Source organism: Dongia sp. (assembly GCF_041906375.1).
GTDB lineage: Bacteria > Pseudomonadota > Alphaproteobacteria > Dongiales > Dongiaceae > Dongia.
In genome coordinates this window covers 1,313,993-1,370,252 of record NZ_JAYRJJ010000001.1, presented here as the reverse complement: position 1 = coordinate 1,370,252, position 56,260 = coordinate 1,313,993, and the positions used below count along the sequence as shown (strand labels likewise).

The window sequence follows — 56,260 nt, the reverse complement described above, 5'->3', positions numbered from 1 at the left end:
TGCCACCGCCCGGCTTCAACCCGTGGCCGGTATCGAAGCCGCAGATGAAATCGAGCGAGCCATGGACGCCAAAACGCGCCATGGAGGCCCGCGCCGATTCCTCGCTGTCCATCGTCGCCACGCCCAGCGACAGGCCCTTGACCCTGAGCCGCGTAAAGAGCACGTCGAGATCCGTCACCGGCGTCGCCGCCGTCGCCTGGCGCTTGAGGAACAGCTGATGCACTTCCTCATAGACCGCGTCGTGGTCGGTGCGGCCGGCGAGGTTCGCCCAGAGATCGGAAATCTCACGATTGCTGCCGGAGGCGATAGGTGAACCGGGGACGTACCTGCCCGTCTCCGGATCCTTGCCGCTTTCCTTGAGAATGTGCCGCGCCTTGGCCGGATCGCCACGGGCGACCAGCAGCGCCGCCTCCTCGGTGACCGGCCCCCAGGTCTTGTAGAAATCGAACAACGTCCCGTCCTTGTCGAACAGGATTGCGTGAATGGTCTCGGAAATCTGGGGCACGGGATCAGACCGCCACTTTGTCGGGGCCGGAGGTATTCACCTTGGCGTACTCCGTCTGCCGCAGCATGCCGCGATAGATTTCGTGTTCGCCGACCACGCCCAGAAGCGCGCCATCGTCGCCGAGCAGGATCATCGGCCGCTTGGTCTGCTGGCGCACCGTCACGGCCGCGCGCATCGGCGTGCGGTCGAGCCCGGTCACCATGACATTGCTCTCGGCGATCGCCGCCAGATCAAGCTCGCTCGAATAGGTGACGAATTCGCCCGGGCGCCCGTTGACCATCAGGTTGAAGGGCTTGCCGACTTCGTCGAGCTGGCAGCGGCAGCGCCCGGCGCGGTCGAGCTGGATGAAGCTGGAACCCGGTTCACGCACCAGATCGCTGGCCGGTCGCATCAGTGTGCCGCCCTTCAGCACGGTGAGCGGATTCATCGAGGCCACGAACTGGCGGACATAGTCATTGATGGGGTTGAGGATGATCTCCTCGGGCACGGCAAACTGGACCACCTTGCCGGCTTCCATGATGGCGATGCGCGTGCCGATCTTCAGTGCCTCGTCGAGGTCGTGGCTGACGAAGATGATGGTCTTCTTCAGTTTGCGCTGCAATTCAATGAGCTCGTCCTGCAGATGCTCGCGAATAAGCGGATCGAGCGCCGAGAACGGTTCGTCCATCAAGAGGATGTCGGCTTCCGTCGCAAACGACCGCGCGAGACCCACGCGCTGCTGCATGCCGCCCGACAGTTCATGCGGAAACTTGTCAGCAAACTTGTCGAGCCGCACCAGGGCGATCTTCTCGTTGACGATGCGCGTTTGCTCAGCCTTTGCCATGCCACGGATATCGAGACCGAAGCCAATATTCTCGGCCACCGTCAGCCAGGGCATCAGACCAAACTGCTGAAAGACCATTGAGATGCTGTTGCGCCGGACCTGGCGCAACGCGGTTTCGGAGCAGGTCGCAATGTCGACGTCGCCATGTTCCGTCGAAACGATCACATGGCCCCGCGTCACCTTGTTCAGGCCGTTCACACAGCGCAGCAGCGAAGATTTTCCAGACCCGGAAAGCCCCATGAGCACGAGGATTTCGCCCTTGTTCACAAACAACGAGGCATCGTGCACGGCAACGAGTGAATCCGATTTGTCGAGGATGCTGTCGCGCCCCTCGCCCTGATCGAGCAGAGCCAAGGCAGCCTCGGGCTTCTGGCCGAAGATGACGTCGACATTCTCGAAGCGGACCGCGTTAAGCTTATCCATGGCCCGCCCCCTATGCCTTCGCTTTTGAAGATCGACGCCTGACCTTAGGCTGCTTCAGGATGCGGTCGAGTACGATCGCCAGCGCCACGATCGCCAAGCCGGAATCAAAACCGAGCTTAACATTCGCCTGCGCCAGAGCGCGCACCACCGGAACGCCGAGACCGGGAGCGCCGACCAACGCTGCAATCACCACCATCGAAAGCGACAGCATGATCGTCTGATTCACGCCGGCCATGATGGTTGGCAATGCGGCGGGAAGTTTGACTTTGGTCAGCAGTTGCCAACGCGTGCAGCCAAAAGATTCGCCGGCTTCAACCAGGGCCGTCGGGACCTGACTGACGCCGAGATAAGTAAGCCGCACCGGCGCCGCGACCGCAAAAATCACGGTCGCAACGACTGCCGGCACCATACCCAGGCCGAACAGTGCCAATGCAGGGACGAGATAAACGAAGCTCGGCATCGTTTGGATGAGGTCGAGGACCGGCGCGACCGCGTTATAGACCGCCGGTCGACGGGCGCAATAGATACCCAAGGGAACGCCAATGAGGAGGCTGACCAGCGTCGAATAGAGGACCAACACGAGGGTGGCGACCATGTATTCCCAGATGCTCTTTTGCCACATGCTCAGGTAGAGAACGAAGAGCAGGCCCAAGACGACAATCGCCGCCACCTTCCAATCGCGATGTCGAAGGTAGGCCACCAGGCCAAACGCAGCCGTGAATACGAGCGGCGGCACGGCTGCGGCCGACTTGATCGTCGCATCCATGCCGTCGCCGGCAAATTCAGAGATGAAATCAAAGAACGCGCCGAGATAGAGCTTGATCAGTTCGATTACGGCATTGGCCCAGCTGCCTGGATCCCCGTTTGCCAGAATCCAATCCCTTATCAAATCCATGGCATCCCCCAAACGGCCAATCTGACGATGTTTCTCGTCTTCCCCATCAGGCGCGCAAAAATATGTGGCCTCGGCCCCACTATAGGCCGAGGCCACAAATCAATCAGCCATTAAAGACCGAGAGCCGCTTTGACGACGGGAAGTGCTTCCTTGCCGTCAAACGTCGTCACACCGGCAAGCCAGGCATCCAGCACGCCCGGGTTGGCTTTGAGCCAATCGCCAGCAGCGGCCTTGCCGTCTTTGCCACCGAGGATCGTTTCCATGATCGCCGATTCCATTTCGAGCTTGAACTCGAGATTGGAGATCAGCTTGCCGACATTGCCGCACTCGGCGGAATAGCCGCTACGCGTCAGGGTCTGGATGTTGGAAAGGCCAAAGCCCTCCTTCTCGAAGCCGGTGAGGTAGTGCAACGGCATCTTGCCCATGACGGGATGCGGCGCCCAGCCGAGGAAGATGATCCAGTCGCCCTTCTTCATCGCCTTATCGGCCTGCACGAGCATGCCCTGCTCCGAAGATTCGACCAGTTCCCAACCTTCCATGCCGCCGGCCGGATCGTCGATACGTGCCTGAATCAGCTTGTTGCCGTCGTTGCCAGGTTCAATACCGTAAAAGCGGCTTTCGAACTTTTCAGCATTGGCGGCAAGATCCTTGGCGTCTTTGACGCCAGCATCGGCCACGTATTGCGGAACGACGGGACCGTACGGCGCATCCTTCAGGTTCGCCTGCAGCATATCGATCGACTTCTCGTCGAGATACGGTTGCACATTGGATGAATTCGTCGGCATCCAGTTATCAAGGAAGATATCGATATCCTTGTTTTTCAGGCCCTCCAAGATGATTGGGAGGCCAAGGACGTCGTCTTTGACTTCGTAGCCCATTGGCTCGACGAGATTCTTGAACAGGCCGTTTTGGGCAGTATTGTCGGTCCAGCCCACATCCGCCATGCGGATGGTCTTGCAGGAATCCGGCTCAGCCGCCTGCGCCGCCGAGTTGGCCGCGACGGCCATCACCAGCGACATCGCCGAAGCGGCGAGCAGTTTACGCATCAACATTTGTCGTTCTCCCATTTTCCATTGCCATCCCGTACGCCTGCCCCAGGCTTTTTGTCGTTCTACGCCCGGTTGTTCTTGTGCCGCGCTTAAGGGCGACTTCAAAGTTAGGGGCAAATTGGCAAAAAAGTTTCGCCAGGACGCCATATTATCGTCGGTCGACGGCAAATCCCAAGGTTTTTTTTGATTGATCGTCCAATATAAAACCATCAGGATGCCTCGCTTCCGGGGCGTTTAAGGGTCCGAAAGAGGCCTCTTACGAGGCCGAAATCACACGACGCCGGGTGGAATGAGTGTGGGACGCGCCGCCGGAGCCGGCAAGAGGGCCCCGGATCAAAGTTCCGCGAGGGGAGCAGATGCCCAAGGTTGGCATGGAGGAAATCAGACGCCGGCAGTTGATCGACGCAACAATCGCCTCGATCCATGAGGTCGGTTTTGCCGAATCCAGCCTGTCGCGCATTTCCGGCAAGGCGGGCGTCTCGACCGGCATCGTCCATCACTATTTCGGCAACAAGGCCGACCTGCTCGAAGCGACTCTCCGGCAGCTGGGCGATTCCTTGCGCGATTCCGTGGTGCAGCGGCTGGAGCTCGCCCGCTCGCCGATCGAACGCCTGCTCGCGGTGATCGACGGAAATATCGGGCCCGACCAGTTCACGCCTGAGGGCGTTTCCGCCTGGCTCGCCTTCTGGGCGCAGGTGCCGAAGAACGAACGCCTCGCCCGCGTGCAGCACATCATCATCTCGCGCCTGCATGACAATCTCGTTCACGCGCTGAAATTGATGGGCCGTGCCGACGCCGACGACATTGCGCGTGTGACGGCAGCCCTCATCGATGGGCTGTGGCTTCGTGCCGCGTTGTCAAAGGAAGGACCCGACCCACGCAATGCGCGCCGGCTGGTGTTCGATTATCTCAATACAAAACTCAATTTGAAACTCGGATGAAAAGACCATGAAATTCGACGCAACCTTCGACTATGTCATCGTCGGCGCCGGTTCGGCCGGCTGCGTGCTGACCAATCGCCTGAGCGAAGACAGCAGCCTCAAGGTCTGCGTACTGGAAGCCGGACCCAAGGATCATTGGTGGAACTGGCAGATCCATATGCCGGCCGCACTGATGTATAACCTGTGCCACGACCGCTACAATTGGTACTACCATACCGAACCGCAGCCCCACATGGACAACCGCGTCATGTACTGGCCGCGCGGCCGCGTGCTGGGCGGTTCATCCTCCTTGAACGCGATGGTCTATATCCGCGGCCATGCGCTCGACTATGACCGCTGGGCTTTCAAGGAGAACTGCCCGGGCTGGTCCTATCAGGAAATCCTGCCCTATTTCAGACGCGCCGAAACGCGCGAAAAAGGCGGCGATGCCTATCATGGCGACAAAGGGCCGCTGAACGTCCATACGGGCGACCAGCAGAACCCCTTGTTCGAGGCATTCATCGAAGCGGCGCAACAGGCCGGCTATGCCTACACCGATGACATGAACGGCTATCGCCAGGAAGGCTTCGGCCGCATGGACATGACCATCAAGAACGGTCGTCGCTGGTCGGCGGCGCAGGCCTTCCTGCGACCGGCTGAAAAGCGCAGCAACGTGACGGTGGAAACCCGCGCACTCACCAGCCGCATCATGCTGGAAGGCAAGCGTGCGGTCGGCGTCGAGTTCATCCAGGATGGGCAGGTGAAGCGCTATCGCGCCGAGCGCGAAGTGATCTGTTCAGGTGGCGCCATCAATTCACCACAGCTCCTCATGCTCTCCGGTATCGGACCGGCGGACCATCTGCGCGAAGTTGGGGTCGAGGTGAAGCATGACCTGCCCGGCGTCGGACAGAATTTGCAGGAGCATCTGGAGATGTATATCCAGCAGCAATGCTCCAAGCCGATCACGCTATATAAATATACGAAGCCGGTGCCGATGGTGCTGGCGGGCATGCGGTGGTTTCTGGATCATAAGGGTGTCTGCGCCTCAGCGCAGCTGGAGGCCGGCGGCTTCATCCGCTCCTCGGCCGGAATCGAGCATCCCAATCTGCAGTTCCATTTCCTGCCCTCGACCGTCAACGACCACGGGCGGGTCAATGGCACCAGCCACGCCTATCAGGTCCATATCGGCAATATGCGCCAGGAGGCGCGCGGCTGGATCAAATTGAAATCCGGCAACCCCAAGGATCATCCGCGTATTCAGCCCTTCTACCTGCAGACGGAGAATGACCGGCGCGAGTTCCGCGACGCCGTGAAGCTGACGCGCGAAATCTTCGCGCAGAAGGCTTTCGACCAGTATCGCGGGCCGGAGATCAATCCAGGCGACAATGTAAAAACCAATGCCGAGATCGACGCCTTCATTCGCCGCCGGGGCGACAGTGCCTATCATCCATCCTGCTCGTGCAAGATGGGCACGGACGAAATGGCGGTGGTGGATCCGCAGGCGCGCGTCCATGGCATCGACGGCTTGCGTGTCGCCGATGCGTCGATCATGCCCTCAATCGTCAGCGGCAATCTCAACGCGCCCACCATCATGATGGCCGAGAAATGCAGCGACATGATCCTGGGGAAGACTCCCCTGCCCCCGGCCAATGCGCCGGTGTGGCAGTCACCGAACTGGCAGACGTCGCAGCGTTGATGGAAACCCCGGCGATCAGCGGTCGCCGGGGTCCTCGTCGTTGTAATAGAATTCCGGCAGCGGATCGGTACGCGGGTCGAGCGCGTTTGCGATGGCCGATGTCGTCTGCATGGATACGAAACTCGTCTGCTCCGCCGCGGGACGTGCCTGTCGCGCGAGCATGCGGTAGGCCGTGAATGCCGCGATGGCGCCCGCGATGATGGCAAGATAGACGAAGAGTGCCGATGGGCCGAACCTGCCCATGAAGAACGAGGCGATGAGCGGACCGACGGTGCCGCCGATCGCCCACACCAGCAGCAAACCACCTGAGGCGCCCACCATGTCGGCCCGGTCCACATAGTCATAGGCCTGAGCGACAGCAAGCGGATAGATCGTCGCCAAAGCACCGCCAAGGAAGACGACGGCGATCAGCAGGGGCGTCAGGTCCGCGCCACTGATGCTGAAGACGCTCAGCACCACACTGGACACCACGCACATGGACAGCACGCCCAGCAGAACCGTGCGGCGGTCGAAGCGGTCGGACAGGCGCCCGATCGGCCATTGCAGGACGAATCCGCCGAAGATCGGCACACCCATGAACAAAGAAATCTGCCAGATATTGAGATTGAGGCTGCCGGCATAGATGGCGCCCAGCGCATAGAAGGCGCCCGACAGCATGCCGGCACCCCAGGTGGCGACCACGCCGAGGGGTGACGCATTGTAGAGTACGCGCAGACCCAGTCGTTTCACCCCTGCCAATTCCGGTCCCGCGACACGGGTGAGCACGACGGGGACAAGGGAGAGCGACATCAGCAGCGCGCCGAGGCAAAAGAGCCCCAGGCCCTTGATTTCCTGCACATTGATGAGGAGCTGGCCGATGAGCGTCGCCAGATAGGTGGTGACGAGATAGATCGACAACACCTGGCCCCGATTGTCGTTGCTGGTTTTTACATTGAGCCAGCTCTCGATTGTGGCATAGAGGGCCGCGAGGCAGAAACCGGTGAGCGCCCGCATCACGGCCCAAACGATCACATCGAAGAAGAGTGCGTGGACCAGTGAGGTCGCCGTCGCCAGCGCGGCGAAGGCCGCAAAGGCGCGGATATGCCCGACGCGACGGATGATGTCTTGCCCCAAGACGCTGCCCATCATGAAGCCGAGGTAGTAGGCCGACATGACAAGACCGGAAATGTCCGGCGATACCTTTTCGATGCCCAGCCGCACCGGCAGCAGAATGCCGATCAGTCCGTTGCCGAGCACGAGGAGCCCGGCACCGAAGAGCAGCGAGAAGACGGGCCTAAGAGCGAGCAGCACTGGCGGCGACCTGTGGCTGAGGTTTAGGGGCGCGGACAACGCAAAGCAGGCCAAGCAGCGTCAAGGCGCCAGCAACAATTTCCAGGACCGAAAGCTGCTCGCCGAGAAATAGCGCCGATGCACCGATGCCGAAGATCGGCACCATAAGCGAAAACGGCGCCACGACGCTGGCCGAATAGAGCCGCAGCAGATAGACCCAGAGCGAAAAGCCGACGATGGTCGAAGCCCAGGCGATATACAGCACGGAGAGGATGCCGCTCCAGGACAGAGCCGCAAGGGTCGCCATGATGCGGTCCTGCCCTTCGAATGCCCAGGATAGCCCGATCATCGGCAGAGGCGGTATGACCGCCACCCAGATGATGAGGTTGAGCATGTTCGGCGCCTTGGCCTGCTTCATCAGGATGTTGGCATAGCCCCAGGCGCAGGCGGCGGCGACCACCAGAACGAGGCCGATAAGGCTGGTTTCCTGTACGCGCTCGATTCCGATCAGCACCAATCCGCCCGCGGCCAGCGCGATGCCCGCCGCCTGGATGGGCCGCAGCCTTTCGCCCAGCAGCAGGACGGCAAAGAGAACGGTAAACAGCGCTTGCGCCTGCAGCACGAGGGAAGAGAGGCCCGCCGGCATGCCAAGATCCATGCCGAGGAACAGGAGGCCGAATTTGACCACGCCGAACACCAGGCCGATGGAGATGATCCAGCGCCAGCTGACACAGGGTTTGCCGACAAAAAAGAGCATCGGCAATGCGACGGCAATGAAGCGGAGGGCTGAAAGCAGGAAGGGGGGGAAGTCCTTCAGGCCGATCTTGATGGCGACAAAATTGATCCCCCAGAGGGCTGCGACCAGCAGCGCCAGGGCGATATGTACCGGTTTCATGAGCGGATCACCTGCAGCTAAACAATGTGCTACCTTGCCCCAGTTCCGGATTCGGAAACAAGGCCGCTACCCTTGTTGAAATGTATCAAGGAGAGAGAATGTGAGCAGCAGCACATTCGCACTGCACCCGCAATTGTCTGCAGACACTTTGCAGATCGGCGACTGGCCGCTTTGCCGCCTGCTGCGCATGAACGACCGCAACTATCCGTGGCTTATCCTGGTGCCCAGGGCGGCCGGCATCCGCGAGATTATCGACCTCAGCGAGGTAGACCAGCAGCGCCTGATGACGGAGATCGGGCGAGCCAGCCGGGTCCTGCGCAACCTCGTCGCAGCCGACAAGCTTAATGTGGCCGCCCTCGGCAATGCGGTGCCGCAACTGCATGTGCATGTCATCGCCCGCTTCACGACCGATCCCGCCTGGCCGCGTCCCATCTGGGGCGTCAATCCACCGGCACCGTTCGGGACCGACGAAGCGGAGGCCGAACTGGCGCGCCTGCGATCCGCCCTCGCCCCCTTTCAGTAGCGCGTGCGACCACCCAATTCGTGCCCGGCCAGAAGCGAGCCGATATGCATGATCAGGGTAAAGCAGATGACGACCGCGATGAATTGGATGGCGAACCACGGAATCCCGTGCCAGCGGCGTTCATAGGGACGGCGCATTTGCAGATTGGCCGTGACACCGAGGCCGAGGGCAATCAGGAAAACAATGCTGCTGGCAAGAAGACCGGGACCGCCTGGCATCGTCAGAGCTCGCGAATGATGCGCCGCAGAACCATCGCCGCCCCAGGTGCGACGGCAGCAACGAAGCGGGGAAAGTCGAGATGGCTTTCGGATCCGGCAAGATCGCTGAGGCAACGCACAACCACAACCGGCAATCCCAGCAGCGCACCGACCTGCGCCACGGCGGCACCTTCCATCTCCACGGCCTGGGCTGCAAATTCCGTATGCAGCCGACGGCGCACAGCCTCGCTGTTGATGAACTGATCGCCGGAAAGGATGCGCCCCATCAACACGCGCCGGCCAAGACCGGCCGGCCGGCGGTCGGCTGTCTCGGCGGGTGGCGGCAACAGATCGTCGGGCAGGTCCGGCAGCGCGATCTCCACGGCGACACGCGCCAGACGCTCGGCTAGATCCCGCGGCAGATCGAAGGCGTAGTCGCGGCGATTCGACCCCAGCGGCGGAACGCCCGGACGGAAGGGCGTCAGCGTCGCATCATGCTGGTGGCCGTAATCATGCTGCACCAGGGAATGGGCAATGACCGTATCGCCGATATGCAGGTCCGGATCGAGCCCGCCGGCCACGCCGCTGACCACCAGGCCGCGACAACCGAACTCGCGCGCCAGGAGAGCTGCGGTCACGGCAGACGCCACCTTGCCCACGCCGCTCTCGGCCACCACGACATCATGTCCATCGAGCTGACCAAGCGTCACCGTCCGCCCGAGCAGGTCCCGGGTCTCAATGAAGGACATATGTTCCTTGAGAGCGGCTTTTTCCTCCGCCATCGCGCAGATGACGGCCAGGGCGGCAGTCGAATCGGGCATAGCCATCCGGCTCCGGACAGTTGAGAATGAGACCGTGAACCGTAGTGAGGCACGCCGCCGCCGTCCAGTGGCGACGATGATCCAGCCGCATATGCCTGTCGTACCAGACGCTACCATTGCCAGGCTCAGATTGAATGACTCGAGATCCCCGCCCCACCCTTCTCTGGCTGCGCCGCGATTTGCGCCTTGCCGACAATCCAGCCTTGACGGCGGCGGCCAGGGGCGGGTCACCGGTCATACCGATTTTCATCGATGACGAGCCCCGCATGGGCGGGGCCGCGCGCTGGTGGCGAGGTCGTAGCCTCGCGGCGCTGCGCCAAGCCTTTGCTGAGTTGGGGTCGCGGTTGATCATTCGCCAAGGTGTCGCCCTGGACCAGATCATGAGCCTCGCCCAGGAGACGGGCGCCGGATCGTTGCATTTCAACCGCCGCTTCGAGCCGCGCGGCCTCACCGCCGACGCGCAGATCGTGACCGAGCTGCGAGGCTCCGGCATCGAGGTACATGAGCATCATGGCAATCGCCTGCACGAACCGTGGAGCCTGAAGACACTCAAAGGTGAGCCGTTCCGTGTCTTCACCCCATTCTGGCGCAGGCTGGCGGAGAACTACCGAGCGCCCGAACGCTGCGCCGCGCCAACTGCCCTGACGCACCCGCGCGCATGGCCGGCTTCACTCGATATATCCGCGCTGCAGATAGCAGCCCCCTGGAGTGCCGGCATGACGACGCAATGGCGACCGGGCGAAGCCGGTGCGCTGGCGCTGTTGGAGCGATTGCCGGCCAAGATTCCCGACTATGGCGCTTCGCGCGATCGGCCGGATGTCGAGGGCACGTCCCGCCTCAGCCCGCATCTCGCCTGGGGCGACATCAGCGTGCACGAGATCTGGCGTCGCCTTGCCGCTGACACGCCGCCAGCATCTAACGGTTTTCTGCGTGAACTCGGCTGGCGCGATTTCAACACGCACCTGCTCTATCATTTTCCGCGGTTGCCGGTGCAGAACTGGAACACGCGGTTCGATGCCTTTCCCTTCCGGCAGGCACCGGAGGACTTCGCGGCTTGGTGCAAGGGTCGCACCGGATTTCCGATCGTCGATGCCGGCATGCGCGAGTTGTGGACCACCGGATGGATGCACAATCGCGTACGCATGATCGTCGCGTCCTTCCTGATCAAGGATCTGCTGATCGACTGGCGCGATGGCGAGAAATGGTTCTGGGACACGCTGGTCGATGCCGATCTGGCGCAGAATGCCGGGAACTGGCAGTGGGTGGCCGGATCGGGCGCCGATGCAGCGCCTTACTTCCGCATCTTCAACCCCACTACCCAGAGTGCGAAATTCGACCCTGACGGCATCTATATTCGCCGCTGGCTGCCGGAACTGGCGCGGTTGCCACGCACTTTCATTCATGATCCCGCATCTGCCCCAGACGACGTATTGCTCAATGCAGGCGTCAAGCTCGGCCGGACCTATCCGTACCCGATCGTGGATCATGCTGCGGCACGCGGTCGCGCCCTCGCCATCTACAAGGCACTCGGCAGCGCCGATCCCGGGGGCGCCAGCAGTGCGGAATCAATGCACAAGGCCGCCAGCAGGCAACGCAATCTATTTTCCTAGATTGCTGCACTGCGCCAACCTGTCACGCGTCATTGTGCCAAGCTGACATAAAGCTTTCATCGCCCCATTCTTTCTATGGGTTTGACCGGGAGTCTGTCGGACCCAGGTGAATTTTTTCGGGGATGAAAAAGAATGAGCAGAAACCGCATCTGGCTCGCCGGCTTGGCCGTCGCGAGCGCCCTATTTCTTGCCAATGCCGCCGCGGCCCAGGAAGTCACTGAGCCGGGCAAGAGTGCTGGCGACTTTCTGATCCGCTTGCGCGGCATCGGTGTCATTCCGGCGGACAATGCCGATATCGACCCGATCGGCGGCGATACCGAGCTCAGCAATACCGGTATGCCCGAAATCGATTTCACCTATTTCGTCACGGACAATATCGCGTTCGAGTTGATTGCCGCGACCACGCATCATGAAGTGTCGGCGAAGAATACGTCGGCAGGCAATGTCGACCTCGGCGATGTGTGGCTGCTGCCGCCCACGCTGCTCGCTCAGTATCACTTCTTCCCGAAGGAGCGCTTCAGCCCCTATATCGGCGCCGGCATCAACTACACGATCTTCTATGCGGTCGATGAGGCCAAGAACAGCATCGCTAAAGACGTCGATTACGACAACAGCCTGGGCTGGGCCCTGCAGATCGGTGTTGATTATCGGCTGACCGACAGTTGGTATATCAACGCCGACGTCAAGCGGCTGTTCCTGGATACCGATGTCAGCATCAACAATGGCGGCGTGAAGGCCGATGTCGATGTCGATCCGTGGATCTTCGGCATGGGTATCGGCTACAAGTTCTAAGCGGCATCCAAGAAAGAGCCCGCAACCAATCGGTTGCGGGCTCTTTTTTTGTCCGCGGCACCGGATACAATCAGGCCGCAGCGGACTCGGCGTTCTTGTCCAAGCCGTGACGCAGCCGCAGCGCCGTCTCGCGGTCATCGTTTGTCGGCTGATAAAAAACCGAAAACTCCTTGAGTGCTTCGGCATAGCCATCGACGCGCTTCTCAGCCGGCGGTTCGATCGTGTCGATGCCGCAGCGGAGCATGAACAGATACTGATCGCGCAGCACCTGGCCGAAAGCGCGGATCTCGCCGCGATAGTCCAGTCGATCGCGCAGGACACGCGCGTAGGAGAAAGCGCGGCCGTCGGTGAACTTCGGAAACTCCAGCGCCACCAGCGAAATATGTGCGAGATCGTCCGCCAACAACAACGGCGACTGGTCGCTCTTCAATGATACGCCGATAGCAGCGTTGCGCTGACGCAAGGTCTCGCGGTCGGCCTGCCAACGCTCCAGCGAGACAATGGCTTTGGCGCCTTCCGGCAACGCGGCATCATCGGCCACGCGTACCCATTCATTCGGCTGCGGAACGCCGTTCTTTAAGACTGTCATAGACCTTCTCCTTGAAGGGTTCGATGCCAATACGGCGATAAGTGTCGATAAATCGCTCGGACGGATCGTTCCTGAAGCCGATATAGGTATCGATCACGATCTCGATCGCGTCGGTGATCTGATCATAGGAAAATGCCGGGCCGAGTATCTTGCCGATCGAGATATCCTCGGCCGACGATCCGCCAAGCGTCACCTGGTAGAACTCCTCGCCTTTCTTATCGACACCCAGAATGCCGATATGTCCGACATGATGATGGCCGCAGGCATTGATGCAGCCGGAGATGTTGAGGCGCAGTTCGCCAATCTCGGCCAGGCGCTTGGGATCGCTGAAGCGGCGTGAGAGGCGCTGCGCCACCGGAATCGAGCGGGCATTGGCCAGGTTGCAGTAGTCCAGACCCGGGCAGGCGATGATATCGCTCACAAAACCAATATTGGGTTCGGCGAGTTTCGCGGATTTGAGCTTCGTCCACAGGTCGAACAGATCCTGCTTGCGCACATGCGGCAGCAGCAGGTTCTGCCGATGCGTCGCCCGAACCTCGCCGAAGCTGTAGACATCAGCGAGATCGGCCACCGCGTCCATCTGATCGGCCGTGATATCACCGGGCGCCGCCCCCACCGGCTTCAAGGAAATCGTCACGGCCGCATAGCCGTCGACCTTGTGCGGGTCGGTATTGGCGCGTAGCCACCGGGCGAAATCGGCATCGCCGTTCTTCTTCGCCTCGAACTCGGGCACGAAGGCCGGCAGCTTCTCATAGGCAGGTGGCGCAAAATAGCTACGGATGCGTGCTACTTCGGCTTCGGGAAGCTTCAGCACGGTATCCTTGATGCGCAGCCATTCCTCGTCGACCTGACGGGTGAATTCCTGCGGACCCAAGGCCTGCACCAGGATCTTGATCCGGGCCTTGTAGATGTTGTCCCGGCGTCCATGCATATTGTAGACGCGCAGGGTCGCATCCAGATAGGAGAGCAGGTCCTCCTTCGCGACAAAAGGCTTCACCAACGGGCCGATGATCGGCGTTCGCCCCTGACCGCCACCGGTATAGAAGGCAAAGCCGGTTTCGCCGGCATCGTTCTTCACGATCTTCAGACCGATATCATGGGTGCGCATGGCCGCCCGGTCCTGATCGGCAGCGATGATCGCGATCTTGAACTTGCGCGGCAGATAGCTGAATTCAGGGTGCAGCGTGGACCATTGGCGGATGATTTCGCCCCAGACGCGCGGATCTTCGATTTCGTCGGCAGCGACGCTGGCCAAGTGATCGGCCGTCACATTACGGATGCAATTGCCGCTGGTCTGGATGGCGTGCATCTCGACTTCGGCAAGATGCCGCAGGATCTCAGGCACGTCATCGAGGCGCGGCCAATTGTATTGGATGTTCTGGCGCGTGGTGAAGTGGCCGTAGCCCTTGTCGAATCGCCGCGCGATGAAGGCGAGCTTGCGCATCTGCTTCGAGTTGAGCTCCCCATAGGGGATGGCGACGCGCAGCATGTAGGCGTGGAGCTGAAGATAGAGGCCGTTTTTCAGGCGCAAGGGCCGGAATTCTTCCTCGGTCAACTCACCCGCGAGGCGACGCGCCACCTGCCCGCGGAATTGTTCGGTCCGTTCGCGGACGAAGGTGGCGTCGAATTGGTCGTAGCGATACATCGCGGGTTATGCCTCGATCAATCGGCGATCCGGGCCGTCCAGGACCCGTGATCGATGGGGAATGTGGCGTTGTGCGCGGCGCGAATGCGTTCGCGCGCACTGGTGGGCTTGGGCTGGCCCCCATCGACCTCAACCTCAATAAGGTAGGGACCAACCACGAGCCGTCGCTTGACGAATTCCTGCGCGGCGGCGAGCGCTGCTTCGGCACCCGGCTGGTCGGCAAAGAGTGCGCCGTCAGCAAAGGATTCAGTCCAGCCATTGGCGGCGGTCCAATATATCGACTCACCCCCCAACAGCCATTGCGCGGTCAACATCTGGTTCATCACATTACCTCGCATTGGCCGCCTGGGCCGGAATGATTGCCTGCGCCCGCGCCTTGAGGCGCACGACACGCTGATTGGACGGAAGCGGGAAGTCACCGGACCAGATGCGACGGACAGCGTCGCGCCGGGCCATATCGACGATCTCCGGCGCGATACCGGCGTCGAACAGCACCAGGTCGGCCTGCTGCAGAACGCGGATGTCGCCAAGCGTCAGAAGATCCGCATCCCGCGCATCGATGAGCAGTTCGATGGCGGTGCCTTGATGGGGCGCGACGGTACCGTTGATGGCGCGGATCACCTCCCGCGCAGCATCACGCTCACGACCCGCCAGCAGGGCCTTGGCGATTGGACCGTCGAAAAAACCAGACCAGAAATGGCGCCGGCCGTCATGATCAGCGATGCGCGCATTGACCGCGCCGCGGAAGCGACGCGCAAAATGCACCAGGCGCTCGATCCCGTGCGGCAAGGCAGCCTCGACCGCAGCGCGTACGCGTTGGGCCAGCACCGGCGAGCCACCATTGGTCGAGATCGCCACCACGATTTCACCGCGGTCGACGATGGCCGGCATGATGAAGTCCGAAAGCTCCGGTCGGTCGACGACATTGACCGGCACACCGGCCGTGCGCGCTGCCTCTGAAACGGCAGCATCTAGCTTCTCGTCGCCCGTGGCGCCGATCACGAGCGTCATGCCCAAGACGTGACCCGCACCGAACTGACGCCCGGTCACGATTGTTACCGCCGCACCGGCTGCTTGCAGCAGGCGCAGCTTCGCTTGCGCCATGTCGCCCTCCCCGACCAGCAGCACGGGTCGGTTTTCCAGACGCATGAACAACGGAAACGCGCGCATCTCGGGCCTATTCACACTGGTGAAGTGGGATATATGCAGGACCATTCCTGCTGCATTAATGCTTGATATATACCGGGCTTGGAGAGCGTCAACGCATTTTTACACTGTGAAATTATTATTCACACTAGTATGAGATATTTTAACAGCAGGACCGAGGCCGGACGAGCCGCTATAATGCTCATGACTCGCCGCCATGGACGTTGAAATAATGGACAAATCCGCCAACAGGGCGACTGCCCCCCACGACCACGCACATTGTCAGAGCGAGGCCCTTACCCGGGCCGAGGCGCTTTGCGCGGAGCGCGGCGCCCGCCTGACGCCGCTCCGCCGGAAGGTCCTGGAACTGATCTGGAACAGTCATCAGCCGGTCGGTGCCTATGCGATCCTTGATCATCTCCGCGAGGGTGACCGGGGTGCGGCACCGCCCACCGTCTACCGCGCGCTCGACTTCCTGATGGAACAGGGCCTGATCCACAAGCTGGAGAGCCTCAATGCCTTCATCGGCTGCGACCATCCGGAAGACCGGCATGTCAGCCAGTTCCTGATCTGCACCAAGTGCGGTTCGGCGGTCGAAATCCAGGACGCTGGAATTTCGACCGCGGTCAAGAAGAGCGCCGGTGCGGCGGGCTTTACCGTCAGCCGGCTTACCATCGAACTGCAGGGCCTCTGCCCGAATTGCGGCAGGGCAGCCGCCTAAGAATTCTGGCAGCTTTCGATATAGTGCTCGAAGTGACCAAGATCGGGCACTTCAAGCCCGGCGATCTTGCCTTCGTCGTCCCAGCGCCGCAGTTGAATGCCATCGCGGCAATAGGGCTCCTTTTCGAAGGCCACCATTTCTTCTGTCGTCATCAAACCGCCTTGTAGTTTCAACGACAGGAGCGATGCCTCAGAAAGAAGGTCATAATAGCCCTTCTCTTTGGTGGCGAGATAACGCTTGGCAGCGACGTGCAGGCGGACCGGCTCCGACACTTCCGGCCCGAAATGCTGCGACAGCCAGGCCGAGCCCAGACTCTCATGAACGGTATCCACGCCCTTATCGGCAATATCTTCCGGCAGGTCATGCAGCATATGGCCGATATCGTGCAGCAATGTCGCCACGATCAGGGCCGGCGTGGCACCATCCCGTTCAGCGCACAAGCCGCATTGCAGCGCATGATCCAGCTGGCTGACACCCTCGCCATAGCTTTGCTGGCCGCGCTTGTCGAAGGCCGCACGAATGGCGCGCATCGTATTCATGCTGCAACTTCCTTTTTCTCATTCAAGTTCCGGCGCAAGACCCGAGCGCGGCTTTCCAATCCATCCCGGTCAACATAACATCCCTGCAAATGACGACGACCGCGTGACGGATCGAAGGCAGTCCGGCCATGCAGCGCCCGATCATTCTGCATCACGACACAATCACCCGGTTCGAGCCGGAAGGTCAGTTCTCCCTCCGGCCGATGCAGAATTTCCGCGAACTTCCTGTAGGCCGCGAACCAGGGTTCAATCAGTTCGGCCGGCGCATCAAGCCAATCCAGCGAGCGGTTGTTGAAATGCACGCCGACCACGTCGCCATCCTCGTCGACGGAAATCAAGGTCTGCCGCGCATTGAGGTCGGCGTCGGCAGAGCGGAAGCGGAAATTCACCGGCATGCGCGTCAGCAGATCGAAGGCCGCCGGATCTTCTTTGCGCAGGATCGCCGCAGCATTGAAGCCATCCACCAGCAAAGTATCGCCACCCGGGGCGTCCGAAAGCAGGCAATGCAGCAACTGCACGCCCGGCGTGGGTTCGCGATAGGGATTGTCGGAATGAACCCCGAGACCGATCGGCGTATAGGCGAGGTTGGTCGGATTGGGCACCGACATCACGTCGAAATAGGCCCCGTAATTGGTGACACGCACGAACCCGAGGCGATTGCCGATGGCGATGACGGTTTCCGGCACCGTCGGTGAATGCCGGATCAGGCCAAAGCCATGGGCATGATAGGAGTCGAGGAAAGCAAGTTCGGCTTGCGGGTCCGACACCATCTGCCGCCAGTCGCCAACCGGCATGGCAGTACGGATACTGCTGTTCCAAAGGCGCGGCCGGGGTTTGCGCGCCTTGCGCGCGGTGGCCGACAAATCATGTGCCTGCAGCCAATCTTCCGAGTAGCTAGAAATATGCCCATCCGGGGCCCAGACAATCCTGATGCCGCCATCGCCTTGGCGGCCAATTTCCCCGATGCTGAGCGATCCCGGCAGATCGGTGATCTCATAGAGGCGTTGACCATTGCCCGGATGCCGGCATTCGGCGCAGCGACAATTGTCGCGCAGCCAGATGGCCGGAAAAACCGCAACCTCGCCGTCCCGCCACGCAATGGAGACATTCGAGCCGGTATGGGAAAAACTGTTGATCATGGCGACCTCTGCTGCGTTTGACTTCCCAAATGATGAACGAGGTTGCGGCCTGCGACAAATGAGCCTAGCTTGGCTGATCGTTAAGTACCACTTAAAGATAAAATTCGGCCATGCGACCTGCTCCCCCACCCTTCCCCTGGCTCCGTGCCTTCGAAGCGACAGCCCGGCATCTCAGCATGACGCGCGCCGCGGCCGAACTGAACATCAGCGCCTCGGCAGTGAGCCAGCAGGTCGCTTCGCTCGAAGCCTATCTCGGGCGCCCCCTTTTTCGTCGCGCCAATCGACGCTTGATGCTGACCGCCAACGGTGCGTTGATCGCCCCGAAACTCAGCAACGCCCTCAACCTGCTGCATGAGGCAATCGACGATTCCCTGCCGGCGCGCAGGCAACAGACCCTCAATGTCAAAGTCACGACCTCCTTCGGCAGCCAGTGGCTGATGAACCGGCTGGACGGATTCCGCAGCCGGCATCCCGGCCTCACGGTGCAGGTCTCGGCCACGGCTGAGCCAATCGAAAGCGACCGCTCGACCGCCGAAATCGAAATCCGCTATGGCACAGGCGATTGGCCGGATGTCGAGGCGTCGTTGCTGATCGAGGAATGCATCTTTCCGGTCTGCCACCCCGATCTGCTGCGCCGGAAGCCCGGGCTCAAGTCTCCCAAAGACCTTGCCCGGCACGATCTCATCGACGTGCCCGGCTATCCGCAGGGCTGGTCCGATTGGCTGCAGGCAGCGAAAATCTCCTTCAATTGGATGAAGCATCGCATCGCCGTCGATCAGTCGGTCATGGCCATCCAGCTGGCCCTCGAAGGGCGCGGCGTCGCACTCGGCCGCTCGCCACTCATCCAGCGGGAAATGGCCGATGGCCGCCTGGTCGTCCCCTTCTCACCTCGACTCAAGACAGGTGCCGGCTATTGGGTGGTGCACCGCCGCCGCAATGCCGAAGCGCGGAAGGTGCTAGCGTTCAAGACCTGGCTCCTTGCGCAAACCTCGGTGGCGGCGCCGAAGATTACCAAGGCAAAGAGTAAGTCTTCACATTCGTGAAGCACTTCATCGCCTCGATGACGCCTTCCTTGTAGCCGAGGCCGGAATCCTTGATGCCGCCAAAGGGCGACATCTCGATCCGGTAACCCGGCACTTCCCGGATATTGACCGTACCGACCTCCAACTCCTTGACGAAACGGGTGATATAGTCGAGCCGATTGGTGCAGATACCCGATGACAGGCCATAGGCGGTTGAATTGGAAACACGGATGGCATCATCAATATTCTTGACGCGAATGACGGGCGAGACCGGCCCGAAGGTTTCGATACGCACGAGGTCGCAATCGAACGGCACATGATCAACCACGGTCGGCGAATAGAGCGCCCCTTTGCGGATATTGCCATAGAGCAGCTTGGCGCCATGCGCGACAGCGTCGTTGACCTTATCTTCGCAATACCGTGCCGAGGCCTCGTCGATCACGGTACCCATATCGGTCTCGGGATCCATCGGGTCGCCGTACTTGATCTTCTTGGTCTTCTCCAACAGCAGTTCGACGAAGCGATCGGCGACGCTCTCGACCACGATCATACGCTTCACCGCCGTGCAGCGCTGGCCGGAGTTCTTGTAGGAACCGGCCACAGCAAGGGTCGCCGCCTCCTCCAAATCAGCGTCTTCCATGACGATGAGCGGATCGTTGCCGCCCAGTTCCAGGACGGCCCGGCGATAGCCCATATGCGCCGAGATATACTTGCCGACTGAGACACCGCCCGTGAAGGTGATGAGATCGACATTGGGATCGGTCAGCAGCGCATCGGCAATCTCGCGCGGATCGCCGGTGACGACCTGGAACATTTCCTTCGGCAGGCCGGCTTCATAGAGCACGTCGGCCAGTACCAACGCCGTCAGGGGCGTCTTCTCTGACGGCTTCAGCACCATGCGGTTGTTGGTGGCGATCGACGGTGCCACTTTATGCGCCACCTGGTTGAGCGGGTGGTTGAATGGCGTGATCGCGGAAATCGCATTCAACAACGGATCGCGCTGAGTATAGATCCGGCGCTTCTTGCCGTGAGGCGTGATATCGCAGGAGAAGATCTCGCCATCGTCCTTGATGACGATGGTCGAGGCGAGGTGGAACACGTCATAAGCGCGGCCCACTTCGTAGAGCGTGTCTTTGATGCAGAGGCCGGACTCCGCCGTGATCAGTTCGGCAATCTCTTGCCGGCGGCTGACCAGGATCTCCGCCGTTTTGCGCAGGATCTGGCTGCGGTCGGCACGGCTCAAGGTCGGCTTGTAGTTCTTCGCGGTACGGAAGGCACCAGCGATATCGTCGAGGCTCGCTTTCGGGCAGGTGCCGATCACTTCGTTGGTATAGGGATTGAACACCTCGAAATGCCGGTCACCCGCTGTCGAGCTGTTGACGGTCCGCATCTTTTCTTTGCGCAGGATACCCATATTGCGTTTCCTCAGATGGCTTTCTTCTGCGGCGTGGCCGCGGGGATGGCGTAGTTGCAGGCCAGATCGAAGGCGCTGAAATTGCGCAGGCGATAGCCCGCGGGCAGCGCCTTGAGCTTCCTGTTGACGATGACCGGCACCTGCTGCTCGGTCATGCCGCCATGGGAGCGCAACGGAACAGTGAGGCCCGAAAGATCATGCCGCGCCACCGCCGTGCCCAGCGCATGGTTCTTCGCCGAAACGGCAATGACATCACCGACACGATCTTCCGGCAATTCAAAGCGGCGGCAGCCTTCGGCGCGGTCGAGCACCAGCTCCATGCCCGGCAGCTTGGCGAGGCGCGCGATGACCGATTTGTGGTCGACCGTTTCAGGCAGGTAGATCGTAGCAAAGGAACCCAAGGCACCGTGATGGACCACATAGGGGTCGGTGATCGGCAGGATCACGCGCGCGACACCGGCGCCCAGCCATTCGTCCAACGTGTCCTGCAGGTAGATCACCTGTGGCTGGCCATCGGCACCATGCTTGTCATTCATCCCGTGGTCGGCCGTAAATACGATGGTGGCACCCATCGCTTCGAGCTGGCCCAGATAGCCATCCATCATCCGGTAGAAATCATTGGCGACCGGCGTGCCCGGCGCGTGCTTGTGCTGGATATAGTCGGTGGTCGAGAGATACATGATATCCGGCTGCTCGGCCTTCATCAGCTTGACACCGGCCGCAAACACGAATTCCGAAAGGTCGGCGCTGTAGACCGACGGCAAAGGCAGGCCCACAAAGCCCAAGGCGTTGTCGATGCCGTGCTCCGCCTTGGTGGTCTGGTCGGCTTTCTCGGCAGAGAAGCAGATCCCCTTCATTCCCTTGCCCAGCAGCAGGCGCAGCTTGTCCTTGGCCGTCACCACCGCGACCTTGGCCCCCTCGCGAGCGAAAGCGGCAAGGATCGTGTCCGCACGCAGGAATTTTGGATCGTTCATCATCACCTCCTGCCCACTTTCGCGGTCATAGAGGTAGTTGCCGCAGATGCCATGAACCGATGGCGGCGCGCCGGTGACGATGGATAGGTTATTGGGGTTAGTGAAGCTCGGCACCACACAATCGCCGATAAGGTCGCTGCCCTGGGCGATGGCCCCCTTCAACCAGGGCATGGCGCCGGCCTTCAATGCCTCTTTGAGATAATCCGGTTCGCACCCGTCGACACAAACGACGACGATCGGTTCCTGCGGCCAGGCATAGGTCTTGCCGTTGACGTTGATTGCTTTCATGAGCCTACTCCGCCGCCTTGCGCGCCGGGGCGCCATTTTTTACGTTCATCTCAGCAAGCACTGCAGAAACGGCCGCCAGAAAGGCCTTCATTTCCGTCTCGCCCAGGCGGCCGATACAGCCGATGCGGAAGGAATCCGCGACTGTGAGTTTACCTGGATAGATTACGAAATTGCGCTCGCGCAGCTTGTCGTAGAAGAGCTGGAACTGAAAGTTCGGGTCGGCCGGCATGTGGAAGGTAACGATGATCGGCGCCTGCAGATGGTCAGGCAAGAGCGTCTCGAATCCAAGCCGGCGCATGCCGTCGACCAGGATCTTGCAGTTGTTACGATAGCGACCGCCGCGACCGGCGACGCCGCCCTCCGCCTCATGTTCGTTCAGGGCCTGGTCGAAAGCGACGATGCAATGGATCGGTGGCGTGAAGCGATACTGCTTGGTCTTTTCAATATTCTGCCACTGGTCGAAGAGATCGAGCGTCAGCGCATGGGCGTTGCCCTGGGTGTGCTGCAAAGACGAGACGCGGCACAGTACGAAGCCCAGGCCCGGCACACCCTCAATGCACTTGTTCGAGGAGGCGGCCAGCGCGTCGAAGGGAACCTTGCGGCTGTCGAGTTCGATGGCGCCGAAGGCGCTCATCGCGTCGACCAGCAGTCGCTTGCCGGCATCGGCGACGACCTGTGCCACCTCGGCCACCGGGTTGAGCACGCCGGAAGTGGTTTCGCATTGCACGATGGCAACATGGGTGATGGCGGGGTCCCGGCTCAAGGCCAATTTCACCAGGGCCGGATCGACCGGCATGTCCTCAGCCCATTCCAGCGTGCTGTGCGCGCGCTTGGCGACGGCGCAGATCTTTTCCATGCGCTTGCCATAGGCGCCGTTGATGAGAATGAGCAACTTGTCCTTCGGACCGACAAAGGTGCCGATCATGGCTTCAACAGCGAAGGTGCCGCTGCCCTGCATCGGGACGGTGGTGAAAACCCCTTCCCCGCCGATAAGACCGACCAGGCGCTGGCGCATGCGGTCGTTGATGGCAATAAAGCCGGCATCGCGCGACCCCCAATCGTGCAGCATGGATTGCTTCACGCTCATCGAGGTGGTCAGCGGGCCGGGGGTCAGCAGCCAGGGATCTTGGGCCATGTCATTTTCCTCAGAGGCAGGGGTCGGCGGCAGGGGTCGGCGGGACTATCGCCGATTCATGTTGCAGCAAGATGCGCCTGGCCTTAGCATAAGTCCAATCGCTATATACGATCCGATCTATAGATGACATCAATAAGTCACTCGGCCCTTCGGGCCTTTCACGCCGTGGCGACAGAGGGCAGCTTCACCAAAGCCGCCCGGACCCTCAACGTGACCCAGCCGACCCTCTCCGGGCAGGTCAAAGGGCTGGAGGAACAGTTCGGCGTTCGCCTGTTCGACCGCCGCAAGCGCAAGATCGAACTGACCGATATCGGCCGTAATCTCCTTGACATCACCTGGCGGCTGTTCGGACTGGAAGCCGAGGCCGAGCAGGTGCTGACGGCCGCCAAGGGACTGAAAAGGGGCCATCTGCGCATCGGAGCCGACGCACCTTATCACTCGATTCCGTTCCTCGCCGCCTTCAACCGGCGCTATCCCAATGTGCGCCTCTCCATGTCGATCGGCAATTCCATGGGCTTGAAGGCCGATCTCATCGACCAGCGCTTCGACGTGGTGATCGCCGCGGACATCGGCGGAGACGCCAAGCTCCATGCCTTCCCTTTCCAGGAGGATTACCTCATTGCCTTTGTTGACCGGGCCCATCCCTGGGCCAGGAAGCGCAAGATCCGCCTTGAGGAATTGGCCGGGCACCGGCTGGTGCTGCGCGAGCCGGCATCCACTACCCGGCGCGCCTTCGACGCCGCCATCGCCAAAGCCGGCATCCAGACTGGCGAGGTCCTGGAAATCGGCAGCCGCGAAGCCATCCGCGAAGGGGTCGCCGCGGGCCTCGGTATCGGCATCGTCGCCCGCTCCGAATTCGGCGACGACATGCGCCTCAAGGCGCTGGAATTCGAGGGCCCCCGCATCAAATCGACCGAATTCGTCGCTTGTCTTGCCGATCGGCGCGGCACGCCTTTGGTCAAAGCTTTTCTCGAAGTCGCCAGGGAGACCGCCGGTGATGGCCGTTCCGCGCTTTAGCAGCCTATTTCTTTTGGTCATGCTTGCCCTGGCCGCTCCTGCCGCGGCCCAGGAGGTTGCCGAATGGGAGCGCAGTTCAGCCAAGAAGATCGACTATGCCAACATGGTCACCAAGAAGGGTGAACTCTTCGGCTTCTATTGCCGCGAATTGAAGAATAAATTCGTCGGCGGCCTGGTCATGAAGATGCCGCTATTCACCACAATGGTGCGGGACGAGCAGACTTACTCCCTAAACATCGTCATCGATGGCAATCGCGATAGCGTCACCCTCAAGGCCAAAGATATCGAATTGTGGTTCGAGGCGGTCGATCTCAACCAGCAACTGATCCTGGCCCGGCTCTATGAGAGCATCAAATCCAGCCATCGCCTGCAAATGGGCATAGCGTCGATTGGCTGGCGTGGCAGCTATGACTATGACAATGCGGCCGAGAAGCTCGACGGATTGATGGATAAGTGCCTCTAGGGCGAAATCCTGTCGCATATCGCCGCTTTGCCATGCGGTTTGATCCCACCCCCTCCGACACTGCCGTGCATTGACGGCCCAATGTGCCGCCCCTTACGCTGCGCCGCCAATCGGGGAGTGGGCTATCATGAAGTTTCTGCGCGCCAATGCACCGCGCCTTCCGCTGTCGACCATCGCAACTGCAGCACGCGAGCATTTCGGCCTTGAAGGGGATTTGTCGCCGCTTTACAGCGAGCGCGATCAGAATGTCCGTTTGCGTGGCGCCGACGGCAGCGCCTGGGTTCTGAAAATTAGCAATGCGGCTGAAGACCCGGCCATCATCGACTGTCAGATCGCCGTCTTGCGCCATATCGAAAACATTGACCCGACCATCCCCGTGCCGCGCGTGCATCCGACATTGGACGGCGCGCCCACCAAGAAGATCAAGGCTGAGGACGGGCAGGAACACATCTTCTATGTCTTCTCCTATCTCGACGGGCGGATCGCCGGGACCGCCAATTTGGACACGCCGCTCTACACCAAGATCGGCACCATGGTGGCGCGGCTCGGACGGGCCATGCGCGGCTTCTTTCATCCGGCCGCCGGCACGCGGGAACTCCTGTGGGATGTCCGCATGTCGCCGCGTCTATTGCCCCATGTCGAACTGCTGGCCAGTGCCGAACATCGCCGCGTCGCAAGGGATATTCTGATCCGCTTTCGAGATGGGACGTTGCCGAAGCTGCCAGCACTTCGATCGCAGCTCATTCATGGCGACGTACACGAGCACAATCTCATTCTCACCGAGACGACACCACCTGAAATTGCCGGCATTATCGACTTCGGCGACATGATCCATGGGCCGCTGGTGCTGGATTTGGCCGATACGATTGCCGATTTCGCCCTCGATCCCTCGCGCATCGAGGAAGTCCTGACTTCGATCGCAGGCGCCTACAACGCCGTGACGCCACTGGAAGATGTGGAAATCGACCTGCTCTACGACCTCGTCATGGCGCGCTTGCTGATCACCCCGCTGACCAATGCCGTGCGTGCCAAAGAGACACCGGACGAACCGAACTACATGGCGGAATATGGCGACAATGCGATCGATGTCTGCCTCGCGATCGAAGAAATGGGCCGAAGGGCCTTCACAGATGCCGTGCGAGACGCCTGCGGGCTGCCGACAGTACATGCCGACGCATCGATCGACATGCTCATCGAGCGTCGCAAGAGGACGATGGGTTCGCGCCTTTATGTTTTCTACGATCCGCCCTTGCACATGGTGCGTGGGCAAGGCGTGTGGCTAACCGATGCCGGCGGCAGGCGCTATCTCGACTGCTACAACAATGTGCCACATGTCGGCCATTGCCATCCGCAGGTGGTTGAAGCGCTGACGCGGCAGATCCGTACGCTCAACACCAACACGCGCTATCTTGGTGAGCAGGTCTTGGAATATAGCGAGCGCCTGGGTGCCACCCTGCCCGGCAAGCTGAAGGTCTGCGCCTTCGTCAATTCCGGTTCCGAGGCCAACGACATTGCCTGGCGCATGGCCAAGACCTATACGGGGAATGCCGGCGGCATCACCATGGATTTCGCCTATCACGGGATCACCGACGCCGTTGATGCGTTCTCGCCTTCCGGCAATATGAAGAACAGTGTACCGCCGCATATGCGCGCCCTCACGCCGCCAGACGGCTACCGCGGCGAACATCGCTATGGCACGCCGGATTGGGGGCGCAAATATGCCACCGATGCCGACCGCGCCATCGCTTCACTGGCGGAAGCCGGCATGAAACCGGCAGCATTCATGATCGACTCCGCCCTCATGACCAATGGCGTGCTCGAACCTCAGCCGGGTTATGTGGCCGCAGTCTTCAGGAAGATCCGTGCCGCCGGCGGCCTCTGCATCGGTGACGAAGTGCAATCCGGATTCGGCCGCATGGGTACCTATATGTGGGGCCACACCCATCACGATGTCGTGCCGGATATCGTCACCATCGGCAAGCCAGCCGGCAACGGCCACCCACTCGGTATCGTCATCACGACGCCCGAGATCATGGAGTCCTTCCTGAAGGAATTCTCTTTCTTCTCCACCTTCGGCGGCAACAATGTCTCCTGCGCCGCAGGGCTCGCGGTGCTCGACGTCATCGAGCGCGAAGGACTGATCGAGAATGCCCGGGTGGTCGGCGATTACTTGAAGTCTGGCATAAAGACTCTGATGGCAAGGCACGCGCTTATCGGCGACGTGCGTGGAACGGGCCTTGCGCTGGGCGTCGAGCTGGTAACCGATCGCCAGGCGCTGACGCCGGCCGCCGCCGAAACCAAACGCCTCCTCAACCTCATGCGCGACGAAGGCGTGCTGATCGGCAGCGAGGGCATCCTCGGCAACATCCTGAAGATCCGCCCGCCGATTGTGTTCCAGAAGGAACATGCAGATATTGCCATCGCGGCATTGGACCGGGCGCTGTCGAGGATCTAGCTCGCTTTACCGTCATGGTCGACGAAGGCCGACCATGACGGTAAAGGTGACAACTGTTGGCATCAGCCTGCCCACCCCGTATAGATCCCCAGCCCTCGCTTCTTGATCTGCCCCGCGATGATCACGCGCTGGATCTCGGAAGTACCTTCCCAGATGCGGTCGACACGAACATCACGGTAGAGCCGTTCGACAGGGTTCTCGCGCATGTAACCCCGCCCGCCCAGGATCTGCAGCGCTTTGTCGACGACACGGCCGGCCATCTCTGAATTGTAGAGCTTCAACGCCGACGCCTTGGCATGCATCAGCTTAGGGTCCATGCCCTCGTTGAGCTCAGCGCCGACGCGATACAGGAAGGATTTGGCCGCCATGATCTCGACCGCCATATCGGCCAGCATGAATTCGATCGCCTGGAAATCGCGGATCGGCTTGCCAAATTGAATCCGGCCGGCGGCATAGTCGTTGGCGATCTCGGTGGCACGGATGGCGGCGCCGAGGCAATGCGCCGCAATTTCCACCCGTGTTTCGGTGAACCATTCCTTGGTGAGGTCGAAACCCTGCCCTACTTCACCGAGGCGTCGGTTGTCTTCGACCTCCACATTGTCGAACACCATTTCATAGTGCTCGTAGAGATAGGAGTGCATGAATTGCGGGATGCGCTTGATCTTCACCCCCGGCGCGTCCATGTCGACGATGAAGAGCGTCGGCTTGGAGGCATCGCCATCGACATGAGCATGAACGATGACGACGGTCGAGGCATCGGCCGAGGTCACAAACCATTTCTCGCCGTTGATGACCCACTTGCCGTTCTTGCGCACGGCGCTGGTCTTGACCAGGGACGGGTCGGATCCGGCACCTTCTTCGGTGATGGCAAAGCAGGAGCGACCCTTGCCGGCATTGAAGGGCAGTAGAAAGGTCTCGCGCTGCCAGGGTGTGCCACGGCGCAATGGCGTCGACGCCTTCCAGACGACGGTCCACATGCCGCAGGTCGATTTGCCGATCTCTTCGGCGACAAGGATCTGCTGCATCGGTGTGTAGCCCTGGCCGCCATCGGCCTGGCTGTGGATATAGCCGTTGAGTTTATGTGCGATGACCTGCTGGCGAATCTCAGCCAGTGTCGACTTGCCGAGCTTCCGCTCATCGCAGGCGATCTCATGCGGAAACAGGTGCTTCTCTGTAAAGTCACGCGCGCGCGCCTGTACGGCGCGGTCTTCAGCACTCAGCTTGAAATCCATAGCGACACTCCCCTTGAACGTCCGTTCAATAGGATCATAAGGGGCGAAAATTGAGGCGGCAACCGGCTGTATGCAGGTCCAGGTTCGTCTGGAGCCTTGCCACTTATCGAATGTCGAGCGGCGCTAATCCTTTGATCAGATCGTCCAGCGTCTTCATCTGCTGCAGGAAGGCCGGCAGTTTGTCGAGCGGCAACGCACAGGGTCCGTCGCATTTGGCGTTGTCGGGGTCGGGATGCGCCTCAATAAAGAGGCCGGCGATTCCCACCGCAAGGCCGGCACGGGCCAGTTCGGCGACCTGTGCGCGGCGGCCGCCCGAGGCGCCCGCCATCGGGTCACGCATCTGCAGGGCATGGGTCGCATCGAAGATGATCGGCAGATTGCCACTCACCGACTTCATGGTGCGGAATCCCAGCATATCGACCACCAGATTGTCGTAGCCGAAGCAGCTGCCCCGCTCGCAGAGCAGGATCTTTTCATTGCCGCATTCCCGGACCTTCTCGACGATGTTCTTCATCTGCGGCGGGCTGAGGAACTGCGGCTTCTTGATGTTGATGATCGCCCCCGTCCGCGCCATCGCATCGACCAGATCGGTCTGCCGCGCGAGGAAGGCTGGAATCTGAATGATGTCGCAAACGTCGGCAACCGGGGCTGCCTGCGCCTCGGTGTGCACGTCGGTCAGAACGGGCACGCCGAAATGCTTCTTGATGTCGCCCAGCAGCTTCAGTCCCTCATCCATGCCGGGTCCGCGGTAGGAATGAATCGACGAGCGGTTGGCCTTGTCGTAGGAGCCCTTGAAAATATAGGGAATGCCGAGCTTGGCGGTTGCTTGACAGAACGCATCGGCAACGCGGAACGCCGTGTCGCGGTCTTCGAGGACATTCATGCCGCCGATCATCACCATCGGCTTGTCATTGGCGATATCGATTTTTCCGACGCGAATCGTGGTCATGTCAGCTGCAGCCTATTGAATGTCCGGCCACCTTGCGGCAGCGAGTTGGTCGCGCGCAGCCTGTCGGAGCCAGCGCTTCGGCAAGCAATCAAACCAGGCGCGATTGGTTGACCGCGGCCTCGATGAAAGACACGAACAAGGGATGTGGTTCGAACAGGCGCGACTTCAGTTCCGGATGGAACTGCACGCCAACGAACCACGGATGGCCGGGAATTTCGACAATCTCGGGCAGGACACCATCGGGTGACATGCCGGAGAATCTGAGGCCGACCTTCTCCAGCCGCTCCTTGTAGTGATAGTTCACTTCGTAGCGATGGCGATGCCGTTCGCTGATGGCCAGCTTATCGCCATAAATATGCGAAACGAGCGAGTCTTTGGTCAGCATGCATTCATAGGCACCAAGGCGCATGGTACCGCCGAGATCGCTGTCCTTGGCGCGCTTTTCCAGCACATTGCCGCGCACCCATTCCGTCATCAATCCCACGACCGGTTCGTCGCAAGGCCCGAACTCGGTCGACCCGGCCTTAGACACGCCCGCCAGATTGCGCGCCGCCTCGATGACCGCCATCTGCATGCCAAAGCAAATGCCGAAATAGGGAATCTTGCGCTCGCGGGCGAACTTCACGGCCTGGATCTTGCCTTCCGAACCGCGCTCGCCGAAGCCACCCGGCACCAGAATGCCGTGAACGCCTTCGAGATGCTGCACGGCGTCTTCGCGTTCGAAGACTTCGCTGTCGATCCAGTTGAGGTTGACCTTGGCATTGTTACTGATGCCGCCGTGACGCAGAGCCTCGGCCAGGGACTTGTAGGCATCCAGCAGCGAAATGTATTTGCCGACGATGGCGATGGTCACCTCGCCTTCCGGCTGGCGGATGCGGCTGACCAACGCGTCCCAGCGCGAGAGGTCCGGAGCCGGCGCCGTCAAGCCGAAATGGCGCAGCACTTCGTCGTCATAGCCTTCGGCGTGATAGGCACCGGGGACGGCATAAATGGTATCAACGTCGAGCGCCTGAATGACGGCCGACGGGCGCACATTGCAGAATTGGGCGATCTTGCGGCGACTGTCGGCCGGCACTTCGCGGTCGCAGCGGCACAGCAGAATATCCGGCTGGATACCGACCGATTGCAGCTCCTTCACAGAATGCTGAGTAGGCTTGGTCTTCAACTCGCCGGCGGCGGGGATCCAGGGCACCAATGTGAGATGCACGAACATCGAGCGTTCCGGCCCGACCTCATTGGCAAATTGGCGAATGGCTTCGAGGAAAGGCAGGCTTTCGATGTCGCCCACCGTGCCGCCGATCTCGCACAGGACGAAGTCTTCGTCCTGGATGTCGCTCTTGATCCAATCCTTGATCGCATCGGTGATGTGCGGAATGACCTGGATGGTGGCACCCAGATAGTCGCCGCGGCGCTCCTTGGCGATCACTTCGGAATAGATGCGGCCGGTGGTGACGCTGTCCGAGCGGCGGCATGAAATGCCCGTAAAGCGCTCGTAATGGCCGAGATCGAGATCCGTTTCGGCGCCGTCATCGGTCACATAGACTTCGCCATGCTGGTACGGGCTCATCGTGCCCGGATCGACATTGATGTAGGGGTCGAGCTTGCGCAGCCGGACCTTGAATCCGCGCGCCTGCAGCAAAGCGCCGAGCGCTGCTGACGAGAGACCCTTGCCGAGAGAGGAGACCACGCCGCCGGTGATAAAAATGAATCGCGTCATGGGAGGTCCTTATGGAACGAGTCGGGGCCTTCCGGCAAGCGCTCTGTCGCTGCCGGTGCAAGGCCCTGATTAAGCATGGTTTATTGACCGGAAGGCGCGGCCGGTGCGGCCGGCTGAACCGGAACGGTGTTGGCGGCACCCGAGTCGCCCGCCGGAACGGTGCCGGCCGGCGCATCGCCAACAGGTGCTGCCGGGGCAGTTGTCGTGGTGGGCGTGCTGCCGACCAGGGTCGACGTCGCACTACGATGGCTGTCCGAGAAGGCCAGGAACAGGCTGGTGCAGAAGAAGCCCAAGGCCAGCCAACGCGTGGTCTTGGTCAGCAGATTGGCCTGCTGGCGACCCGACAGGAACCCCGACATGCCGCCGGAAGCGCCGCCACCAAGGCCACCCATCCCACCCTCATTCTTTTGGGTCAGGATAATGCCAATAAGGAAGATCGTGATGATGACGTGAATCGCCAGGACGATCGGGAACAGGGCTCCCAGCATGGACGTGCTCGCAAGTTCTTGAAAAGTCGTAATTCGGCGCGGGTTCTAGCGGTTTTCCGGCGGAATGGCCAGCGCCAATTTAGCCAGTTCGGCGATCCGGGGCTAACCCGCCGATTTCGCCGCCCCTTCGGCAATGCCCCAGAAATCCTCGGCCTTCAGGCTGGCGCCGCCCACAAGGGCACCGTTAACCTCGGGCACCGCCATCAATTCCGCCGCATTCGTCGGCTTCACCGACCCACCATATAGGATGCGCATTGCCGCCCCGCCAGAGACACGCTGTTTGAGTAGCCCGCGAATATGGCGATGCATCGCCTCGACGTCGCCGACCGTCGGTGTCTTGCCAGTGCCGATTGCCCAGACAGGTTCATAAGCGATCACGGCATTTTCCGCCGTCGCGTCGGCTGGAACCGACTCAACGATCTGTTTTTCAACGATTTTATTCTGATCACCGGCATTCCGCTGCGCTTCGGTCTCGCCGACGCAGATGATGGCTACAAGGCCGGCACCGATCGCTGCCTTGGCCTTGCTGGCAACCAGGACTGAGCTTTCGCTATGATCGGTGCGCCGTTCCGAATGTCCCAGAATCACATAGCAGCACCCAAGGTCCACCAGCATCGCCGCCGATACATCGCCCGTATGCGCGCCGCTGCCGGCCGTATGGCAGTCCTGGCCACCGAGAGCTATTCCCGCCCCCTTGAGCTGGCTGCCCACGGCCGCGAGATAGGGAAAAGGCGGGCAAAGCAGCAGATCCACGGGCAGCACTGCCTTCTGGTGACGGGCCTTGATGTCGGCGACCAGTCCGGCCGCCATGGCCAAGCTGCCGTTCATCTTCCAATTGCCGGCCACCAAGGACCGAATACCCGGCGTCGCCATATCGCAAATGCCCCTTAATCTTTGAGGAATCGTCAGTGCCCGAAATCCAGATGCCGGGCCGTATAACATGCCCCCACCACCCCGCCAATGCGGCGGATTCCGGCCCTTGCTCGCCCCCTGCCCCCTCCCTATGATGCGCGCCGCCCCGAAAGGGGCCCATCATCAAAGCCGGCAACGCTTTTGCGGCGCAGAAAACAGGTTAATCGGGGACCATGCTCAGCTCCATTCGCAAACACGCACGCTCCTGGGTCGTCAAGGCGCTGTTCGGCCTTCTGATCGCGGCGTTTGCCGTCTGGGGTATCGGCGACGTCTTCCGCGGCGCCAAGACGGCAAAGCCGATCCTGAAAATCGGCAAGAATTTCGAGTATACGCGAGCCGATTTCGACCGCGAGTTGAAGCTGTCGCTGCAGCGCGTTTCCCAGATGCAAGGCATCCAGGTAACGCCTGAGATGTTCGCAGCCTTCGGTGGCGCCCAGCGCCTGGTCGACCAGGCCGAAAGCAAGGGCCTGCTGCAGGCCTATGGCGAGAAGCTGGGCATCGACGTGCCCCAGGCGGCGGCGGTGCAGGCCATCGAAAGCGACCCCGACTTTGCCAATCAGACCGGTCAATTCGATCGCGCCCGTTTCGAGTATTTCCTGCGCCAGATGGGTCAGAGCGAAGCGCAATATGTCGAAACGATCCGCGGCCAGCTCCGCGCCAATCAAGTGCTGGTGGCGATGATGGGCGCCGTGCAGGCCCCTGAACCGCTCGTGGGCGCGGTCTATCGCTATACGCAGGAGCAGCGCAGCGCCGAACTGCTCACCATTCCTACCGCGTCGATCGCCGATGCTGGCACCCCGGACGATGCTGCCCTGAAAAAGTGGCACGAGGATCACGCTGAGAAGTACAAGGCGCCCGAATACCGCGCGGCATTGCTGGTGCAGATGACGCCTGCAGATTTCGTCCAGGACGTTACCGTCACGGACGAGGAAATCCAGGCCGAGTACGATTCCCGCAAAGCCGAGTTCTCCACGCCGGAAGTGCGCGATGTCGAGCAGGTCGTGGTTCAGGACCAAGCCGTTGCCGACAAGATCATCGCGGCGGTCAAGGGTGGCCAAAAGTTTGCCGACGCCGTGAAGGCCGAGACGCAAGGCGATCCCGTGGTCCTCGGCCAGATCACCAAGGATAAGCTGCCGCCCGACATTGCCGACGCCGTCTTTGCGCTGCCAGCCGATGGCGTGTCGGAACCGCTGAAGAGCCCCTTCGGCATCCATGTCGCACATGTCCAGTCGATCCTCCCGGGCAGCACCAAGACGCTTGAGGATGTGAAGGGCGAGATCCGCAACAGCCTGGCCCTAGGCCGCGCGGCGGATGCGATGGAGACCGTGCGAGAGCAATTGCAGGACGAACTCGCCGGCGGCACGTCGCTCGAAGAGGCTGCCAAGAAACTGCAATTGAAGGCACAGAAGCTCGATGCGGTTGATGCCACCGGCAAGGACACTGCCGGCACCGATCTCGCCATCGCGCCGGATGCGATCAGTCTGATCTTCAGCACCGAACCCGGAGATCCCAGCGACATTGCGGCGCTCAATGACGGCTCATATGCAGTTGCGCAAGTGACCGGTGTAACCGCACCGACCGTCAAACCGCTTGATGAGGTCAAGGATCAGGCGATCCAGGACTGGATCGCCGCCAAGCAGCTTGAATTGGCCAGGGCCAAGGCCCAGGCGCTCGCCGACAAGCTTAAGTCGGATGGCGATCTCGCCGCCGAAGCGACAGCGCTTGGCCTCACCATCAAGGTCAGCAAGCCCTTCTATCGCGGCGAAGGCGATCCCGAAAACGGCGTTGACCCAGTGCTGGCCCAGGCACTGTTCAAGCTGAAGGTCGGCGAACTCACGGTCGGAGAGAGTGGCGAAGGACCCGTGGTTGCGCGCCTTACCGGCGTGACCCCGGCTACGCCGGAGACCCATGCCGACGAGGTCAAACAATTGTCGGAACGCGTCGCCCAATCCCTCGCCGGCGATCTGCAGCAGCAATTCTACGACGCTCTAAAGAACGAGATCCCCGTCGAACGCGACGATGCGCAGTGGCAAAGCCTGATCACTCAGTCTGACCAGTAAGCGCAACATCAACGGGATTTCGATCATGAAAGTGGAACCAGATTTCGAGCGATTTGCCGGCGGCCACGAAGCCGGAAAGCCGCAATTGGTCTGGACACGGCTGATCGCCGATCTCGAGACGACCATCTCGGTCATGCTGAAGCTGGCTGATGGGCGTACCAATTCCATTCTGCTGGAATCGGTCGAAGGCGGCGCCGTGCGCGGTCGCTATTCCATCATCGGCCTGAAGCCCGATCTCATCTGGCGCTGCCGCGGCAACGCCGCCGAGATCAATCGCAATGCCCGTTTTGAGCCGGAAAAATTCGTGCCCGAAAAGGCGCCGGCGCTGGATTCGCTGCGCGCCCTTATCAAGGAAAGCCGCATTGAAGTTCCTGCCGGGCTTCCGCCGATGGCCTCCGGCCTGTTCGGCTATCTCGGCTATGACATGGTACGTCAGGTCGAAAAGCTGCCGGAACTGAAGCCCGACAAGCTCGGCCTCCACGACAGCATCTTCCTGCGCCCGACCCTGATTGCGATCTTCGACAATGTCGAAGACTCGCTCACCATCGTAACGCCGGTCTGGAACACGGACGGCCTCAACGCACGCGCTGCCTACAACCAGGCGCTGGAGCGGTTGAACGACATCGTCGCCGATCTCGATCGGGGCCTGCCGCAACAGGCCGGCGCCATCGACCTTGCCGACCTGCCGGAACCCAAGTCCAACATGACACGGGAATATTTCGGCGAGATGGTCGCCAAGGCCAAGGAATACATCCTGGCCGGCGATATCTTCCAGGTCGTGCTGTCGCAGCGTTTCTCGTTGCCGTTCAAGCTGCCGCCCTTCGCTCTCTATCGTTCTTTGCGCCGTCTCAACCCGTCGCCTTTCCTGTTCTTCCTCGATCTTGGCGGTTTCACCATCATCGGCTCCAGCCCGGAAATCCTGGTGCGGTTGCGCGATGACAAAGTCACGATCCGCCCCATCGCCGGCACGCGGCCGCGTGGCAAGACCCCGGAAGAGGACAAAACGAATGCGGCCGACCTGCTGGCCGATGAAAAGGAACGTTCCGAGCATCTGATGCTGCTCGACCTCGGCCGCAACGATGTCGGCCGCGTGGCATCGATCGGCTCAGTCAAGGTGACCGAGAAGTTCACCATCGAAAACTACAGCCACGTCATGCACATCGTCTCGAATGTCGAAGGCAGGATCGACGCCAAATACGATGCGATGGATGCGTTGATGGCCGGCTTCCCGGCCGGGACGGTCTCCGGCGCGCCGAAGGTGCGCGCGATGGAAATCATCGAGGAACTGGAACCCGAGCGCCGCGGAGTCTATGGCGGCGCCGTCGGCTACTTCGCCGCCGATGGTTCAATGGATACCTGCATCGCCTTGCGCACCACGGTGATCAAGGACGGCACCATGTATGTCCAGGCCGGGGCCGGAATCGTCAACGATTCCGTGGCGGAAAGCGAGTTTCAGGAATGCCATCACAAGGCGCGCGCCCTGATCCGTGCTGCCCAGGAAGCTGTTCTCTTTGCTCAAGGTGGCAGCCGAAACCGTTAACGTTACTGAGGATCGATGCTGGTCGAACTCGACATTCCATACGAGAAAGTGACATCGCCGATGGTGCGGCGATTCCACGACATATGGAACGCCAAGCGCGGCGACCGGCAAATGCCGAACTGGCAGGATTTCGACCCCGCCGAGATGCGTGCAATCCTGCCCAACATGATCGTGACGTCGATAGAGGCGTCGCCGTTCCGCATCTACTACCGTCTCGTCGGTACCAAAGCGGCAAGCTTCCGCCACGAACTGACCGGCCGATATCTGGATCAGATCGAAGAGTTTCCCGAAGAGGTACGTACTGAGCTTGCCAAGGAATACCGGTTGGTTTGCGAGCAGAAGCGGCCGACCTATTCAAGGGATGTCCTGCAGACCAAGTTCGGCCACACACAGACATTCTTCGGTTCGATCTTTCCCCTGTCCAGCGATGGCATCACGGTCGACCGCTGCATCGCCATCGAGGATTACGAGGGCACCCGGCCGGATGATATCGCGCCGGCGGATGCTGGGCGCGGCTATGGCGTCAAGCCGCCGCGCAATTAGTGATCAGCCGACAGCGCCCGCATCGGGGTTGTCTTCAGCCTGCATCTCGAGATCGAAGCGCTGCTCGCGCATCATTCGACCCCAGGTATTGGCCTCCTGCTCTTCGACCAGCTTGAAACCCGACTGCTCGTAGAGCCGACGGGCCGAGTCGAGACCGGCGAAAGTATAGAGATAGATCCGCCGATAATCCCGTTCGCGGCAGAAACCCAAGGCGCGGTCGAGCAATTGCTTGCCAAGGCCTGTCCGCTGCGCTTCCGGCGCCACGATGAACCAGCGCAGATGCGCGCCGCGTCCGGCATGATCACTGCTGTCGATGGCAATCGACCCCAGAAAACGCTCGTCGGGCCTTTTGGCGACCAGAAGCAGATCTCGATCGTGATTCATGTTGATGACGAAGCTGGCGAGGTCGGCCGCGAGCTTTGCCTCGAACTTCATGCCGAAGGACCAGGCCTGCGCGTAATAGCGCGCATGGGTACCGAGAATATCCGCAATAATTCCAGGATAATACTCATGGTCAAATCGCATCGTCCCACTCCTTGTCAGCCTGCGACACCCTCGCGCTTCTTGATGATGGTGGTCAAGGGCACGATGGCGAAACCACGCGCCTTGGCTTCCGGCAGCCATCTTTTCAGCACCGCGATCGTGGCTGGGTGGGGATGGCCGATGGCGACGGCATAGCCTTGCCTCCGCGCAATGGATTCCACCTCTGCCAACTGCCGCGCCACGGCCGCCTCGCTCATATCATCGTCCAGGAAGACGTCGCGGGCGATATGTGTGACGCCCATATCCGCCGCCAAGGCATCACCGACGCTGCCGGCAATGGTCTTCGAGTCGAGAAACAGCAGGCCGCGCTGCTTTGCTTCCGCCAGCACCACGCGCATGCCGGCGGCGTCCTGGGTGAAGCGGCTACCCATATGGTTATTGAAGCCGACATAGCCGCTGAGGCGCCCGAGCCCCCAATCGATCCGGCGCTGCAGTTCCGCGGTTTCCATACCGACATCGAGTGCGTTCGGGCCTGGATTGATCGACGCGTTCACCGGCTGCATCGGCATATGCACCATGATTTCATGCCCCTTGGCATGCGCCTCGCGCGCCAGTGCCGCCGCATTCTTGGCGTAGGTCATGATCGACAGAACGATCGGCGACGGCAGAGCGATCGCCATCTCCGCATGCTGTTGGGCGACACCGACATCGTCGAGCACAATACTGATCATCGGCCGATGGCCTGGATCTTTTGCCGCCACGGCATTCGCCAGCCACTGCGGCAGTTCGGGCTCCTTGTCACTTGGAGAGGGCAAGGCGGCGACCTGCGTCTCCACCGGCTGGTCTGCCGGCGGTGCCGTGACGCTGGCCGATTGATGTGCGCCCTCCTCTGCCGGTGCCGGTTGAGCCTCGGCGGCCGCGGATTTCGGTTCGACCGGCGGCACGACGGGAACCGGGGCAGCCGGCTTGCGATCGACGAAGTCGGGCTTTTTCGACAACTTGGCAGCGACTTCCGCAACCGCGGCTTTTCGCTCCGGCACTTTCAGCAGGGATGGCGCCAGGGCCGTGGCGGCAATGCCGAGGCCCAGGCCCAGCCCAATGCCGAGGGCGAATAGAAGGAAGCCGCCACGCCAGGTTCCAAGTCGCGCCAGACCGCGCTGCCAAGCCCCAGTTCCGGACCCGCGGCGCCGCGGCGCCCGGCCCGCCGGCGCCTTCTTGCGCTTCGCTGCTGGTTTGCGTTTTGCCATGTTACTCCTCATCGACCTCATTAGCGGTCGTGGGCATTGCGCGCAAGCTGAGCGAAGACAAGGCAAGAATCAGCACGACACCAACCTCATAGCTGCCGAGATCGCTGCGCGGTCCCAGCCAGAAAGGAGCCAGCGCCAGAAGCAAGGCAGCGGCATAAGCGATGATGGCATTGGTCAGCACCATCTGCCGGTGCCGCGCCGCCAGCAGCAACAAATCGACGATGACACGCGGATCGTGCCGCGTGATAGCCACGGCGGCCGATGGCACCTGCTCCATCATGCGCCGGCCGAAAGGAAGGAAGACGTCCTGCGACGACAGGTCCTCAGGTAACACGTCGGCGCTCACTACCAGCAGCGGCCCGCTTTCCTTGCGCAATTGGACGAGTTGCGCGCTGGCTTCCTCAGGCTTCTCCGAGACGACGCGGCCGATTTTGAGATGCTTGGCCAAGGCCAAATGCGCCGGATCATCGCGCCGCGCCAACCAGGCAGTCTCCAGCCCCAGACGCTTCAAATTCTTCACTGCCTCCACCGCACCGTTGACCGACGGCGCACCGAAGACGATCAGGCCGATGGCTTGGCGGGTTGCGGCAATTTCGGCAACCCAGCGGAGCCGTCGCCCCTGTTTGAGGGCATTTTCGGCCGCCTCATCGAGCGGCTTGCAGTCGATGCCATGGGCTTCAAGATACTCCCGGCACCCGACCAGGATCTCGCGGTTCTCCGTATGGGCGCTCATGCCCTCGCCGATGGTGCAACGGTATGATGCTGCTGGCTTCAGGCGCATGCGGTAGCCGACGGCGAAGTCCAGGATGGCGACGCCCCAGGGATCGTGTCCGGCCTGCGCCACGGAGGCTGCGCGGCGGATGAGGTCGGGTGCAGCGAGCCCCTCGATGCAATGCACCGAGATCATGCGCAGCCGGTCCGGCACCAGCACGCCGCGATGCCCGATGACCACGGCCCCGGCTTGGCGCAAGCGGTCGAGCACGGCGAGGTCCCTGATTTCGATACCGAGGCGGCGCGCCGCGGTGATCACCTCAGACGACGGGGCCGCGACGACAAGACCGAGGCCCAATGGTGCCGCCAGCGACAGCATTTGCAACCCTGTCATGATCGGATCGGTTACACTTCCGGCGAGCCATAAACGCCAGGCGATGGCGAGGAGAATTCCCGCCAGAACGGCACCCGCGACCCAAGCGAGCATGGTCGCCAACCGATCCTGCAAAGCCGCGCGCTTGCCGATTCTGCGCCGGGGTTGCCCGTCCTTGTGCAGTTCGATGGTCAAAGTGCCATCGCCGTTGCGGGCGCCCAGATGAACATGAGTCCCCGGCCTGACGATCGTCGGGAAAACGTCGTCCGATCCGACGGGATCCTGGATTTCGCTGAGCCCGTCGGTGACAACGCCGTCGGCGGGAATGAGATCCCCCGGAGCCACGATGACACGCCCGGCCGGCCCGTGGCGTATCGGCATAGGCTGCGTCCGGTTTGCGTTGCGCAGGATCATATCGCCCAGCATAGCGACCGAAAGCAGGCTGGCACCAAAGGCCGCATCGCGCCAGACAGGCAGCATCTGCTCCGCTCCTGCTGCTGGCGTCAGATGCCTGAAACGCCACAGGCTCAGGGCAAGGGCGGCACTGGCCCCGACGGCCAGCAGCAAATCGCCATCGACCTCAAATCGCAGCAGCTTGGCCCCGGCCCGGACGTAAACCGCGTAGCAGAAGAGGAACTGCACCACGGCCGCCAGAAGCAGTGGTGCCCACACATGGCCGAGTATCGGTTTCAGGGGAGATATGCCCCACCAAGTGCCGGTAAGCGCCAGCAGCAGCAAAGGTGCCAGAAACACGGGCAAGCGCAGGAAATCACCCCACGCCATATCGACCTGTTTGCCCAGCAACTGCATCCGACCTGCTGCCCCTCCGAATCTTCCGTTCCTGCGGCACCCCTGCTAAACTCGCGCAACCGTCGCGCCAGTGGATGCCTAAGATGTTCATACTAATCGATAATTACGACAGCTTCACCTACAACCTGTATCATTATCTGGGCGAGCTCGGCGCTGAGATCGAAGTCTATCGCAATGACCAGATCAGCGTGGCCGAGGTCATGGCCAAGGCGCCACAGGGAATCATCCTTTCGCCAGGCCCTTGCGATCCCGATCGGGCCGGTATCTGCCTCGATCTCATCAAGGCCGCCGCCGGCAAGATTCCGGTCCTCGGCGTCTGCCTCGGGCATCAGGCGATCGGCCAGGCCTTCGGCGGCAAGGTGGTCCGTGCGAACAAGCCGATGCATGGCAAGATGTCGCATGTGAACCACCACAATAAGAGTGTCTTCCAGGACATTCCGAACCACTTTGCCGCGACACGCTATCACTCGCTGGTGGTCGACCGCGCGACCCTTCCGCCGGAGCTCGAAATCACCGCCGAAACGGAAGACGGCACGATCATGGGTCTCGCCCACAAGACACTCCCCATCAGCGGCGTGCAATTTCATCCGGAAAGCATCGCTTCCGAATATGGGCACAAGTTGCTGGGCAATTTCCTGACCGCGGCCGGTCTCAACAAGCTCAACACGCCAGCCAGCGCGAAGGTCCTGCAGTGAACGCACCCACCGACCTCAAAGGCCTCATTGCCGTCGTCGCTCAAGGGAAGGCTCTTTCCCGCGCCGAAGCGGAGGCGGCCTTCAACATCATCATGACCGGCGAAGCCACACCGGCACAGATCGGCGGTTTCCTGATGGCGCTGCGCGTGCGCGGCGAAACCGTTGACGAGATCACCGGCGCCGTCAGCGTGATGCGCGAAAAGATGACGCGCATCCAGGCGCCACAGGGCGCGATCGATGTCTGCGGCACCGGCGGCGATGGCGCCGGCACGCTCAACATTTCGACAGCCGTCGCCTTTGTCTGTGCCGCGAGCGGCGTCACGGTCGCCAAGCACGGCAATAAGGCCGCGTCCTCCAAGAGCGGTGCTGCCGACATTCTCACCTCGCTCGGCGTCAACATCGACGCTGACATGAAGGTGCTGGAAAGCGCCCTGTTTGAGGTCGGCACCAGTTTCCTCTGGGCCCAGAAGCACCACAGCGCCATGCGCCATGTCGGCCCCGCGCGCGTCGAGCTGGGAACCCGGACCATCTTCAACCTGATGGGGCCGATGTCCAATCCGGCCAGCGTCAAGCGTCAGCTGATCGGCGTCTATGCCAAGCAATGGCTGAAGCCCATGGCAGAAACGCTGCGCGCGCTCGGTACCGAGCATGCCTGGCTGGTGCATGGCAGCGACGGGCTGGACGAGATCACCACCACCGGCCCCACCTTCGTCATTGAGTTGCGCGACGGCAATCTGCGTGAGTTTGAAATTTCGCCCGAGCAGTTCGGACTTTCGCGCAGCACGGCGGCGGAACTGAAGGGCGGCGATCCCGGTCAGAATGCCGAAGCCCTGCGCGGGCTCTTCGACGGTGCGGTCGGCCCATATCGCGACATCGTCCGCTTGAACGCCGCGGCAGCCTTGGTCGTCGCCGGCAAGGCCGCAGATATCCCGCAAGGCCTGACGCTGGCGGCCGATGCCCTCGATTCCGGCCGGGCGCGCGAAAAGCTCGAAGCACTGGTGCAGTTCACCACGGAAAATACCGGCGAGGCGGTCACGCCATGAGTGACGTGCTCACCCGCATCTGCAATGACAAGCGCAGGCATATTGCCGAGCGTGAAAGCCTGATCTCGCTGGCCGAGATTCGTCGCCGTGCCGAAGCCAGCCAGAAAAGCGATCCGCCGCGGGGTTTCCAGCGGCGTCTCGAAAAGACCGTCCAGGACGGTTATTTCGGCCTCATCGCGGAAATCAAGAAGGCCTCGCCCTCCAAGGGACTGATCCGCGCCGATTTCGACCCGGCGCTGCTCGCCAAAGCCTATCGCGCCGGCGGCGCCACCTGTCTCTCGGTATTGACCGATATGCCCTATTTCCAGGGCCACGATGCGTATCTGCAGGCGGCGCGCCAGGCGGTTGATCTGCCGGCCTTGCGCAAGGATTTCATGCTGACGCCCTATCAGATCTATGAATCGCGGGCGCTCGGGGCCGATTGCATTCTGCTCATCATGGCCTGCCTGGATGATGCTTTGGCAGCCGAACTTGAGGCGCTCGCCTTCTCCCTCGGCATGGATGCGTTGGTGGAAGTGCATGATGCGGCAGAAATGACCCGCGCGCTCAAGCTCAGATCCCGCCTGCTCGGGGTCAACAACCGCAATCTCAAGACCCTCGCCATCGACCTCGCCACCACCGAACAACTGGCGGCGATGGCGCCGAAGGACCGCCTGCTGGTAGCCGAAAGCGGGCTCTATGCCACGGCGGACCTTGAACGCATGAACCGGGTCGGCGCATCGATCTTCCTGGTCGGCGAAAGCCTGATGCGGCAGGCCGATGTCACAGCGGCAACCCGCGCCCTGCTGGGTGCACGCATGCCCGTTCATTCGGCGGCCTGAATGTCCGACCTCACGCATTTCGACGAGTTCGGCAACGCGCGCATGGTCGACGTATCCGAAAAGGATGCGACCGAACGTGTCGCCACCGCCAAGGGTGCCGTCTACATGGCGCCCGAGACACTGGCGCTGATCCGCGACCGCGGCGTCAAGAAGGGCGATGTGCTGACCGTGGCACAGCTTGCCGGCATCATGGGTGCCAAACGGACCCCCGACCTCATTCCCCTCTGCCATCCACTCGCCCTCACCTCGGTGAAGGTCGAGCTGCAATTGAACGCCGCGCGCAACGCGGTCGATATCACCGCAACCTGCAAGCTGGTGGGCAAGACCGGTGTGGAGATGGAGGCCTTGACCGCCGTCTCGGTCGCCGCCCTCACCGTCTACGACATGGTCAAGGCGGCGGATAAGAGCATGCGCATCGGCGACATCCGCCTGGTGCATAAGAGCGGCGGCAAATCCGGTATCTACGAGGCCCCCTGATGATTTCCGTCGAAGAAGCACTAGCGCGCATCCTTGGCGCATTCTCGCCGCTTGCGGGTGAACTGGTCGGCATCGATCGCGCCTTGGGCCGCGTACTCGCCGGCCCCGTCACGGCGCGCCTGTCGCAGCCGCCGGCCGCGGTCTCGGCCATGGACGGCTACGCCGTTCGCGCTGCCGACATTGCGAACCTTCCGGCAAAGCTCAAGGTAACAGGAACCATCGCCGCCGGCACCTCGCCGGATCGACCGGTCAAGGCCGGCGAAGCGGCGCGCATCTTCACCGGCGCCATCCTGCCCGAAGGTGCCGACACGGTCGTGATCCAGGAGAATTGCGACCGCGACGGCGACAATGTCAGCGTGCGCGAGGGCAGCAACGCACCGGGCCAGCATGTCCGTGCTGCCGGCAATGATTTTCGTGCCGGTGAAATCGGCCTCAACCCCGGACGCCTGTTGAGCGCGCGGGACATCGCCTTGGCGGCCGCGATGAACTGGCCGAACCTCACCGTGACCCGCCGGCCACGTGTCGCACTTCTCTCGACCGGTGACGAGTTGCAGCACCCGGGTGAGCCCCTGGGACCGGCGCAGATCATTGCCTCCAATGGCATCGGTCTGGCTGCGATGGTGACCGCCTGTGGTGGCGAGCCTATCAATCTCGGCATCGCCCGCGACAATCTTCCCGACCTATACCGAGCCCTCGACGGCGCGCGCGGCGCCGATATCCTCGTCACCACCGGAGGTGCGTCGGTCGGCGAACTCGACCTCATCCAGCAAGCGCTGAAAGACAAGGGCGCCAATCTCGATTTCTGGAAAATTGCCATGCGGCCGGGCAAGCCAGTCATGTTCGGAACCCTCGGCACACTTCCGATTTTAGGCCTGCCAGGAAATCCGGTTTCGGCCCTGGTCACGGCAACCCTCTTCCTGCGACCCGTCATCCAGCACCTGCTGGGCCAAAAGGGGATCGATACGCAGCCGGTTTTTGCGCGCCTCGGCATGGCGCTCAAGGCCAACGACCAGCGCCAGGACTATCTGCGCGCAACCCTCACCCGCGGCACCGATGGCGGCCTCATCGCCTCACCCTTCCCCAAGCAGGACAGCGCGATGCTCTCGCTCATCGCCAAAGCCGACGCCCTCATCATCCGCCCGCCGCATGCGCCGGCCGCGCATGAAGGTGATGTCACCGAAATCCTGCCGCTCAGCGGCGGGTGCTTGAGTATTTAGAATCTGTTCTGCGCACTGAGGCGACCGCGCTGCAAAGCTTCAGCGGCTAGTCCTTAAGTTTCGTTGTATCGCATTTGCCCGCTTGGCATTCCGCGACGCGGTCTTCGAAGAAGATCATGCGCTCCCGCGTCTCAGCAACGGCGCATTCCATGTCGACGAAATTGTCCTCGCCTTCCTGGCGGCTGCATTTGGCATTGCGCGCGCGAATCCAGGCAAGTTCGCTCTTCTTCAAGACCGTCCTTTCCTGCTTCGACAGCAGCTCATTGAGCGTGCCGTAGACCTTGTTAAGTTCGGTATCAGCGTCGATGTAGAGCTTTGAATAGCAATAGACGTCGTCGAAAGCGTTCTTCGGATCCTCGCAACCCGCATTTGCCTGGCCAGCCGACAATCCAAAAGTCAGGGCGACGGTGACAATGGCCAGGGCGCCGCAACATGATGCTAGGCGCTTGAAAAGACTCATTTCACGCTACTCCGCTGACAGCAGCCAGGACCGGCCGGTGGCGGGAGACTGTCAAAATGGCCGATGATTCTCAATCTGAGATTGTGGCAAGTCACAGGGGCCGTCGGTCGGGCCTATGGTTATCCACAGTAATCTCTTGACTTTATCATGAACCAAACTAGAACATATGTAGTTGTTGATCGTTTGTTCCCACCCCAGATGTCGGTTCTGCAACAGGAACGATGGGCGTCAGGGGACAATCGGTCGCTTTTGGAACCAGCCGAGCACCCGTTAGGGGATGGGTTTCGGCAGTACCTTTTTGAGGGGGTAGCGCGGGCATGTTGACCAGAAAACAGCGTGAATTGCTGCAATTTATCCAGGACCGTCTCGGCGAAACGGGTGTTTCGCCCTCTTTCGACGAAATGAAAGACGCGCTGGGCCTGAAGTCGAAATCCGGCGTCCATCGCCTGATCACGGGTCTTGAGGAGCGTGGCTTCATCCGCCGCCTGCCGCATCGCGCGCGTGCCCTTGAGGTGATGCGACTCGCTGAAGACCAGGTCGGCAGCAAGCCATCGGCATCGCCCATTTCGCCCGCCGCAGCGGAACGCGAACCGGCCCGTCGCGGCTTCACGCCGAGCGTCATCCAAGGCGACTTCACGCCGACCCTGCCGGGCGCCGTTGTGGCGCAGGCTGGGCAAACCGTGCAATTGCCGCTCTACGGCAAGATCGCTGCCGGTACGCCGATCGAGGCGCTGCGCGATCACAGCAATTCTGTCGACGTTCCGGCCGGCATGCTCGGCCGTGGCGAACATTACGCTCTCGCGGTCGAAGGCGATTCCATGATCGACGCCGGCATCCATGAGGGCGACACCGTCCTCATCGAACGCTGTGAGAATGCCGAGAACGGCACCATCGTCGTGGCCCTGGTCGACAATAACGAAGTCACCTTGAAGCGCCTGCGCCGCAAGGGCGATTCCATTGCGCTCGAACCCGCCAATCCCAATCACAAGACACGTATCTTCGGCCCCGACCGGGTCAAGATCCAGGGTCGTCTGATCGGCCTGATGCGCCAGTACTGATCCCACCTTCCTCCGGCGCAGCCTCGCCAAGGGGCTGCGCCGCTTTGGGAAATCGCTGCATCGTCCAGGGGCGTTCGCCTGTGTCGTTGGCGCGTGTCACGCTGAACGATCCATCGCGATTGATCGAGATGGCATGGGTTCCATGCCGCCAAAGATCAAAGAAATCGATCACGCGCTCGGCCGAAGGGCAGAAGGCCTCGACCGGCTCCAGGCTGATCACCAGCCGTGCCGTATGGCAGGCTGGTGCAGCCCCCGCTTCCGTCAAAGCGACCGCGACATAGCCCATACGCGTGTCGAACCGGCACCAATCCGCATTACAACTCCCCACGTCTGTAGCCGCGGGCTGTGCTAGTTCGGCCGAAGCATGCATCGCATCGATCCGTTGCTGGTGATTGCCGAGCACGGCGTCCGCAACGGACGGCTTGGGGAATGGCAAGCGCTTATCCTGCGCGTTCCGGCGCAGCCAGGTTTCGGCGGCAATCTTTCCAGCCCGCATGGAACTGAAACGGTACTGCCCGTCAGCGCCACGAATGGCAACAAGCCGGCTGCTCTGCCCACTTGCGAATGCAAGAATGTCCGGTGACCGGACTGTGAGCGGTGAGAGGCAACCCAGGCCAAAACAGGCAAGGCCCAGCCATTTCCAGTGCCCGACAACCAGGCAGAGCCAGATCAGGCCGAGGCTGGTCAGCAGCAGCCCGGCAATCGGCAGCGCCGGAATCAGCACCACGGCCCCTGGCCAGTCCGCCACCCAATGCGCGATCCAGATGATGAGGTCGCACCCCCAACCCATCGCAGCGAGCGGCCAGTGCTCAAGGCCCATTGGCATGGCGACCAGGGCGAGGACAGCCAATGGCATCACCCAGAAGCCGGTCAGCGGTACCGCCAGCATGTTGGCGGCGATACCGTAGAGCGTCAGCCGGTCGAAATGATAAGCCGCGAAGGGCGCTGTCATCAGGCTGGCGATGAGGCTGGTCAACATCAGCGTGCCGAGCCAGAGCGCCGTACGCTCAATAGCGCCGATGATACGCCCGGTAATATCCGGCGCTTCGCGGCCGACCCGCCGCAACGCCGCCAATTGCGCCCGGCCGCCATCAAACACTCGGATGAGGCCGAGCACGGCCGCAAAGGACATTTGAAAACTGGCGCCGACCAATGCTTCGGGAGCTATCAGCAGCACAACGATTGCGGCAAAAGCGATGACCCGCATCGAGATAGGCGAACGGTCGAGCAGGATGGCGCAGAAGAAAACGCCGGTCATGACCAGCGCCCGCTGCGTCGGCACGGGCATGCCGGCAAGACCTGCATAAAAAAATGCGCCAACAAGCGCCAGCACCGCCGCCCACTTCTTGATGTCGTAGCGGAGCGCGATCGGCGGAACCAGGGCGAGACCTGCGCGCAGACCAAAGAAGAAGATGCCCGCGGCAAGGCCAATATGGAGCCCCGATATAGAGGTGAGGTGCGCCAGCCCCGAATCCCGCATCGCCTGCACGTCATCGGCCCGCAAGGCGGTCTGGTTGCCAACGATGAGCGCCATCGCCATGGCGCCCGTCGCTTCCGGCAATTCCGCCTGAATGCGCCGACCGATGGTAAGTCGCAGGGCATCGAACCAGGCCAAGGTCGCGTCAACGGGCGCCATCCCGACGTCACGCTTCTCGATCTTCCCTGCGGGCTGAAGCGAAAAGCCGACGCCACCCAGACCCTCGAAATAAGCTTGGCGCCGGAAGTCGAATGCCCCCGGCTCCGCCGGCGGCGCCGGGGGCTGCAGGTCGGCGATGAGCTTGACCCAATCGCCAATCTGGATCGGTTCGGTCGTCTTGGCCAATTTGATCCGCACGCGCGCCGGCAGTGCGTCAGGGCCGAGGCGCCCGCTCTTTTCGCTGCTGATGTCGAGTTGGTCAAGAGTCACCCGCAAACTGCCCGGGTAGAGTTCGACCTCGATCACGCGGCCCGTCACCTCGGCCCGGTAGAGAGCGCGGCTGAGTTGCGGCGCCTTGACCAGTTCCGTGCGCAGGCAGACGACCGAAAAGCCGATGCTTGCGGCAAGCAGCCCGCCCCCCAGGACCAGCGCCAGCGGATGACGCCGGATGGCCGCCAACCCCAGGATAAGAATAGCCGCGACTGTGGGGCCGACCCAAAGCGACGGCTCCTGAGCCAGGGTGAAATAGAGGGCGATCCCGCTCCCCAGGGCGACGGCCGCCCAGCCGGGCCAGTTCGGCCGCTGCGCGGCCACGAACTCCTCAAACCTGTCCAGAAAACTGCCGGCTATCATGGGGACGACGTCGATAAGTTGAATATCTCTCCTAGCAGATCGCCTTGCCGCCGGGTAGCCTGAACTTCCTGGGCGTGAAGCTGGATTGCGCCGGAAGCATTGCCCGCAGCCGGCGTTTTCATGTTAGAAACCGTCCCAAAATCAACGCATAAACCGGACTCACCACCATGACCGTCGTTACTCGTTTCGCCCCGTCGCCCACCGGCTTCCTGCATATCGGCGGGGCGCGCACGGCCCTCTTCAACTGGCTTTATGCCCGTCATCATGGTGGCATCTTCCATCTGCGCATCGAAGACACCGACCGCGTGCGCTCGACCGAGGCGGCGATCGAAGCGATCATCGACGGCCTCAAATGGCTTGGCCTCGGCTGGGACGGTGAAATCGTCTATCAGTTCGCCCGCGCCCCGCGCCATGCCGAGGTCGCCCTGCAGCTCCTCGAAGCCGGCAAAGCCTATCGCTGCTATTGCTCGCCCGAGGAACTGGACGAGATGCGCAAGGCCGCTCAGGCCGCTGGCAAACCGATGAAATATGACGGCCGCTGGCGTGACCGTGACCCCAAGGACGCACCGGCCGGCGTGAAGCCCGTCATCCGCCTGAAAGCCCCGCAACAGGGTGAGACGGTCGTCGTCGACGGCGTGCAAGGCGAAGTGCGCGTTGCCAACGAACAACTCGACGACATGATCCTGCTGCGCTCGGACGGGACGCCGACCTACATGCTCTCCGTCGTAGTCGACGACCATGACATGGATATCACCCATGTCATCCGCGGCGACGATCACCTCACCAATACGTTCCGTCAGCGCCAGATCTATGATTCGATGGGCTGGGAAGCGCCCCATTTCAGCCATATCCCGCTGATCCACGGGCCAGACGGGGCAAAGCTGTCGAAGCGCCACGGCGCCCTGGGCGTCGAAGCCTATCGCGACATGGGCTATCTGCCGGAAGCCTTACGCAACTATCTGCTGCGTCTCGGCTGGGGGCATGGCGACGACGAAATCATCTCGACCGCGCAGGCAATCGAATGGTTCGAGCTCAGCGGCATCGGCCGCTCACCCTCGCGCTTCGATTTCGCCAAGCTCGACAATCTCAATGGCCATTACATGCGCCAGGCCGATGATGCCGAGCTCGCCAAGGCGGTCGCAGAGCGGCTGGGTAAGGTCAATGACGCGGCAGCGCTGGCCCTCCTCACCCGCGCCATGCCGGGCCTCAAGAGCCGTGCCAAGACGCTGAAGGATCTCGCCGAGAATGCCGGCTTCTATGTGCAGCAGCGCCCGCTGACCTTTGTCGACAAGGCCAAGGCCATGTTGGTGACGCCGGAGACGGTGGCCTTGATGCCGAAGATCATCGAGGCCTATGCCGCGGCAACCGATTGGCAGGCGGCGGCCCTTGAGGAAAAGGCGCGCGGTTTTGCCGAAGCTGCCGGCGTGAAACTCGGCGCGGTGGCGCAGCCCTTGCGCGCCGCCCTCACCGGTTCAACCCAGTCGCCGCCGATCTTCGAGGTGATGGAAATCCTCGGCAAGGCCGAGGCTATGGCGAGGCTCTCGGAAGCGCCGAAAGCCTGACGGCAAAGAAAAACCCCGCCCCAAGTGATTGGGGCGGGGTTCTTGCTTCGAGCCGGCTTAGATGCCGCCCATGCACATGTATTTGATTTCGAGGTAATCCTCGATCCCGTATTTCGAACCCTCGCGGCCATTGCCGGATTCCTTGACGCCGCCGAAGGGGGCGACTTCGCTCGAAATGATACCGGTATTGATGCCGACGATGCCGTACTCGACAGCTTCGGCCACGCGCCAGACACGGCCGAGGTCGCGGGCGTAGAAATAGGAAGCCAGGCCGAACTCGGTATCGTTGGCCATCTTGATCACCTCTTCTTCCGTCTTGAAGCGGAAGAGCGGCGCCAGCGGGCCGAAGGTTTCTTCCTTCGCCACCGCCATCTGCGGCGTGACGCCCGTGAGGATGGTCGGCTCGAAGAAGCTGCCGCCCAAGGTATGACGCTTGCCGCCCAAGGCCACCTTGGCGCCCTTGGCCACGGCATCGGCGATATGCTCCTCGACCTTGGCCACCGCCTTCATGTCGATGAGCGGACCCTGCTGCGTTTCGCCCTTGAGGCCATCGCCGATCTTCATCTTCGCGACAGCGGCCTTGAGCTTCTCGGCGAAGGCGTCATAGACGGCGTCCTGCACATAGATGCGGTTGGCGCAGACACAGGTCTGGCCGGTATTGCGGAACTTCGACATCATGGCGCCTTCGACCGCGGCATCAAGATCGGCGTCGTCGAAGACGATGAAGGGCGCATTGCCGCCCAGCTCCATCGAGGTCTTCTTCACCGTATCGGCGCACTGCTTCATGAGCAGCTTGCCGATCTCGGTCGAACCGGTGAAGGTCAGCTTGCGCACGATCGGGTTGCTGGTCATCTCGCCGCCGATTGCCGAGGCCGAGCCCGTCACGACATTGAGCACGCCGGCCGGGATGCCGGCACGCTCGGCCAGCACGGCGATCGCCAGGGTCGAGTACGGCGTCTGCGATGCCGGCTTCATGACGATCGGGCAGCCGGCGGCCATGGCCGGAGCCGCCTTGCGGGTGCCCATGGCGTTGGGGAAGTTCCACGGCGTGATGGCCGCTACGACGCCGACCGGTTCCTTGGTGACCACAATGCGCTTGTCGCCCTGATGCGGCGGAATGACGTCGCCGTAAATGCGCTTGGCCTCTTCGGCGAACCATTCGATATAGGCGGCGCCATAGGCGATCTCGCCCTTGGCTTCGGCGAGCGGCTTGCCCTGCTCGGCGGTGAGGATGATCGCCAGATCTTCCTGCGCCGCCATCATCAGGTTGAACCACTGGCGCAGGAGATTGGCCCGCTCCTTGGCCGTCTTCTTGCGCCAGGCACCCCAGGCGGCATTGGCCGCCTCGATCGCGCGCTTGGTTTCGGCTGCACCCATGTTCGGAATGGTGCCGATGATCTCGCCGGTCGCCGGATTGGTGACCTCGACTGTCTTGCCGGAATCAGCGTCGACCCACTGACCATTGATGTAGCATTGCTCGCGGAACAGGCCCTTATCCTTGATGGGCAGGACAAATTTCTGTGCCTTCATAGCGGCTTGCGTCATCGGAGAAATCCTTGCTGGTGCTGAAAAATCGGCCGGAGTATACGCGCCGACCGATGCGATGAAAAGTATCCCCTCTGGGGTAGCCAGGGTGGCAATAAACCCTATATATCAGCGTATTAGATCGAGCTGTGCACGCCGATCAATGGTGCCAAACCCTAAGCGCCGATAGACTTTGAGAGCCGCCTCATTGTCGCTGGTCGTCGCCAGATAGACGGTGTCGAAGCCATTGGCCGCCAGCACGGCAAGAAGCTCCGCGCCGACGGCGGCTGCCAATCCCCGCCCGCGTCTATCCTCGGCAGTTGCGAAATGGCCGATCAAACTCGCCCGCAGATTTCGGCTCTTTGCCAGCGTACCTGCGCAGGCAACCAATCGACCTGCTTCGAAAGTGCCGACAAACGGCATTGCCAGCATGTAGGGAGCGAACACGGTTTCCGGATGATATAAGCTATAGAACGCTGCGGCCGCATCAATATCGTGTGGTCCCAGGGACCTGCAGCGCCCATCAGAAGCCGAAGTCGCCTTCGCCTCAGTCGACATGACGACCATTTCCCGTGTCTGCCGCCACCGCCCGCCCGCCAATGACTGGTATCGTTCCCTTTCAGCGACGGGGGCATGCACTTCCACGGCACCGGAACGATCCATGCAAGCCGCTATGTCACGATCCGAAACGGCGCCGGCGACAGAAAATACGGAGAGATCGCCGAAAGCGGCGCCAAGGATGAGCCCTTCGCCGTCGACCGAGAACAGAAACAGGCGGTTATCGATTCCGTGCGCCAGATCTTCGACGGCCGTCGCCCAGTAGAAATTCGACAAGGCGTCGTCGCTGACGATCGCTGCGGCACGATCCCGCTCCACCTTCGAGAGCGATGAAAGTGGTCGGAAGCTCACGCCTCAAGCACGGCTGCTGCCGAGAAGCCGGACTGGATCGCCCCTTCGATCGTGGCGGGCCAGCCGGTATCGGTCCAGTCACCAGCCAGGAACAGATTTGACCAGTTCGTCTTGGGTCCCGGACGGCGGCGCAGTTGCTCCGGTGTCGCGGCGAAGGTCGCCCGCTTTTCCTTGACTACGCGCCAGACGGGCAGCCGCACATTGCCGAGATTGCAAGCGCGGGCAACGTCATTCCACAAACGCTGCGCCAGTTCCTCGGCCGGCAGATCGACGATCGGCTCGGCGGCCGATGTCGTCGTCGAGAGAATGCCCGGCTTCACGAAGACCCATTCCGCCGTTCCACCGACAACGCCGATGAACGGCTCGGCCGGTACCGGACCATCCCATTTGAAATGCGCGTTGACGATCGCCCGGAACGCATTTGGCGCCGTGAGATCCGGCAGCAGGTCCGCCGCGACAGCTGCGGTCACAGCCAGGACCACCTTGTCATTCGGCCCCAGAGCAATTTCCGATCTGCCGAAATCGAGATGCGAGATGCGGCTATTGGTGAACTTCAAGGCGCGCAGGCGATGACCGAACAGGATCTCTGCACCCCGCGCCCGCAATTGCCCCAACGCCGGCTCGACCAGGCTTTCCGACAATCCCTGATGCGGCATCAGAGGATGAAGTGCCGCGCCGCCCTGTCCGAACGTATCGCGGAACAGCCGCCCCAGAAGCTTGGCCGAAGCCTCTTCAGGCGCGGTATTGAGGGCCGCAACACAAAGCGGTGCCCACAGGCGGCGATAGGCGGTCTTCCGCTTGTCGACAATATCTGTCACCACGGCATTCTCGCCGGCACGCGCCAGTCGCTCGGCATCGAGATAGTCGAGCAGCGAGGTGCCCTTGGCCCGGCGGCTCGGTACCAGCAGCCACCAGGGCATCAAGCCCTCAGTCGGGCGCACTTGCCAGGTTTCGTTCGTCGCCAGATCGATGAAGGGGAAGATCGCCTTGTCCCGGGTCGAGAAAGTCGCCGTGGCGCCGATCTCCGAAATATAGGCCATGGCGGCGAGGTTGCCGCTGACGATCAGGTGATTGCCGTTGTCGATGCGGCAGCCAAGTTCGGCATCCTCATAGGAGCGGCAGCGGCCCCCGGCTTGGCTTGCCGCTTCATAGAGCGTTACCTGCCGGCCGGCACGCGCCAGGCGCGTCGCGGCTGCAAGACCGGCCAGGCCGGCGCCGACAATGTGGACGCGCTCAGAGGAAGCCATAACGCACGGCCAGCCAGATCTTGCGCCATTTCGGCACTTTGATTTCGGTGGTGAGATCGCGCCAATCCCAGGCGATGAGCTTGTCGAGCAGCGCCCCATAAACGGCACCCATGATGCGCGCCGGGCGCATCGGTTGCTTGGCGCATTGCCGCATCGCCGCATCGGCCTTGGCAAAATGCTGCTTGGCCACAGCGGCCAGATCGCGGCAGACGCGCGGCAGGTTCGGGTGGCTGCGAATGACGGCAAGGTCCTGGCTCTCGATACCATGCTTGGCCAGGAGATCGCGCGGCAGATAAAGCCGCCCGCGACCGGCATCTTCTTCGATGTCGCGCAGGATATTGGTGAGCTGCAACGCGCGCCCCAGGTGATAGGCAACCTCATCGGCCACCGCTTCCGTGGCACCGAAGGCCCGTACCGACAGGCGGCCGACGGCCGAGGCGACCCGGTCGCAGTATAGATCCAGCGTCGCCATATCCGGCGCCTGGATCGTGTCGGTCGCATCCATCTCCATGCCGTCGATGACGGCCAGGAAGTCCTCGCGGCGCAAACTGAATTCCCGCATCGGCTTCAGCAAGGCCAGCGAGATCGGCTGGCTCGGCTGGCCGGCAAAGAGCCGGTCAATTTCCACCCGCCATTCCGCCAGGCGCCGCTGCTTTTCCGGCTGTGGCGCCTCCTCATCGGCGATGTCGTCGACCTCACGGCAGAAAGCATAGATGGCGAACATCGCCTCGCGCCGGGCCTCGGGCAGCAGGCGCATGGCCGCGTAGAAAGACGTACCGGACGCCTTCACCTGCGCGGCAATTGCCTCGGTTCCGTCCGTCATCGTTTCTTCGCCAACAGCGCCCACAACACACCTTCAATCATTGCCGTTACGAAGAAGAGCTTGGTCGGCTTCACCCGCTTCGCCAGCGGATCGTTGTGGCGCAGCTGGCCGATCATCTTGTCGGCCAGACGCACGATCGTCGCGGATTCAGCGCGCAGGCGGAAGTCCTTCAACCGCCCTGGCAACAGCCGCGCCTCGACCATCAAGGCATCGGTCTTGTCCAGCAGGGCATCCAGAGTCTCGCGCATGCCCGCAACAGAGGCGCTGGCGGAAAGCTGTTCAGTCACCACACCGCATGCCGCTAGATGATCCTGCGGGACGTAGACCCGGTCCATCTCAAGATAGTCGACGCCGCAATCCTGCAGATGGTTGATCACCTGCAAAGCGGCACAAAGCGCATCCGAAGGTGCCCGCGCCGCCGCCGGCTCGCCGTGGAGGTCGAGCAACTGCCGCCCGACCGGTGCCGCGGAATAGCGGCAATAAGTCATCAGCTCATCCCAGCTCGCATAGCGCTGCTTGGTGGCGTCCATGCGGAAGGCCTTGAGAAGATCAGTCGAATTGACCGGTGACACATTGGTCGCTGCCAGCGAGCGCCGCAGGTCGGCCGCCTGCGGAATGTCCTCCCGCACCGGATCGAGCAGCACCGCTTCCATCAGATCGAGCCGCGCCACCTTGTCTTCGGGCGACAACGCCGCATTGTCGGCGATATCGTCACCCATGCGCGCAAATCGGTAGAAGGCATGCACATGGGGCCGAAGATCCGCGCGGATGAGCGCGGATCCGACCGGGAAGTTTTCCGTCGCGGCGGACTTGCCGGAGGGCGTTGCGATCTCTGCCATGCTGCCGGTCATGCGGCACTCTTCTTCACATTCTCTGCCTGCGCGCGGCCCTTCCACTGCCCGCCTTTGCCGGACCAGTAACGCAGCGCCGAGGCAACAGTCGCCGCCGTGTAGAAGCAGGCGACCAGCGGCAGGAACGGCGCCCACAGCGGCGAGCGCTGGTAGTTGGATAGCGTCGGCAGATAGGCAAAGGCCATGATGGCCCAGGCCATGATGCCGAGCGGCCGGATGCCGGGGTCGGGGCTGATCGTCATGAGCGGCGGCAGCAGATAAGTGGCGGCCATGCCGAGCACCGACCCAAGCAACAGCAAGACGGAATGATTAAGCTGGGTGAAAGCCGAGCGCGCGATGAGGTTCCAGATGTCGCGCCATTGCGGATAGCCGCGCAGGGAAACGACATTGCTGGCGAGGCCCAGCCAGATCGGCCCGGTTGTCTTGATCGCACGGCCCAGGGCGCAATCGTCGATGAGGGCACCGCGAATGGCAGCGATACCGCCGATTTTCTTCAGGGCCGCAGCACGGACCAGCATGCAGCCGCCAGCGGCGGCACCGAGCTTGTGCTTGGGGTCACGCACCCAGGCAAAGGGGTAGAGCTTCTGGAAAAAGAAGATATAGGCCGGGATGAGCGCCTTTTCGGCAAAGGTATCGGTGCGCAACCTGGCCATCAGCGAGACCATGTTGTACTTGCCCTGCTCCGCCCGCGCGACCAAGCGCGACAGGCTGTCCGGCGCATGATGGATATCGGCATCCGTCAGCAGGAAATAGGTGGCGCCGGGCGCGATCCGCTGGGCCTCGGCCAGCCCTTGATTGACCGCCCAAAGCTTGCCGGTCCACCCCGCAGCCAGCTTCTTTCCCTGGAGAATGTACAGGCGATGCGAATTGTCGGCCGCGATGGCTTTGGCGGCGGCGAGCGCTTCCTGCCTCGTGCCATCCTCGCTGTTGTCATCCACCAGGATGATCGTCAGCTTACCCGGATAGTTCTGCTGCAACAGCGCGGTGACCACCTGTCCCACCACGCCGGCCTCGTTGCGGGCGGGCACAATCGCCGCCACGTCCGGCCAGGGACCGTCGGTGCGCACGACGGCATCCGCCGTTTCCGGCCTTTCCCGCCAGAAGGCGCCGCGAAACAACAGCAAATAGAGCCAGATACCGGCAGGAACGCCGGCGAGGGCGATGAAGAATTCGGACATGCGGTTCCTATAGCCGGAACGGGTCAGTCATTCCACCCCCAACTGACCCGGAAAGACCACCTATCGGCCATCGTGCTGCCATGGGCGATGCAGCAT

Annotated in this window: 53 protein-coding genes (1 of these 53 only partly in view); 20 read left to right on the top strand and 33 right to left on the bottom strand. The window is 61.8% G+C overall.

Annotation, left to right across the window (positions count from 1 at the left end; genetic code table 11):
• The 4 genes from ACE3OA_RS06360 to ACE3OA_RS06345 form a co-directional block, all read right to left on the bottom strand.
• A protein-coding gene (locus tag ACE3OA_RS06360) for an HAD family hydrolase (RefSeq protein ID WP_374309051.1) crosses the window boundary here: on the bottom strand, positions 1 to 505 show its 5' portion. Its footprint begins 209 nt before the window's first position; the window shows 505 of its 714 coding nt (coding positions 1-505); the start codon lies at positions 503 to 505; its stop codon lies beyond the left edge, outside the window.
• 4 nt (positions 506 to 509) lie between these two features.
• A complete protein-coding gene (choV, locus tag ACE3OA_RS06355) occupies positions 510 to 1,751 on the bottom strand; it encodes a choline ABC transporter ATP-binding protein (RefSeq protein ID WP_374309049.1) in 1,242 nt (413 codons plus the stop codon).
• 10 nt (positions 1,752 to 1,761) lie between these two features.
• Complete coding sequence (locus ACE3OA_RS06350; protein ID WP_374309047.1) at positions 1,762 to 2,646, bottom strand: ABC transporter permease; 885 nt, start codon at positions 2,644 to 2,646, stop codon at positions 1,762 to 1,764.
• Positions 2,647 to 2,756: 110 nt separating this feature from the next.
• Positions 2,757 to 3,905 (bottom strand): glycine betaine ABC transporter substrate-binding protein, encoded by a 1,149-nt coding sequence (locus ACE3OA_RS06345; protein WP_374309045.1) that lies wholly within the window; start codon positions 3,903 to 3,905, stop codon positions 2,757 to 2,759.
• A 146-nt stretch (positions 3,906 to 4,051) separates the two neighbouring features.
• Here ACE3OA_RS06345 and betI point away from each other — a divergent pair, with 146 nt between their 5' ends.
• Entirely contained in the window at positions 4,052 to 4,636 is a 585-nt protein-coding gene (gene betI / locus ACE3OA_RS06340) for a transcriptional regulator BetI (protein WP_374309043.1), read from the top strand.
• 7 nt (positions 4,637 to 4,643) lie between these two features.
• Positions 4,644 to 6,311 carry a choline dehydrogenase gene (gene betA, locus ACE3OA_RS06335; RefSeq protein WP_374309041.1) on the top strand — a complete coding sequence of 556 codons (1,668 nt, stop codon included), beginning with the start codon at positions 4,644 to 4,646 and terminating at the stop codon, positions 6,309 to 6,311.
• 15 nt (positions 6,312 to 6,326) lie between these two features.
• On the opposite strand, the gene ACE3OA_RS06330 is transcribed toward betA, so the two are convergent.
• Positions 6,327 to 7,601 carry an MFS transporter gene (locus ACE3OA_RS06330; RefSeq protein WP_374309039.1) on the bottom strand — a complete coding sequence of 425 codons (1,275 nt, stop codon included), beginning with the start codon at positions 7,599 to 7,601 and terminating at the stop codon, positions 6,327 to 6,329.
• Positions 7,585 to 8,475: an EamA family transporter gene (locus tag ACE3OA_RS06325; protein ID WP_374309037.1), complete on the bottom strand. Its 891-nt coding sequence runs from the start codon at positions 8,473 to 8,475 to the stop codon at positions 7,585 to 7,587. The genes ACE3OA_RS06330 and ACE3OA_RS06325 overlap by 17 nt, the downstream gene beginning before the upstream one ends.
• A 100-nt stretch (positions 8,476 to 8,575) precedes the next feature.
• On the opposite strand from ACE3OA_RS06325, the gene ACE3OA_RS06320 reads away from it, so the two are divergent.
• Positions 8,576 to 8,998 (top strand): HIT domain-containing protein, encoded by a 423-nt coding sequence (locus ACE3OA_RS06320; RefSeq protein ID WP_374309035.1) that lies wholly within the window; start codon positions 8,576 to 8,578, stop codon positions 8,996 to 8,998.
• Here ACE3OA_RS06320 and ACE3OA_RS06315 read toward each other — a convergent pair.
• Positions 8,992 to 9,216, bottom strand: coding sequence for a hypothetical protein (locus tag ACE3OA_RS06315; protein ID WP_374309033.1), 225 nt, complete (start codon positions 9,214 to 9,216; stop codon positions 8,992 to 8,994). The two genes, ACE3OA_RS06320 and ACE3OA_RS06315, sit on opposite strands and share 7 nt — an antisense overlap.
• Positions 9,217 to 9,218: 2 nt before the next feature.
• Positions 9,219 to 10,016, bottom strand: a complete 798-nt coding sequence (locus ACE3OA_RS06310) for a 5'-methylthioadenosine/adenosylhomocysteine nucleosidase (protein ID WP_374309031.1) — start codon at positions 10,014 to 10,016, stop codon at positions 9,219 to 9,221.
• Positions 10,017 to 10,150: 134 nt separating this feature from the next.
• On the opposite strand from ACE3OA_RS06310, the gene ACE3OA_RS06305 reads away from it, so the two are divergent.
• Positions 10,151 to 11,626 (top strand): deoxyribodipyrimidine photo-lyase, encoded by a 1,476-nt coding sequence (locus ACE3OA_RS06305; protein WP_374309029.1) that lies wholly within the window; start codon positions 10,151 to 10,153, stop codon positions 11,624 to 11,626.
• Positions 11,627 to 11,758: 132 nt separating this feature from the next.
• Complete coding sequence (locus ACE3OA_RS06300) at positions 11,759 to 12,418, top strand: OmpW family protein (RefSeq protein ID WP_374309027.1); 660 nt, start codon at positions 11,759 to 11,761, stop codon at positions 12,416 to 12,418.
• 70 nt (positions 12,419 to 12,488) lie between these two features.
• Here ACE3OA_RS06300 and ACE3OA_RS06295 read toward each other — a convergent pair whose 3' ends face one another.
• Genes ACE3OA_RS06295 through ACE3OA_RS06280 form a run of 4 tightly spaced genes read right to left on the bottom strand, consistent with a single transcriptional unit; the run spans position 12,489 to position 15,801 of the window.
• Positions 12,489 to 13,007, bottom strand: coding sequence for a DUF934 domain-containing protein (locus ACE3OA_RS06295; RefSeq protein ID WP_374309025.1), 519 nt, complete (start codon positions 13,005 to 13,007; stop codon positions 12,489 to 12,491).
• Positions 12,970 to 14,652, bottom strand: coding sequence for a nitrite/sulfite reductase (locus tag ACE3OA_RS06290; RefSeq protein ID WP_374309023.1), 1,683 nt, complete (start codon positions 14,650 to 14,652; stop codon positions 12,970 to 12,972). Before ACE3OA_RS06290 ends, ACE3OA_RS06295 begins: the two co-directional genes overlap by 38 nt.
• Before the next feature lie 17 nt (positions 14,653 to 14,669).
• The gene (locus tag ACE3OA_RS06285; RefSeq protein WP_374309021.1) at positions 14,670 to 14,975 is read right to left on the bottom strand and encodes a DUF2849 domain-containing protein; all 306 of its coding nucleotides are present in this window, start codon (positions 14,973 to 14,975) and stop codon (positions 14,670 to 14,672) included.
• Between the two features lie 4 nt (positions 14,976 to 14,979).
• Positions 14,980 to 15,801 carry an NAD(P)-dependent oxidoreductase gene (locus ACE3OA_RS06280; RefSeq protein ID WP_374309232.1) on the bottom strand — a complete coding sequence of 274 codons (822 nt, stop codon included), beginning with the start codon at positions 15,799 to 15,801 and terminating at the stop codon, positions 14,980 to 14,982.
• Between the two features lie 214 nt (positions 15,802 to 16,015).
• On the opposite strand from ACE3OA_RS06280, the gene ACE3OA_RS06275 reads away from it, so the two are divergent.
• A complete protein-coding gene (locus tag ACE3OA_RS06275) occupies positions 16,016 to 16,519 on the top strand; it encodes a transcriptional repressor (protein WP_374309019.1) in 504 nt (167 codons plus the stop codon).
• On the opposite strand, the gene ACE3OA_RS06270 is transcribed toward ACE3OA_RS06275, so the two are convergent.
• The gene (locus ACE3OA_RS06270; protein ID WP_374309017.1) at positions 16,516 to 17,058 is read right to left on the bottom strand and encodes an HD domain-containing protein; all 543 of its coding nucleotides are present in this window, start codon (positions 17,056 to 17,058) and stop codon (positions 16,516 to 16,518) included. The two genes, ACE3OA_RS06275 and ACE3OA_RS06270, sit on opposite strands and share 4 nt — an antisense overlap.
• Positions 17,055 to 18,197: a TauD/TfdA family dioxygenase gene (locus ACE3OA_RS06265; RefSeq protein WP_374309015.1), complete on the bottom strand. Its 1,143-nt coding sequence runs from the start codon at positions 18,195 to 18,197 to the stop codon at positions 17,055 to 17,057. The genes ACE3OA_RS06270 and ACE3OA_RS06265 overlap by 4 nt, the downstream gene beginning before the upstream one ends.
• Before the next feature lie 110 nt (positions 18,198 to 18,307).
• Here ACE3OA_RS06265 and ACE3OA_RS06260 point away from each other — a divergent pair, with 110 nt between their 5' ends.
• Positions 18,308 to 19,240: a LysR substrate-binding domain-containing protein gene (locus ACE3OA_RS06260; RefSeq protein ID WP_374309013.1), complete on the top strand. Its 933-nt coding sequence runs from the start codon at positions 18,308 to 18,310 to the stop codon at positions 19,238 to 19,240.
• Here the strand turns inward: ACE3OA_RS06260 and phnY are convergent.
• Genes phnY through ACE3OA_RS06245 form a run of 3 tightly spaced genes read right to left on the bottom strand, consistent with a single transcriptional unit; the run spans position 19,206 to position 23,030 of the window.
• Positions 19,206 to 20,633, bottom strand: coding sequence for a phosphonoacetaldehyde dehydrogenase (gene phnY / locus ACE3OA_RS06255; RefSeq protein ID WP_374309011.1), 1,428 nt, complete (start codon positions 20,631 to 20,633; stop codon positions 19,206 to 19,208). The genes ACE3OA_RS06260 and phnY overlap by 35 nt on opposite strands.
• 11 nt (positions 20,634 to 20,644) lie before the next feature.
• Positions 20,645 to 21,895 carry a phosphonoacetate hydrolase gene (phnA, locus tag ACE3OA_RS06250; protein ID WP_374309009.1) on the bottom strand — a complete coding sequence of 417 codons (1,251 nt, stop codon included), beginning with the start codon at positions 21,893 to 21,895 and terminating at the stop codon, positions 20,645 to 20,647.
• A 4-nt stretch (positions 21,896 to 21,899) separates the two neighbouring features.
• Positions 21,900 to 23,030 carry a 2-aminoethylphosphonate--pyruvate transaminase gene (locus ACE3OA_RS06245; protein WP_374309007.1) on the bottom strand — a complete coding sequence of 377 codons (1,131 nt, stop codon included), beginning with the start codon at positions 23,028 to 23,030 and terminating at the stop codon, positions 21,900 to 21,902.
• Positions 23,031 to 23,153: 123 nt separating this feature from the next.
• Between ACE3OA_RS06245 and ACE3OA_RS06240 the strand changes: the two genes are divergently transcribed.
• The 3 genes from ACE3OA_RS06240 to ACE3OA_RS06230 all read left to right on the top strand — a co-directional run bounded on the left by ACE3OA_RS06240 (position 23,154) and on the right by ACE3OA_RS06230 (position 26,965).
• Entirely contained in the window at positions 23,154 to 24,047 is an 894-nt protein-coding gene (locus ACE3OA_RS06240; protein WP_374309005.1) for a LysR substrate-binding domain-containing protein, read from the top strand.
• Entirely contained in the window at positions 24,025 to 24,510 is a 486-nt protein-coding gene (locus ACE3OA_RS06235) for a hypothetical protein (protein WP_374309003.1), read from the top strand. Before ACE3OA_RS06240 ends, ACE3OA_RS06235 begins: the two co-directional genes overlap by 23 nt.
• Positions 24,511 to 24,637: 127 nt before the next feature.
• A complete protein-coding gene (locus ACE3OA_RS06230; protein WP_374309001.1) occupies positions 24,638 to 26,965 on the top strand; it encodes an aminotransferase class III-fold pyridoxal phosphate-dependent enzyme in 2,328 nt (775 codons plus the stop codon).
• A 62-nt stretch (positions 26,966 to 27,027) separates the two neighbouring features.
• On the opposite strand, the gene ACE3OA_RS06225 is transcribed toward ACE3OA_RS06230, so the two are convergent.
• The 5 genes from ACE3OA_RS06225 to tpiA all read right to left on the bottom strand — a co-directional run bounded on the left by ACE3OA_RS06225 (position 27,028) and on the right by tpiA (position 32,209).
• A complete protein-coding gene (locus tag ACE3OA_RS06225) occupies positions 27,028 to 28,197 on the bottom strand; it encodes an acyl-CoA dehydrogenase family protein (protein ID WP_374308999.1) in 1,170 nt (389 codons plus the stop codon).
• A gap of 103 nt (positions 28,198 to 28,300) precedes the next feature.
• Positions 28,301 to 29,146 carry a 3-deoxy-8-phosphooctulonate synthase gene (gene kdsA / locus ACE3OA_RS06220; RefSeq protein WP_374308997.1) on the bottom strand — a complete coding sequence of 282 codons (846 nt, stop codon included), beginning with the start codon at positions 29,144 to 29,146 and terminating at the stop codon, positions 28,301 to 28,303.
• Positions 29,147 to 29,234: 88 nt separating this feature from the next.
• The gene (locus tag ACE3OA_RS06215; RefSeq protein ID WP_374308995.1) at positions 29,235 to 30,863 is read right to left on the bottom strand and encodes a CTP synthase; all 1,629 of its coding nucleotides are present in this window, start codon (positions 30,861 to 30,863) and stop codon (positions 29,235 to 29,237) included.
• 80 nt (positions 30,864 to 30,943) lie between these two features.
• A complete protein-coding gene (gene secG, locus ACE3OA_RS06210) occupies positions 30,944 to 31,351 on the bottom strand; it encodes a preprotein translocase subunit SecG (RefSeq protein ID WP_374308993.1) in 408 nt (135 codons plus the stop codon).
• Positions 31,352 to 31,453: 102 nt separating this feature from the next.
• The gene (tpiA, locus tag ACE3OA_RS06205; protein WP_374309230.1) at positions 31,454 to 32,209 is read right to left on the bottom strand and encodes a triose-phosphate isomerase; all 756 of its coding nucleotides are present in this window, start codon (positions 32,207 to 32,209) and stop codon (positions 31,454 to 31,456) included.
• 227 nt (positions 32,210 to 32,436) lie between these two features.
• Between tpiA and ACE3OA_RS06200 the strand changes: the two genes are divergently transcribed.
• From ACE3OA_RS06200 to ACE3OA_RS06190, 3 genes are read left to right on the top strand one after another with little or no spacing between them, the layout of a single operon-like run.
• Positions 32,437 to 34,323, top strand: coding sequence for a peptidyl-prolyl cis-trans isomerase (locus ACE3OA_RS06200; protein WP_374308991.1), 1,887 nt, complete (start codon positions 32,437 to 32,439; stop codon positions 34,321 to 34,323).
• A 25-nt stretch (positions 34,324 to 34,348) separates the two neighbouring features.
• On the top strand, positions 34,349 to 35,863 hold the full coding sequence (trpE, locus tag ACE3OA_RS06195; protein ID WP_374308989.1) for an anthranilate synthase component I: 1,515 nt from the start codon (positions 34,349 to 34,351) through the stop codon (positions 35,861 to 35,863).
• 15 nt (positions 35,864 to 35,878) lie between these two features.
• Positions 35,879 to 36,406 carry a PAS domain-containing protein gene (locus ACE3OA_RS06190; RefSeq protein ID WP_374308987.1) on the top strand — a complete coding sequence of 176 codons (528 nt, stop codon included), beginning with the start codon at positions 35,879 to 35,881 and terminating at the stop codon, positions 36,404 to 36,406.
• 3 nt (positions 36,407 to 36,409) lie between these two features.
• Here the strand turns inward: ACE3OA_RS06190 and ACE3OA_RS06185 are convergent, their stop codons facing one another.
• The 3 genes from ACE3OA_RS06185 to ACE3OA_RS06175 are packed head-to-tail and all read right to left on the bottom strand — an operon-like array spanning position 36,410 to position 40,030.
• On the bottom strand, positions 36,410 to 36,931 hold the full coding sequence (locus tag ACE3OA_RS06185; protein ID WP_374308985.1) for a GNAT family N-acetyltransferase: 522 nt from the start codon (positions 36,929 to 36,931) through the stop codon (positions 36,410 to 36,412).
• A gap of 14 nt (positions 36,932 to 36,945) precedes the next feature.
• Positions 36,946 to 38,136 (bottom strand): divergent polysaccharide deacetylase family protein, encoded by a 1,191-nt coding sequence (locus tag ACE3OA_RS06180; protein ID WP_374308983.1) that lies wholly within the window; start codon positions 38,134 to 38,136, stop codon positions 36,946 to 36,948.
• A gap of 1 nt (position 38,137) precedes the next feature.
• A complete protein-coding gene (locus ACE3OA_RS06175; RefSeq protein ID WP_374308981.1) occupies positions 38,138 to 40,030 on the bottom strand; it encodes a hypothetical protein in 1,893 nt (630 codons plus the stop codon).
• A gap of 83 nt (positions 40,031 to 40,113) precedes the next feature.
• On the opposite strand from ACE3OA_RS06175, the gene ACE3OA_RS06170 reads away from it, so the two are divergent.
• From ACE3OA_RS06170 to glp, 5 genes are read left to right on the top strand one after another with little or no spacing between them, the layout of a single operon-like run.
• A complete protein-coding gene (locus ACE3OA_RS06170) occupies positions 40,114 to 40,725 on the top strand; it encodes an aminodeoxychorismate/anthranilate synthase component II (protein WP_374308979.1) in 612 nt (203 codons plus the stop codon).
• Entirely contained in the window at positions 40,722 to 41,768 is a 1,047-nt protein-coding gene (gene trpD / locus ACE3OA_RS06165; RefSeq protein WP_374308977.1) for an anthranilate phosphoribosyltransferase, read from the top strand. The genes ACE3OA_RS06170 and trpD overlap by 4 nt, the downstream gene beginning before the upstream one ends.
• Complete coding sequence (gene trpC / locus ACE3OA_RS06160) at positions 41,765 to 42,589, top strand: indole-3-glycerol phosphate synthase TrpC (protein ID WP_374308975.1); 825 nt, start codon at positions 41,765 to 41,767, stop codon at positions 42,587 to 42,589. Before trpD ends, trpC begins: the two co-directional genes overlap by 4 nt.
• Complete coding sequence (gene moaC / locus ACE3OA_RS06155; protein WP_374308973.1) at positions 42,590 to 43,066, top strand: cyclic pyranopterin monophosphate synthase MoaC; 477 nt, start codon at positions 42,590 to 42,592, stop codon at positions 43,064 to 43,066.
• On the top strand, positions 43,066 to 44,283 hold the full coding sequence (glp, locus tag ACE3OA_RS06150; protein WP_374308971.1) for a gephyrin-like molybdotransferase Glp: 1,218 nt from the start codon (positions 43,066 to 43,068) through the stop codon (positions 44,281 to 44,283). The genes moaC and glp overlap by 1 nt, the downstream gene beginning before the upstream one ends.
• 46 nt (positions 44,284 to 44,329) lie before the next feature.
• On the opposite strand, the gene ACE3OA_RS06145 is transcribed toward glp, so the two are convergent.
• Positions 44,330 to 44,743: a lysozyme inhibitor LprI family protein gene (locus ACE3OA_RS06145; RefSeq protein WP_374308969.1), complete on the bottom strand. Its 414-nt coding sequence runs from the start codon at positions 44,741 to 44,743 to the stop codon at positions 44,330 to 44,332.
• 317 nt (positions 44,744 to 45,060) lie between these two features.
• On the opposite strand from ACE3OA_RS06145, the gene lexA reads away from it, so the two are divergent.
• Complete coding sequence (gene lexA, locus ACE3OA_RS06140; RefSeq protein WP_374308967.1) at positions 45,061 to 45,801, top strand: transcriptional repressor LexA; 741 nt, start codon at positions 45,061 to 45,063, stop codon at positions 45,799 to 45,801.
• Here lexA and ACE3OA_RS06135 read toward each other — a convergent pair.
• Positions 45,758 to 48,031, bottom strand: coding sequence for a ComEC/Rec2 family competence protein (locus tag ACE3OA_RS06135; RefSeq protein ID WP_374308965.1), 2,274 nt, complete (start codon positions 48,029 to 48,031; stop codon positions 45,758 to 45,760). The genes lexA and ACE3OA_RS06135 overlap by 44 nt on opposite strands.
• 206 nt (positions 48,032 to 48,237) lie before the next feature.
• On the opposite strand from ACE3OA_RS06135, the gene gltX reads away from it, so the two are divergent.
• Positions 48,238 to 49,632, top strand: coding sequence for a glutamate--tRNA ligase (gene gltX, locus ACE3OA_RS06130; RefSeq protein ID WP_374308963.1), 1,395 nt, complete (start codon positions 48,238 to 48,240; stop codon positions 49,630 to 49,632).
• 57 nt (positions 49,633 to 49,689) lie between these two features.
• Here the strand turns inward: gltX and gabD are convergent, their stop codons facing one another.
• The 6 genes from gabD to ACE3OA_RS06100 all read right to left on the bottom strand — a co-directional run bounded on the left by gabD (position 49,690) and on the right by ACE3OA_RS06100 (position 56,164).
• Positions 49,690 to 51,177, bottom strand: a complete 1,488-nt coding sequence (gene gabD, locus ACE3OA_RS06125) for an NADP-dependent succinate-semialdehyde dehydrogenase (RefSeq protein WP_374308961.1) — start codon at positions 51,175 to 51,177, stop codon at positions 49,690 to 49,692.
• 108 nt (positions 51,178 to 51,285) lie between these two features.
• A complete protein-coding gene (locus ACE3OA_RS06120) occupies positions 51,286 to 52,065 on the bottom strand; it encodes a GNAT family N-acetyltransferase (protein ID WP_374308959.1) in 780 nt (259 codons plus the stop codon).
• Positions 52,062 to 53,312 carry a hydroxysqualene dehydroxylase HpnE gene (hpnE, locus tag ACE3OA_RS06115; RefSeq protein WP_374308957.1) on the bottom strand — a complete coding sequence of 417 codons (1,251 nt, stop codon included), beginning with the start codon at positions 53,310 to 53,312 and terminating at the stop codon, positions 52,062 to 52,064. Before hpnE ends, ACE3OA_RS06120 begins: the two co-directional genes overlap by 4 nt.
• Complete coding sequence (gene hpnD / locus ACE3OA_RS06110) at positions 53,299 to 54,135, bottom strand: presqualene diphosphate synthase HpnD (RefSeq protein ID WP_374308955.1); 837 nt, start codon at positions 54,133 to 54,135, stop codon at positions 53,299 to 53,301. Before hpnD ends, hpnE begins: the two co-directional genes overlap by 14 nt.
• Complete coding sequence (hpnC, locus tag ACE3OA_RS06105) at positions 54,132 to 54,986, bottom strand: squalene synthase HpnC (protein ID WP_374308953.1); 855 nt, start codon at positions 54,984 to 54,986, stop codon at positions 54,132 to 54,134. Before hpnC ends, hpnD begins: the two co-directional genes overlap by 4 nt.
• Entirely contained in the window at positions 54,983 to 56,164 is a 1,182-nt protein-coding gene (locus ACE3OA_RS06100) for a glycosyltransferase (RefSeq protein ID WP_374308951.1), read from the bottom strand. The genes hpnC and ACE3OA_RS06100 overlap by 4 nt, the downstream gene beginning before the upstream one ends.
• Between the last annotated feature and the right edge of the window lie 96 nt (positions 56,165 to 56,260).

Excerpts from the sequence above, each read along its gene's own strand:
- choV (WP_374309049.1), bottom strand. The coding sequence starts at position 1,751 with ATGGATAAGCTTAACGCGGTCCGCTTCGAGAATGTCGACGTCATCTTC.
- ACE3OA_RS06350 (WP_374309047.1), bottom strand. The coding sequence starts at position 2,646 with ATGGATTTGATAAGGGATTGGATTCTGGCAAACGGGGATCCAGGCAGC.
- ACE3OA_RS06345 (WP_374309045.1), bottom strand. The coding sequence starts at position 3,905 with ATGGTTTTATATTGGACGATCAATCAAAAAAAACCTTGGGATTTGCCG.
- betI (WP_374309043.1), top strand. The coding sequence starts at position 4,052 with ATGCCCAAGGTTGGCATGGAGGAAATCAGACGCCGGCAGTTGATCGAC.
- betA (WP_374309041.1), top strand. The coding sequence starts at position 4,644 with ATGAAATTCGACGCAACCTTCGACTATGTCATCGTCGGCGCCGGTTCG.
- ACE3OA_RS06325 (WP_374309037.1), bottom strand. The coding sequence starts at position 8,475 with ATGAAACCGGTACATATCGCCCTGGCGCTGCTGGTCGCAGCCCTCTGG.
- ACE3OA_RS06315 (WP_374309033.1), bottom strand. The coding sequence starts at position 9,216 with ATGCCAGGCGGTCCCGGTCTTCTTGCCAGCAGCATTGTTTTCCTGATT.
- ACE3OA_RS06310 (WP_374309031.1), bottom strand. The coding sequence starts at position 10,016 with ATGCCCGATTCGACTGCCGCCCTGGCCGTCATCTGCGCGATGGCGGAG.
- ACE3OA_RS06305 (WP_374309029.1), top strand. The coding sequence starts at position 10,151 with ATGACTCGAGATCCCCGCCCCACCCTTCTCTGGCTGCGCCGCGATTTG.
- ACE3OA_RS06300 (WP_374309027.1), top strand. The coding sequence starts at position 11,759 with ATGAGCAGAAACCGCATCTGGCTCGCCGGCTTGGCCGTCGCGAGCGCC.
- ACE3OA_RS06295 (WP_374309025.1), bottom strand. The coding sequence starts at position 13,007 with ATGACAGTCTTAAAGAACGGCGTTCCGCAGCCGAATGAATGGGTACGC.
- ACE3OA_RS06290 (WP_374309023.1), bottom strand. The coding sequence starts at position 14,652 with ATGTATCGCTACGACCAATTCGACGCCACCTTCGTCCGCGAACGGACC.
- ACE3OA_RS06285 (WP_374309021.1), bottom strand. The coding sequence starts at position 14,975 with ATGAACCAGATGTTGACCGCGCAATGGCTGTTGGGGGGTGAGTCGATA.
- ACE3OA_RS06280 (WP_374309232.1), bottom strand. The coding sequence starts at position 15,801 with ATGCGTCTGGAAAACCGACCCGTGCTGCTGGTCGGGGAGGGCGACATG.
- ACE3OA_RS06275 (WP_374309019.1), top strand. The coding sequence starts at position 16,016 with ATGGACGTTGAAATAATGGACAAATCCGCCAACAGGGCGACTGCCCCC.
- ACE3OA_RS06270 (WP_374309017.1), bottom strand. The coding sequence starts at position 17,058 with ATGAATACGATGCGCGCCATTCGTGCGGCCTTCGACAAGCGCGGCCAG.
- ACE3OA_RS06265 (WP_374309015.1), bottom strand. The coding sequence starts at position 18,197 with ATGATCAACAGTTTTTCCCATACCGGCTCGAATGTCTCCATTGCGTGG.
- ACE3OA_RS06260 (WP_374309013.1), top strand. The coding sequence starts at position 18,308 with ATGCGACCTGCTCCCCCACCCTTCCCCTGGCTCCGTGCCTTCGAAGCG.
- phnY (WP_374309011.1), bottom strand. The coding sequence starts at position 20,633 with ATGGGTATCCTGCGCAAAGAAAAGATGCGGACCGTCAACAGCTCGACA.
- phnA (WP_374309009.1), bottom strand. The coding sequence starts at position 21,895 with ATGAAAGCAATCAACGTCAACGGCAAGACCTATGCCTGGCCGCAGGAA.
- ACE3OA_RS06245 (WP_374309007.1), bottom strand. The coding sequence starts at position 23,030 with ATGGCCCAAGATCCCTGGCTGCTGACCCCCGGCCCGCTGACCACCTCG.
- ACE3OA_RS06240 (WP_374309005.1), top strand. The coding sequence starts at position 23,154 with ATGACATCAATAAGTCACTCGGCCCTTCGGGCCTTTCACGCCGTGGCG.
- ACE3OA_RS06230 (WP_374309001.1), top strand. The coding sequence starts at position 24,638 with ATGAAGTTTCTGCGCGCCAATGCACCGCGCCTTCCGCTGTCGACCATC.
- ACE3OA_RS06225 (WP_374308999.1), bottom strand. The coding sequence starts at position 28,197 with ATGGATTTCAAGCTGAGTGCTGAAGACCGCGCCGTACAGGCGCGCGCG.
- kdsA (WP_374308997.1), bottom strand. The coding sequence starts at position 29,146 with ATGACCACGATTCGCGTCGGAAAAATCGATATCGCCAATGACAAGCCG.
- ACE3OA_RS06215 (WP_374308995.1), bottom strand. The coding sequence starts at position 30,863 with ATGACGCGATTCATTTTTATCACCGGCGGCGTGGTCTCCTCTCTCGGC.
- secG (WP_374308993.1), bottom strand. The coding sequence starts at position 31,351 with ATGCTGGGAGCCCTGTTCCCGATCGTCCTGGCGATTCACGTCATCATC.
- ACE3OA_RS06200 (WP_374308991.1), top strand. The coding sequence starts at position 32,437 with ATGCTCAGCTCCATTCGCAAACACGCACGCTCCTGGGTCGTCAAGGCG.
- trpE (WP_374308989.1), top strand. The coding sequence starts at position 34,349 with ATGAAAGTGGAACCAGATTTCGAGCGATTTGCCGGCGGCCACGAAGCC.
- ACE3OA_RS06190 (WP_374308987.1), top strand. The coding sequence starts at position 35,879 with ATGCTGGTCGAACTCGACATTCCATACGAGAAAGTGACATCGCCGATG.
- ACE3OA_RS06185 (WP_374308985.1), bottom strand. The coding sequence starts at position 36,931 with ATGCGATTTGACCATGAGTATTATCCTGGAATTATTGCGGATATTCTC.
- ACE3OA_RS06180 (WP_374308983.1), bottom strand. The coding sequence starts at position 38,136 with ATGGCAAAACGCAAACCAGCAGCGAAGCGCAAGAAGGCGCCGGCGGGC.
- ACE3OA_RS06175 (WP_374308981.1), bottom strand. The coding sequence starts at position 40,030 with ATGCAGTTGCTGGGCAAACAGGTCGATATGGCGTGGGGTGATTTCCTG.
- ACE3OA_RS06170 (WP_374308979.1), top strand. The coding sequence starts at position 40,114 with ATGTTCATACTAATCGATAATTACGACAGCTTCACCTACAACCTGTAT.
- trpC (WP_374308975.1), top strand. The coding sequence starts at position 41,765 with ATGAGTGACGTGCTCACCCGCATCTGCAATGACAAGCGCAGGCATATT.
- moaC (WP_374308973.1), top strand. The coding sequence starts at position 42,590 with ATGTCCGACCTCACGCATTTCGACGAGTTCGGCAACGCGCGCATGGTC.
- glp (WP_374308971.1), top strand. The coding sequence starts at position 43,066 with ATGATTTCCGTCGAAGAAGCACTAGCGCGCATCCTTGGCGCATTCTCG.
- ACE3OA_RS06145 (WP_374308969.1), bottom strand. The coding sequence starts at position 44,743 with ATGAGTCTTTTCAAGCGCCTAGCATCATGTTGCGGCGCCCTGGCCATT.
- lexA (WP_374308967.1), top strand. The coding sequence starts at position 45,061 with ATGTTGACCAGAAAACAGCGTGAATTGCTGCAATTTATCCAGGACCGT.
- gltX (WP_374308963.1), top strand. The coding sequence starts at position 48,238 with ATGACCGTCGTTACTCGTTTCGCCCCGTCGCCCACCGGCTTCCTGCAT.
- gabD (WP_374308961.1), bottom strand. The coding sequence starts at position 51,177 with ATGACGCAAGCCGCTATGAAGGCACAGAAATTTGTCCTGCCCATCAAG.
- hpnE (WP_374308957.1), bottom strand. The coding sequence starts at position 53,312 with ATGGCTTCCTCTGAGCGCGTCCACATTGTCGGCGCCGGCCTGGCCGGT.
- hpnD (WP_374308955.1), bottom strand. The coding sequence starts at position 54,135 with ATGACGGACGGAACCGAGGCAATTGCCGCGCAGGTGAAGGCGTCCGGT.
- hpnC (WP_374308953.1), bottom strand. The coding sequence starts at position 54,986 with ATGACCGGCAGCATGGCAGAGATCGCAACGCCCTCCGGCAAGTCCGCC.
- ACE3OA_RS06100 (WP_374308951.1), bottom strand. The coding sequence starts at position 56,164 with ATGTCCGAATTCTTCATCGCCCTCGCCGGCGTTCCTGCCGGTATCTGG.